Source organism: Mesoflavibacter sp. SCSIO 43206, assembly GCF_019904215.1.
Taxonomy (GTDB): Bacteria; Bacteroidota; Bacteroidia; order Flavobacteriales; family Flavobacteriaceae; genus Mesoflavibacter; species Mesoflavibacter zeaxanthinifaciens.
The window spans coordinates 2,490,686-2,548,356 of the sequence record NZ_CP063201.1 but is presented as its reverse complement, the minus strand read 5'-3'; the positions used below and the strand labels follow the sequence as shown (position 1 = coordinate 2,548,356).

44 protein-coding genes and 1 other RNA gene (2 of these 45 running past the window's edge) are annotated in these 57,671 nt (G+C 32.0%); 16 read left to right on the top strand and 29 right to left on the bottom strand.

Going from position 1 to position 57,671, the window contains the following annotated elements:
* The 4 genes from INR78_RS11680 to INR78_RS11665 form a co-directional block, all read right to left on the bottom strand.
* Positions 1 to 81: the beginning of a porin family protein gene (locus INR78_RS11680; protein WP_027879104.1), read on the bottom strand. 450 nt of this gene lie to the left of the window's left edge; only the first 81 of its 531 coding nucleotides appear in the window; the start codon lies at positions 79 to 81; its stop codon lies beyond the left edge, outside the window.
* 98 nt (positions 82 to 179) lie between these two features.
* A complete protein-coding gene (locus tag INR78_RS11675) occupies positions 180 to 1,091 on the bottom strand; it encodes a Ppx/GppA phosphatase family protein (RefSeq protein WP_223076648.1) in 912 nt (303 codons plus the stop codon).
* A 3-nt stretch (positions 1,092 to 1,094) separates the two neighbouring features.
* A complete protein-coding gene (gene ppk1, locus INR78_RS11670; protein ID WP_223076647.1) occupies positions 1,095 to 3,152 on the bottom strand; it encodes a polyphosphate kinase 1 in 2,058 nt (685 codons plus the stop codon).
* 39 nt (positions 3,153 to 3,191) lie between these two features.
* The gene (locus tag INR78_RS11665) at positions 3,192 to 3,680 is read right to left on the bottom strand and encodes a histidine phosphatase family protein (protein ID WP_223076646.1); all 489 of its coding nucleotides are present in this window, start codon (positions 3,678 to 3,680) and stop codon (positions 3,192 to 3,194) included.
* A 354-nt stretch (positions 3,681 to 4,034) separates the two neighbouring features.
* Here INR78_RS11665 and INR78_RS11660 point away from each other — a divergent pair, with 354 nt between their 5' ends.
* Genes INR78_RS11660 through INR78_RS11650 form a run of 3 tightly spaced genes read left to right on the top strand, consistent with a single transcriptional unit; the run spans position 4,035 to position 19,974 of the window.
* Entirely contained in the window at positions 4,035 to 17,084 is a 13,050-nt protein-coding gene (locus tag INR78_RS11660; protein WP_223076645.1) for a gliding motility-associated C-terminal domain-containing protein, read from the top strand.
* 11 nt (positions 17,085 to 17,095) lie between these two features.
* Positions 17,096 to 18,043 (top strand): type IX secretion system membrane protein PorP/SprF, encoded by a 948-nt coding sequence (locus INR78_RS11655; RefSeq protein ID WP_223076644.1) that lies wholly within the window; start codon positions 17,096 to 17,098, stop codon positions 18,041 to 18,043.
* A 2-nt stretch (positions 18,044 to 18,045) separates the two neighbouring features.
* Positions 18,046 to 19,974 (top strand): OmpA family protein, encoded by a 1,929-nt coding sequence (locus tag INR78_RS11650; protein WP_223076643.1) that lies wholly within the window; start codon positions 18,046 to 18,048, stop codon positions 19,972 to 19,974.
* Between the two features lie 46 nt (positions 19,975 to 20,020).
* On the opposite strand, the gene INR78_RS11645 is transcribed toward INR78_RS11650, so the two are convergent.
* The 7 genes from INR78_RS11645 to rpsA form a co-directional block, all read right to left on the bottom strand.
* Positions 20,021 to 20,518, bottom strand: coding sequence for a CAP domain-containing protein (locus INR78_RS11645; protein WP_106678327.1), 498 nt, complete (start codon positions 20,516 to 20,518; stop codon positions 20,021 to 20,023).
* A 158-nt stretch (positions 20,519 to 20,676) separates the two neighbouring features.
* Positions 20,677 to 21,324 (bottom strand): pyridoxamine 5'-phosphate oxidase, encoded by a 648-nt coding sequence (gene pdxH, locus INR78_RS11640; RefSeq protein WP_223076642.1) that lies wholly within the window; start codon positions 21,322 to 21,324, stop codon positions 20,677 to 20,679.
* Between the two features lie 68 nt (positions 21,325 to 21,392).
* The gene (locus INR78_RS11635; protein WP_106678331.1) at positions 21,393 to 22,298 is read right to left on the bottom strand and encodes a ribonuclease Z; all 906 of its coding nucleotides are present in this window, start codon (positions 22,296 to 22,298) and stop codon (positions 21,393 to 21,395) included.
* A gap of 9 nt (positions 22,299 to 22,307) precedes the next feature.
* Positions 22,308 to 22,640, bottom strand: a complete 333-nt coding sequence (locus tag INR78_RS11630; RefSeq protein ID WP_106678333.1) for a ribonuclease Z — start codon at positions 22,638 to 22,640, stop codon at positions 22,308 to 22,310.
* A 3-nt stretch (positions 22,641 to 22,643) separates the two neighbouring features.
* Entirely contained in the window at positions 22,644 to 23,573 is a 930-nt protein-coding gene (locus tag INR78_RS11625) for an aspartate carbamoyltransferase catalytic subunit (protein ID WP_106678334.1), read from the bottom strand.
* 3 nt (positions 23,574 to 23,576) lie between these two features.
* Entirely contained in the window at positions 23,577 to 24,116 is a 540-nt protein-coding gene (gene pyrR, locus INR78_RS11620) for a bifunctional pyr operon transcriptional regulator/uracil phosphoribosyltransferase PyrR (RefSeq protein ID WP_223076641.1), read from the bottom strand.
* A gap of 125 nt (positions 24,117 to 24,241) precedes the next feature.
* Positions 24,242 to 26,071, bottom strand: a complete 1,830-nt coding sequence (gene rpsA / locus INR78_RS11615; protein WP_223076640.1) for a 30S ribosomal protein S1 — start codon at positions 26,069 to 26,071, stop codon at positions 24,242 to 24,244.
* Between the two features lie 380 nt (positions 26,072 to 26,451).
* On the opposite strand from rpsA, the gene INR78_RS11610 reads away from it, so the two are divergent.
* The gene (locus tag INR78_RS11610; RefSeq protein WP_106678338.1) at positions 26,452 to 26,835 is read left to right on the top strand and encodes a LysM peptidoglycan-binding domain-containing protein; all 384 of its coding nucleotides are present in this window, start codon (positions 26,452 to 26,454) and stop codon (positions 26,833 to 26,835) included.
* 61 nt (positions 26,836 to 26,896) lie between these two features.
* On the opposite strand, the gene cmk is transcribed toward INR78_RS11610, so the two are convergent.
* Positions 26,897 to 27,592: a (d)CMP kinase gene (cmk, locus tag INR78_RS11605; RefSeq protein WP_106678340.1), complete on the bottom strand. Its 696-nt coding sequence runs from the start codon at positions 27,590 to 27,592 to the stop codon at positions 26,897 to 26,899.
* A 151-nt stretch (positions 27,593 to 27,743) separates the two neighbouring features.
* On the opposite strand from cmk, the gene INR78_RS11600 reads away from it, so the two are divergent.
* Positions 27,744 to 28,346 carry an MCP four helix bundle domain-containing protein gene (locus INR78_RS11600; protein WP_027879957.1) on the top strand — a complete coding sequence of 201 codons (603 nt, stop codon included), beginning with the start codon at positions 27,744 to 27,746 and terminating at the stop codon, positions 28,344 to 28,346.
* Between the two features lie 3 nt (positions 28,347 to 28,349).
* On the opposite strand, the gene porQ is transcribed toward INR78_RS11600, so the two are convergent.
* Positions 28,350 to 29,369 (bottom strand): type IX secretion system protein PorQ, encoded by a 1,020-nt coding sequence (gene porQ, locus INR78_RS11595; protein WP_223076639.1) that lies wholly within the window; start codon positions 29,367 to 29,369, stop codon positions 28,350 to 28,352.
* 152 nt (positions 29,370 to 29,521) lie between these two features.
* Positions 29,522 to 31,969, bottom strand: coding sequence for an endopeptidase La (lon, locus tag INR78_RS11590; protein WP_223076638.1), 2,448 nt, complete (start codon positions 31,967 to 31,969; stop codon positions 29,522 to 29,524).
* A gap of 308 nt (positions 31,970 to 32,277) precedes the next feature.
* Here lon and INR78_RS11585 point away from each other — a divergent pair, with 308 nt between their 5' ends.
* From INR78_RS11585 to INR78_RS11570, 4 genes are read left to right on the top strand one after another with little or no spacing between them, the layout of a single operon-like run.
* On the top strand, positions 32,278 to 32,796 hold the full coding sequence (locus INR78_RS11585) for an RNA polymerase sigma factor (RefSeq protein ID WP_255593072.1): 519 nt from the start codon (positions 32,278 to 32,280) through the stop codon (positions 32,794 to 32,796).
* Between the two features lie 5 nt (positions 32,797 to 32,801).
* A complete protein-coding gene (locus INR78_RS11580) occupies positions 32,802 to 33,359 on the top strand; it encodes a hypothetical protein (protein ID WP_223076636.1) in 558 nt (185 codons plus the stop codon).
* Positions 33,343 to 34,428, top strand: a complete 1,086-nt coding sequence (locus tag INR78_RS11575; RefSeq protein ID WP_223076635.1) for a hypothetical protein — start codon at positions 33,343 to 33,345, stop codon at positions 34,426 to 34,428. The genes INR78_RS11580 and INR78_RS11575 overlap by 17 nt, the downstream gene beginning before the upstream one ends.
* A 26-nt stretch (positions 34,429 to 34,454) precedes the next feature.
* Positions 34,455 to 35,186 (top strand): head GIN domain-containing protein, encoded by a 732-nt coding sequence (locus INR78_RS11570; RefSeq protein WP_223076634.1) that lies wholly within the window; start codon positions 34,455 to 34,457, stop codon positions 35,184 to 35,186.
* Positions 35,187 to 35,255: 69 nt separating this feature from the next.
* On the opposite strand, the gene INR78_RS11565 is transcribed toward INR78_RS11570, so the two are convergent.
* From INR78_RS11565 to INR78_RS11555, 3 genes are all read right to left on the bottom strand, one after another.
* Positions 35,256 to 35,861 carry a hypothetical protein gene (locus tag INR78_RS11565; RefSeq protein ID WP_223076633.1) on the bottom strand — a complete coding sequence of 202 codons (606 nt, stop codon included), beginning with the start codon at positions 35,859 to 35,861 and terminating at the stop codon, positions 35,256 to 35,258.
* Positions 35,862 to 35,898: 37 nt separating this feature from the next.
* Entirely contained in the window at positions 35,899 to 37,200 is a 1,302-nt protein-coding gene (locus INR78_RS11560) for an MFS transporter (protein ID WP_223076632.1), read from the bottom strand.
* Between the two features lie 88 nt (positions 37,201 to 37,288).
* Entirely contained in the window at positions 37,289 to 38,122 is an 834-nt protein-coding gene (locus INR78_RS11555; RefSeq protein WP_223076631.1) for a M48 family metallopeptidase, read from the bottom strand.
* Positions 38,123 to 38,293: 171 nt separating this feature from the next.
* Here INR78_RS11555 and msrB point away from each other — a divergent pair, with 171 nt between their 5' ends.
* On the top strand, positions 38,294 to 38,770 hold the full coding sequence (gene msrB, locus INR78_RS11550; RefSeq protein ID WP_223076630.1) for a peptide-methionine (R)-S-oxide reductase MsrB: 477 nt from the start codon (positions 38,294 to 38,296) through the stop codon (positions 38,768 to 38,770).
* A gap of 8 nt (positions 38,771 to 38,778) precedes the next feature.
* Here msrB and INR78_RS11545 read toward each other — a convergent pair whose 3' ends face one another.
* Positions 38,779 to 40,062, bottom strand: a complete 1,284-nt coding sequence (locus tag INR78_RS11545) for an NAD(P)/FAD-dependent oxidoreductase (RefSeq protein ID WP_223076629.1) — start codon at positions 40,060 to 40,062, stop codon at positions 38,779 to 38,781.
* Positions 40,063 to 40,178: 116 nt separating this feature from the next.
* Here INR78_RS11545 and lpdA point away from each other — a divergent pair, with 116 nt between their 5' ends.
* A complete protein-coding gene (lpdA, locus tag INR78_RS11540; protein ID WP_036227262.1) occupies positions 40,179 to 41,555 on the top strand; it encodes a dihydrolipoyl dehydrogenase in 1,377 nt (458 codons plus the stop codon).
* Between the two features lie 76 nt (positions 41,556 to 41,631).
* Here the strand turns inward: lpdA and INR78_RS11535 are convergent, their stop codons facing one another.
* The 4 genes from INR78_RS11535 to INR78_RS11520 all read right to left on the bottom strand — a co-directional run bounded on the left by INR78_RS11535 (position 41,632) and on the right by INR78_RS11520 (position 44,316).
* Entirely contained in the window at positions 41,632 to 42,264 is a 633-nt protein-coding gene (locus INR78_RS11535) for a porin family protein (RefSeq protein ID WP_223076628.1), read from the bottom strand.
* Between the two features lie 179 nt (positions 42,265 to 42,443).
* Complete coding sequence (aroQ, locus tag INR78_RS11530; RefSeq protein ID WP_027879943.1) at positions 42,444 to 42,860, bottom strand: type II 3-dehydroquinate dehydratase; 417 nt, start codon at positions 42,858 to 42,860, stop codon at positions 42,444 to 42,446.
* A gap of 84 nt (positions 42,861 to 42,944) precedes the next feature.
* Positions 42,945 to 43,580: an OmpW family outer membrane protein gene (locus INR78_RS11525; protein ID WP_027879942.1), complete on the bottom strand. Its 636-nt coding sequence runs from the start codon at positions 43,578 to 43,580 to the stop codon at positions 42,945 to 42,947.
* 217 nt (positions 43,581 to 43,797) lie between these two features.
* Positions 43,798 to 44,316 (bottom strand): hypothetical protein, encoded by a 519-nt coding sequence (locus tag INR78_RS11520; RefSeq protein WP_223076627.1) that lies wholly within the window; start codon positions 44,314 to 44,316, stop codon positions 43,798 to 43,800.
* A gap of 155 nt (positions 44,317 to 44,471) precedes the next feature.
* Here INR78_RS11520 and xerD point away from each other — a divergent pair, with 155 nt between their 5' ends.
* Positions 44,472 to 45,368 carry a site-specific tyrosine recombinase XerD gene (gene xerD, locus INR78_RS11515; protein WP_223076626.1) on the top strand — a complete coding sequence of 299 codons (897 nt, stop codon included), beginning with the start codon at positions 44,472 to 44,474 and terminating at the stop codon, positions 45,366 to 45,368.
* 108 nt (positions 45,369 to 45,476) lie between these two features.
* Positions 45,477 to 46,628 carry an ATP-binding protein gene (locus tag INR78_RS11510; protein WP_223076625.1) on the top strand — a complete coding sequence of 384 codons (1,152 nt, stop codon included), beginning with the start codon at positions 45,477 to 45,479 and terminating at the stop codon, positions 46,626 to 46,628.
* A 39-nt stretch (positions 46,629 to 46,667) separates the two neighbouring features.
* On the opposite strand, the gene rny is transcribed toward INR78_RS11510, so the two are convergent.
* From rny to INR78_RS11490, 4 genes are all read right to left on the bottom strand, one after another.
* Entirely contained in the window at positions 46,668 to 48,239 is a 1,572-nt protein-coding gene (rny, locus tag INR78_RS11505; protein WP_106678372.1) for a ribonuclease Y, read from the bottom strand.
* 49 nt (positions 48,240 to 48,288) lie between these two features.
* A non-coding RNA gene (ssrS, locus tag INR78_RS11500) (6S RNA) lies at positions 48,289 to 48,407 on the bottom strand.
* Positions 48,408 to 48,470: 63 nt separating this feature from the next.
* Entirely contained in the window at positions 48,471 to 48,764 is a 294-nt protein-coding gene (locus tag INR78_RS11495; RefSeq protein WP_027879937.1) for a cell division protein ZapA, read from the bottom strand.
* Positions 48,765 to 48,777: 13 nt separating this feature from the next.
* Entirely contained in the window at positions 48,778 to 49,068 is a 291-nt protein-coding gene (locus INR78_RS11490) for a hypothetical protein (protein ID WP_027879936.1), read from the bottom strand.
* A gap of 232 nt (positions 49,069 to 49,300) precedes the next feature.
* Here INR78_RS11490 and INR78_RS11485 point away from each other — a divergent pair, with 232 nt between their 5' ends.
* Both INR78_RS11485 and INR78_RS11480 read left to right on the top strand, forming a co-directional pair.
* The gene (locus INR78_RS11485; RefSeq protein WP_255593071.1) at positions 49,301 to 50,932 is read left to right on the top strand and encodes a M23 family metallopeptidase; all 1,632 of its coding nucleotides are present in this window, start codon (positions 49,301 to 49,303) and stop codon (positions 50,930 to 50,932) included.
* Between the two features lie 12 nt (positions 50,933 to 50,944).
* Positions 50,945 to 53,410 (top strand): carboxypeptidase-like regulatory domain-containing protein, encoded by a 2,466-nt coding sequence (locus tag INR78_RS11480; protein WP_223076623.1) that lies wholly within the window; start codon positions 50,945 to 50,947, stop codon positions 53,408 to 53,410.
* Here INR78_RS11480 and INR78_RS11475 read toward each other — a convergent pair.
* The 3 genes from INR78_RS11475 to INR78_RS11465 all read right to left on the bottom strand — a co-directional run bounded on the left by INR78_RS11475 (position 53,407) and on the right by INR78_RS11465 (position 57,033).
* The gene (locus tag INR78_RS11475) at positions 53,407 to 54,843 is read right to left on the bottom strand and encodes a cell wall anchor protein (RefSeq protein WP_223076622.1); all 1,437 of its coding nucleotides are present in this window, start codon (positions 54,841 to 54,843) and stop codon (positions 53,407 to 53,409) included. The genes INR78_RS11480 and INR78_RS11475 overlap by 4 nt on opposite strands.
* Before the next feature lie 252 nt (positions 54,844 to 55,095).
* Positions 55,096 to 55,878, bottom strand: coding sequence for an alpha/beta fold hydrolase (locus INR78_RS11470; protein ID WP_223076621.1), 783 nt, complete (start codon positions 55,876 to 55,878; stop codon positions 55,096 to 55,098).
* A 15-nt stretch (positions 55,879 to 55,893) separates the two neighbouring features.
* Positions 55,894 to 57,033, bottom strand: coding sequence for a cysteine desulfurase family protein (locus INR78_RS11465; RefSeq protein ID WP_223076620.1), 1,140 nt, complete (start codon positions 57,031 to 57,033; stop codon positions 55,894 to 55,896).
* A 109-nt stretch (positions 57,034 to 57,142) separates the two neighbouring features.
* Here INR78_RS11465 and INR78_RS11460 point away from each other — a divergent pair, with 109 nt between their 5' ends.
* Positions 57,143 to 57,671: the 5' portion of a hypothetical protein gene (locus tag INR78_RS11460; RefSeq protein WP_223076619.1), read on the top strand. It continues 419 nt past the right edge of the window; only the first 529 of its 948 coding nucleotides appear in the window; the start codon lies at positions 57,143 to 57,145; its stop codon lies beyond the right edge, outside the window.

Here is a 57,671-nt window from a genome sequence, read left to right as displayed (position 1 = left end):
TCTAACTCCATAAACAGAGTTTTGAGAAAATCCATAAAAAGAAGCTAAGATTAAAGTAAAGAAAAGAATAGTTTTTTTCATATTTTAAAAGTTATAAGAGGTTGAGTTTAGTTTTTATGATCTTATTAGTAAATATATATATTATTATTTAATCTATCACAATAAACAGATAAAGTGTACTATTTTAACTTTGTATGACTCTTAACCGTATCATTATATATACTTTTTATAATACCATCTGCTAGTCCAATTTTTGGAACATAGATATCTTTTGCGCCACTCCATTTCATCGCTGATAAATAAATACGTGTTGCAGGTATAATCACATCTGCTCTATCTTGATTTAAGTCTAGTTGAGATATACGCTCTTCGTAAGAGTATGTTTGTAAGGTATTATAGTAAGAAGTAAGGTAAAAATAGGATAATGGTTTACCTAAAGATTTTCCTGAAATTTTAAAAATTTTATTAATGTTTCCTCCAGATCCAATAACATCAATTTTTTCGAATTTAGATGTTTCAGTTTTTATCCATTCTTCAAGTTCTTGCCAAGCTTCTTTTTTTACTACATCATTTAAAAGTCTTACGGTTCCTATTTTAAAGGATTTTGACGATATTTTTTCCCCTTTATCTATTACAGAAAACTCAGTACTACCGCCTCCTACATCTACGTATAGATAAGTTTTGTTTTCATCTATATAACTTTGAAGGTCTGTTGCAGCAATAATAGCAGCTTCTTCTTCTCCTCCTATAATATCTATTTTAATACCTGTTTCTTCTAATACTAAATCTGCTATTTGCTTACCATTTTTTGCTTCTCGCATTGCAGACGTTGCACATGCTTTGTACCTAACAACATTATGTGTTTGCATTAACAAACTAAACGCTTGCATGGTTTTAAGCATTCGCTCTTTATTATTTTTAGAAATCTTTTCTTTTATAAATACATCTGCACCAAGACGAACAGGAACACGCACTAACGAACTTTTTTTAAAGCGTACAGGTTTACCTTTTTCTTCTATAATATTAGAAATTAGTAGTCTTACAGCGTTAGATCCAATGTCTATTGCAGCGTATTTTTGTATGGTTAGCATTATTTAGTTTAGTTTTTCTTTTAAATAATCATAAGTTGCAAATTGAGACCTTAATTTAGGTTTATCGTTTTTACGATAATTATTTTTTTGAGTTTTGTCTAATAGTCTAGCTTTTGCATTATCATTCCAACAGATATCGAATATATCTAATAATTCTTGTTTAATATCATCTTGATAGATTGGGCAGGATACTTCTACTCTATTATCTATATTTCTTGTCATCCAATCTGCAGAAGAGATGTATACTTTTGTATCGTTATTATTACAGAAAATGTATAGCCTAGTGTGTTCTAAGAACTTATCTACGATACTTATTACTTCAATGTTTTCACTAACACCTTTTACTCCAGGAACAAGACAACAAATACCTCTAACAATCATTTGTATTTTTACTCCAGCTTTGCTTGCTTCGTATAGCTTATCAATCATTTTATAGCTTGATATACTATTCATTTTTAATTTAATAAAAGCTGGTTTGCCTTGTTTAACATTTTCAATTTCGTTATCAATTAAACGAAAAAATTTATCTTTTGTATAATGTGGCGAGGTAATTATGTGTTTATATCTGTAAATTTTATAGTTTACTTCAAAAAAGTTGAATACTTTATTGATGTCTTTTAATATTTTTTGATTGGCTGTAAATAGCGTAAAATCTGTATAAACACGTGCAGTAGACTCATTAAAATTACCTGTGCTTATAAAACCATAACGTTTTGTTTTCTTTCCTTCTTCACGCTCTATTACACACATTTTACTGTGTACTTTTAATCCTTGTACTCCAAAAATTAGATTAACACCTTCGCGCTGCATTTGTTCCGCGTAAGCGATATTTGCTTCTTCATCAAAACGCGCTTGAATTTCCATAGAAACAGTAACTTTTTTACCATTTTTTGCAGCATTGATAAGAGAACTTGCTACATGAGATATCTGTGCTAATCTATAAATTGTAATTTTTATTGATTTTACTTTTGGGTCTAAAGCTGCTTCGCGTAAAAACTTTACTACATATGTAAATGTATGATAAGGTGCATATTGTAAATAATCTTTTTTTGCTATAGACTCAAAAATACTGTCTTGTAGGCTTAAACCTTTAACTTGTAATGGTGTGATTTTATCGTAAAGTAAATCTGTTCTACCTAAACTAGGAAAATCCATATAATCTCTCCTATTATGATAACGTCCACCTGGTATTATACTATCTGTATTATCTATACCCATAATAGACATTAAAAAGTTTAGAGTCGTTTTATCTATAGTTTTATCATAAACAAATCTTACTGGCTCGCCAATTAATCTATCCTTAACGCTATCACTAATTTTTTCCATAAAACTTTTAGACAAATCGCTGTCTAAATCCAACTCTGCATCACGTGTAATTTTTATCATATGCGCAGAAATATTTTTATAGCTAAAAACGTTAAAAATATCGTCTAAAAATAAACGCAACATATCATCTAACATAATGATATACTGTTTATTGTCCACTTTTGGAAGTACAATAAATCGTTGCATTGATCTAGAAATTTCTATCAAAGCATATTGGCTAGAATTATCTTCTAAAACCATATTTATTGCTAAATACGCATTACTATCTTTTAGGTTAGGAAGTTCTATATCTGGGTTTAAAATAATAGTTACTAAAGCTGGACTAACTTTTTCTAAAAAATACTTTTTAAGAAACTCTTTTTGAGATTTATTAACCTTATTTTCTTTTATAATAAAGATGTTTTCTGCCTCTAATTCTTTTTGAATTTTGCTTAAAATTTTAAGACTTTCTGTTTGATGTCCAATAACAGTATTTGTTATTATCTCTAACAACTCTGATGCCTTAATACCTCCAAGTTGACTTTTACCAGCTTTACCTGCATAGTCAATACGCTTTACTGTAGCATAGCGTACTTTAAAAAATTCGTCTAAATTATTAGAAAAAATACCTAAAAAACGTAATCTTTCAATTAACGGAACAGTCTCATCTGCTGCTTCTTGTAAAACTCGGTGATTAAATTGAAGCCAACTTAACTCTCTATTAATGTATTTATTATCTATAATATGGTTGTTCATTTGACGAATTTTTACTACAAATATATTTAATTAGATTGGCTATTTTAAATGTTTAGGGAATACAATTCGTGTTGTTTTACCAAATTTAACCTTTTGCCAACATTGAGTCTTAAATTCTATTTGAACAAACCCAGAAGTTGGCAAGTTTTCTATATAACTATCCCCTAGTTGATTACATAAATCTGTAAGCGCATAATTGTGTCCAAATATTGCTAAAGTATTTACAGAATCGTCACAGTTGTAGATTTGATTTAATACAGCTTCTCCAGAAAAATCATAAAGCTCTTTTTTAAGTTGAAATTTGACGTCAAAAAGATCTAAATTTTTAATGTAATTTTTAGAAGTTGTACATGCACGATTTGCTGTACTAGATAATATTAAATCTGGCTTTTTAAAATCTTCTTTTATATAGTTAGACACTAAATCAATATCCGTAAAACCTCTTTTTTTTAAGGGTCTATCGTGATCTGGTAAATTATATTTCCATGAGGATTTACCATGTCGAAATAACTGTAAAGTTTTGTCCATAATGATTATTTAAATGATTATTCTAGAGATTTTTAGAGTCAAAAATGTATTTTATCGATTAAATATACGCTATATCATTTTTTTTTGATTTTAATAATATTTACAACTTGATTTGTATTGCTATTAATTAATTTCACCCTTGAATCTAAAAACTAAGAACCTACTAAACCATTCCCTTAAGTAAAATAGTAGCACTTTAAATGTATGTAATTTTTTTAAAAATTATGAAGTAAAACAGTGTTATATGCGTATTAGTTCTAGAAACATTTATATTTTAAGTAATAAGTTAATTATATTGCAATTAATTACTGTTTTTGTGTGTACTATATATGTTCTAAATCAATTTTTGTCGTTTTGAAAAAACTTAACCCAATAGTAAAGTGCTATAAAGCACTTTTAATATTAGCTGTATCATTAATTGCTACAATTAGTACAGCTCAAGTAAAAAAACCATTTACGCTTAGATACCAAAGTAGTATTAATGGTGATGTTATTGTTGTTGGTAATAACACAATCTCTAGAACTGCTACAGGTAATTATAATGGATCTGATGGTAATCATGACTTTTCAGATAACGTTTATGTAGATATTGATAATGACATTACTACATTTAACTCTAGTAGCGCAAACTTAACAAACCCTTATCCGGGCGATCCTTGTTTAGCAATAGATAAAGTTTTACTTTATTGGGCTGCAGCAGACAAAGGTTTAATAGTTGGTAATGGTAATAACGCAGTAGAGTTGGACAATCAACCTGGTTGGAATTATAACCAAGTTAAAATAATGCTACCTGGACAAACAAGCTACACTACTGTTTCTGCAGATGATGTTATTTTTAGAGGTCGTGATGAAAATCCTCACTTTGTTAATGATGCTTATATCTGTGTAAAAGATATCACTAACAATGTTTTAAATAACAGCAATGCATTTGGTAAGTATCAAGTTGCTAATGTTGAAGGAAGACAAGGGTATTTATATTCTCATGACGGAAATAACACAGGAACTTCTGGAGGTTGGCAGCTAGTAGTTGTTTATAAAAGCGATCAATTAAAAAGAAAAAACATATCATTTTTTGATGGTTATGCTAATGTAACTAGTTCTAACAATAATTTTAATATTAATTTTAGTGGCTTTCAAACAATTCCAACAGGAGCTGTAAAATCTGACATAGTAATTGGAGCTTTAGAAGGCGATCGTGATTTATCAGGAGACAGATTACAAATGCTTAACTCTTCAAACGTCTTCGAAGATTTAGATGCGCCTTTAAGAAATTCAAATAACTTTTTTAATAGTAGAATTACTAATGGAAATAGCAACTTTACAGATCGAAATCCAGCAAGTACAAACACTTTGGGTTTTGACTCAGCTCATTTTCATTTAGATAATTCAGGAAATAATCTTCTACATAATAATCAAACATCAACAACCTTAAGACTAACTTCAAATCAAGAAGCATATGGTCTATATCTATTAGGTTTAGCTGTAGAGGTTTATGAACCTAAATTAGATCCAATTGTATATACAGCTACACCTAATACTATTACTCCTAATAGTAACCCTCAAACAGTAACATATAATGCATCCACCACTAATAACGGTAATGATGATGCTACAAATATAAGCTTTGTTACAACGGTTCCTATTGGATCAGAACTAGTACAACCTATAACTGGATTACCATCAGGATTAACTTATTCTTACAATTCTAGCACAAGAGAATTAACATTTACAGCTGCAGATGGATTATTGGATGTTGGAGAAACATTAAGTTTTGCTTTTGATGTAACTGTAAATGATCAATGTTATTACCTAGAAAACGGATGTTCTACAACTTTAAGCTCGCAACTTTCTGCTTCTTACTCAGGATTTATCAATAATCACAATACTACCATAGTAAGTTCTAATAGCTTAGATGAATGTAAACAAGGTAATAATTTATCAACAACAGTAACAATTAATCCTCCTGCTCCTGCAACCTGGGTTACAACTCCTAATGAATTAGATGTTACTATAGAATATAATGATATAACCGCATTAAATAATGCTCAGTCATTAGCACCTGTAGCTAGTTGTAATAATCTTATTCCTATAAAAACATCAGGAAACTTTATACCTGATTCGTCATGTCCTAGCGTGGGAACAATTACTAATACTTGGAATTTTACAGATGCTTGTGGTAATACAATAGAAGATTACACTCAAGTAATAACATTGATTGACACAACATCACCAATAATATCTGTTCCGTCAGAAATTATAATAGAAGGATGTTCTGCTTCAGATATAACAAGTTCAAATGCTGTATTTAATTTCAATGAATTTGGATCAAATGACGTTCAAAATATTTTTTCATCAAACAATAACTATAACGCTTCAGATGACTATAACATTGAAAATATTACCTATAATGATGTAATATCTTCAACTAATGATTGTCCTATAATTGTTACTAGAACTTTCACAGTTACTGATACATGTAATAATTCTGCTACTGCTACACAAACAATTACTATTCAAGATACTACTCCACCAGTAATTTCAGTACCCGATGATATTACAATTGAATGTGGTCAAAATATTCCTCCAATAAGCGATGTAATACAAAATGAAAGTATAATCAATAGTAATAATTTTTCAGTTGTTAATGACGAATATTCTGTTTCTGCTTGGTTTAAATCAAACAACAATAACTATGAACCAAGAAACTTCGCTATACCTAACAATAACCTTGGCTTTGGTGTTGAAGGAAATATTTCAGGAGCATCAGGTGAATTAGGCGCTAACTCAACTGGTACTGAAGTTATTAGAGTAGATTTTAATGTCCCTCAATTATATATTAATGTAACTTTTGGATGGAAAAACCCTAATGAAGATGCTTATTTAACATTCTACTTAAATAATCAGCAAGTAGGTACAACAAAAAGACATTATGGAGGAAACGACAGTGTATATAATCCTATTTTGTTCACAACTGATAATGGTGAAGCTTTTGATCGAGTAGAATTTTCAGCTCCATATGCACTTAATGATTCTGGTCATGATTATTTAATTCATACTCTTAAGTTTAAAAAGGTAGCTGCTGAATTTGAAGCCGCAACAGGTACTGATTCTTGCGGTTTAGTTACTATATCAGGCTCAGATAGTGAGACAACTAGTTGCGGAAATACTAAAACGGTTATAAGAACATGGACAGCAACAGATATGTGTGGTAATTCTGTTTCTGCCAATCAAACTATTACAGTAGTAGATACAACCGCACCAACATTTACAGCTCCAGATGATATCGAAATTTTTGTTGATTCTAATTGTAATTATGATGCTTCTGTAACTCAAACAGGTGATGTTACGGATGAAGCGGATAACTGTTCAACTTCGCTTGATGCCACATTTACTGATGTGGTTACTGCTGGTTCTTGTGAAGGGTCGTTTATCATTACGAGAACATGGTCTTTAACTGATGATTGTGGTAATACTGCAGAAGATCAAATTCAAATTATAACTGTTACAGATAATACTGCGCCTACGTTTACGGCACCAGATGATATTGAAATTTTTACTGATGCGTCTTGTAACTATGATGCTTCTGTAACTCAAACAGGTGATGTTACGGATGAAGCGGATAACTGTTCAACTTCGCTTGATGCCACATTTACTGATGTGGTTACTGCTGGTTCTTGTGAAGGGTCGTTTATCATTACGAGAACATGGTCTTTAACTGATGATTGTGGGAACACTGCGACTGAGCAAACTCAAACTATTACTGTTACTGATAATACTGCGCCTACGTTTACGGCACCAGCTGATATTGAAATTTTTACTGATGCGTCTTGTAACTATGATGCTTCTGTAACTCAAACAGGTGATGTAACGGATGAAGCGGATAATTGTTCAGCTTCGCTTGAGGCAACATTTACTGATGTGGTTACTGATGGCTCTTGCGAAGGATCGTATATCATTACTAGAACATGGACTCTAACTGATGATTGTGGAAACACTGCTACCGAGCAAACTCAAACCATTACTGTTACAGATAATACGGCACCTACGTTTACGGCGCCAGCTGATATCGAAATTTTTACTGATGCGTCTTGTAACTATAATGCGTCGGTTGCACAAACTGGTGATGTAACGGATGAAGCTGATAACTGTTCTGCTTCTATTGATGCCACATTTACTGATGTGGTTACTGCTGGCTCTTGCGAAGGATCGTATATCATTACTAGAACATGGACTCTAACTGATGATTGTGGAAACACTGCTACCGAGCAAACTCAAACCATTACTGTTACAGATAATACGGCACCTACGTTTACGGCGCCAGCTGATATCGAAATTTTTACTGATGCGTCTTGTAACTATAATGCGTCGGTTGCACAAACTGGTGATGTAACGGATGAAGCTGATAACTGTTCTGCTTCTATTGATGCCACATTTACTGATGTGGTTACTGCTGGTTCTTGTGAAGGGTCATTTATCATTACGAGAACATGGTCATTAACTGATGATTGTGGGAACACTGCGACTGAGCAAACTCAAACTATTACTGTTACTGATAATACTGCGCCTACGTTTACGGCACCAGCTGATATCGAAATTTTTACTGATACGTCTTGTAACTATAATGCGTCGGTTGCACAAACTGGTGATGTTACTGACGAAGATGATAACTGTTCAACTTCTCTTGAGGCAACATTTACTGATGTGGTTACTCCTGATTCTTGTGAAGGATCGTATATCATTACGAGAACATGGTCTTTAACTGATGATTGTGGGAATGCTGCAGCTGATCAAATACAAACAATAACTGTTACGGATAATACTGCTCCTACTTTTACAGCGCCAGCTGATATCGAAATTTTTACTGATGCGTCTTGTAACTATAATGCGTCGGTTGCACAAACTGGTGATGTTACTGACGAAGATGATAACTGTTCAACTTCTCTTGAGGCAACATTTACTGATGTGGTTAATGCTGGTACTTGTGAAGGTTCATATATAATAACAAGAACTTGGTCTTTAATTGACGACTGTGGTAATGCTGCTGATGACCAAATACAAACTATTACTGTTACTGATAATACTGCGCCTACGTTTACGGCTCCAGCTGATATTGAAATTTTTACTGATGCGTCTTGTAACTATGATGCTTCTGTAACTCAAACAGGTGATGTAACGGATGAAGCGGATAATTGTTCAGCTTCGCTTGAGGCAACATTTACTGATATGGTTACTGCTGGTTCTTGTGAAGGTTCATATATAATAACAAGAACTTGGTCTTTAATTGACGACTGTGGTAATGCTGCTGATGACCAAAAACAAACAATAACTGTTACTGATAATATAATTCCAGATATATCTTCATGTGATGTTAAGGATACTATTTTAGAGTGTAATGGTAATGATAATGAAACTATAGCTACAACTTGGAATACTACTAATATTAATGAATTAACTTCTTGTGCTACGGATAATTGTTCTTCTAATTTAACTGTAACATCTGACTTTGACTTTAATAACTTTGTTAATGCTTGTGGTTATGGTGGTACTATTACTGTAAACTATACGGTAGCTGATGATTGTGGAAACATAGCCTCTACTTCAGCAACGTTAACTATTGAAGATACTACTCCTCCTACATTTACTGCTCCAGTTGATATCGAGATTTTTGTTGATTCTGATTGTAATTATAGCGCCAACTTATCAATTACCGGTGATGTTATTGATGAAGCGGATAACTGTTCTTCTCATCCAGAAGCTACATATATTGATACATTATCAGACGGTAACTGCGAAGGTTCATATATAATAACAAGGACTTGGTCTTTAGTTGACGATTGTGGTAATGCTGCAGCAGATCAAATTCAAATTATAACTGTTACGGACAACACAAGTCCAGATATATCTGCTTGCGATGTTAAGGATACTACTTTGGAATGTAATGGAAATGACAATGAAACAATAGCAGCTGATTGGAACACTTCTAATATAAATGAATTAACTTCTTGCGCAACCGATAATTGTTCTTCTAATTTAACTGTAACATCTGACTTCGACTTTAACAACTTTGTTAGTACTTGTGGTCTTGGTGGTACTATTACTGTAAACTATACAGTAGCGGATGATTGTGGAAACATAGCCTCTACTTCGGCAACGTTAACTTTATCTGATACGACTGGTCCTGATTTAGCTAATTGTTCAATTACTGATACTGATGTTGATTGTACTGCTTCTGATAATCAAACTATTGCTGACCAATGGAACGCTGATAATATTGCAGCACTTCAAGCTTGTGCTTCTGATAGTTGTGCTACAGATATTACGGTAACTTCTGATTACGATTACAATAACTTAAATACCGTTTGTGGTCCTTGTGGAAACATCACAGTTACTTATACTGTAACTGATCAATGTAATAATAGCTCTACGGTTTCAGCTACGCTTAATTTTGGTGATGCGACTGGTCCTGACCTATCGGCTTGTACCGTTACTGACCAAACTCTACAATGTGATGGTGATAATAATCAAACTATCGCGGATACTTGGAATAATGATAACATTGCTGCACTTCAAGCTTGTGCTAATGATATCTCAGTTATTATCTCTTCTAATTATGACTATAATAACTTTGATAGCTCTACTGTTTGTGGTTTAGGTGGTACGCTACCGGTTATATATACTGCTACTGATGCTTGTGGTAATGTAACTACGCTTTCTGCAACGTTAACTATTGAAGATACGACTGCGCCAGACTTAGCGTTATGTTCAGATGTTTCAGATGAAACTATTGAATGTGATGGCGCTAATAACAGTACTTTAGCTGCTGATTGGAATGCGGCTAATATCGCGGCTTTACAAACGTGTCCTACGGATAGTTGTGATGCGGATGCTAACTATACCGTAACGTCTGACTTCGACTTTAATAACTTTGTTAATACTTGTGGACTTGGTGGTACTATCACGGTTAACTATACGGTAGCGGATGATTGTGGAAACATAGCTTCTACTTCAGCAACGTTAACTATTGAAGATACAACTGCGCCTGACTTAGCGTTATGTTCGGATGTTTCAGATGAAACTATTGAATGCGATGGTGCTAATAACAGTACTTTAGCTGCAGATTGGAATGCGGCTAATATTGCTGCTTTACAAACCTGTCCTACGGATAGTTGTGATGCAGATGCGAGTTATACTGTAACATCTGACTTCGACTTTAATAACTTTGTGAGTGCTTGTGGTCTTGGTGGTACTATTACTGTAAACTATACGGTAGCGGATGACTGTGGAAATATGGCCTCTACTTCAGCAACGTTAACTATTGAAGATACAACTGCACCAGACTTAGCGTTATGTTCGGATGTTTCAGATGAAACTATTGAATGTGATGGTAACAACAACAGTACTTTAGCATCTGATTGGAATGCGGCTAACATCGCGGCTTTACAAACGTGTCCTACGGATAGTTGTGATGCGGATGCGAGTTATACTGTAACGTCTGACTTCGACTTTAATAACTTTGTGAGTACTTGTGGACTTGGTGGTACAATCACTGTAAACTATACGGTAGCGGATGATTGTGGGAACATAGCGTCTACTTCAGCAACGTTAACTATTGAAGATACAACCGCACCAGACTTAGCGTTATGTTCGGATGTTTCAGATGAAACTATTGAATGTGATGGTAACAACAACAGTACTTTAGCATCTGATTGGAATGCGGCTAACATCGCGGCTTTACAAACGTGTCCTACGGATAGTTGTGATGCGGATGCGAGTTATACTGTAACGTCTGACTTCGACTTTAATAACTTTGTGAGTACTTGTGGGCTTGGTGGTACTATCACTGTAAACTATACGGTAGCAGATGACTGTGGAAACATAGCCTCTACTTCAGCAACGTTAACTATTGAAGATACAACTGCGCCAGACTTAGCATTATGTTCAGATGTTTCAGATGAAACTATTGAATGTGATGGCGCTAATAACAGTACTTTAGCTTCTGATTGGAATGCGGCTAATATCGCTGCTTTACAAACCTGTCCTACGGATAGTTGTGATGCAGATGCGAGTTATACCGTAACGTCTGACTTCGACTTTAATAACTTTGTTAATACTTGTGGACTTGGTGGTACAATCACTGTAAACTATACAGTAGCGGATGATTGTGGAAACATAGCCTCTACTTCGGCAACGTTAACTTTATCTGATACGACTGGTCCTGATTTAGCTAATTGTTCAATTACTGATACTGATGTTGATTGTACTGCTTCTGATAATCAAACTATTGCTGACCAATGGAACGCTGATAATATTGCAGCACTTCAAGCTTGTGCTTCTGATAGTTGTGCTACAGATATTACAGTAACTTCTGATTACGATTACAATAACTTAAATACCGTTTGTGGTCCTTGTGGAAACATCACAGTTACTTATACTGTAACTGATCAATGTAATAATAGCTCTACGGTTTCAGCTACGCTTAATTTTGGTGATGCGACTGGTCCTGACATATCGGCTTGTACCGTTACTGACCAAACTCTACAATGTGATGGTGATAATAATCAAACTATCGCGGATACTTGGAATAATGATAACATTGCTGCACTTCAAGCTTGTGCTAATGATATCTCAGTTGTTATCTCTTCTAATTATGACTATAATAACTTTGATAGTTCTACTGTTTGTGGTTTAGGTGGTACGCTACCGGTTACATATACTGCTACCGATGCTTGTGGTAATGTAACTACGCTTTCTGCTACGTTAACTATTGAAGATACGACTGCGCCAGACTTAGCATTATGTTCTGATGTGGCTGATGAAACAATTGAATGTGATGGCGCTAATAACAGTACTTTAGCTTCTGATTGGAATGCGGCTAATATCGCTGCTTTACAAACCTGTCCTACGGATAGTTGTGATGCAGATGCGAGTTATACCGTAACATCTGACTTCGACTTCAATAACTTTGTTAATACTTGTGGACTTGGTGGTACAATCACTGTAAACTATACAGTAGCGGATGACTGTGGGAACATAGCTTCTACTTCTGCAACGTTATCGATTGAAGATACGACTGCGCCTGACTTAGCGTTATGTTCAGATGTGGCTGATGAAACTATTGAATGTGATGGCGCTAATAACAGTACTTTAGCATCTGATTGGAATGCGGCTAATATCGCTGCTTTACAAACCTGTCCTACGGATAGTTGCGATGCAGATGCGAGTTATACTGTAACGTCTGACTTCGACTTCAATAACTTTGTTAATACTTGTGGACTTGGTGGTACAATCACTGTAAACTATACAGTAGCGGATGATTGTGGAAATATGGCGTCTACTTCGGCAACGTTAACTATTGAAGATACAACTGCGCCAGACTTAGCATTATGTTCAGATGTTTCAGATGAAACTATTGAATGCGATGGTGCTAATAACAGTACTTTAGCTGCAGATTGGAATGCGGCTAATATTGCTGCTTTACAAACCTGTCCTACGGATAGTTGTGATGCAGATGCGAGTTATACTGTAACATCTGACTTCGACTTTAATAACTTTGTGAGTGCTTGTGGTCTTGGTGGTACTATTACTGTAAACTATACGGTAGCGGATGACTGTGGAAATATGGCCTCTACTTCAGCAACGTTAACTATTGAAGATACAACTGCACCAGACTTAGCGTTATGTTCGGATGTTTCAGATGAAACTATTGAATGTGATGGTAACAACAACAGTACTTTAGCATCTGATTGGAATGCGGCTAACATCGCGGCTTTACAAACGTGTCCTACGGATAGTTGTGATGCGGATGCGAGTTATACTGTAACGTCTGACTTCGACTTTAATAACTTTGTGAGTACTTGTGGACTTGGTGGTACAATCACTGTAAACTATACGGTAGCGGATGATTGTGGGAACATAGCGTCTACTTCAGCAACGTTAACTATTGAAGATACTACTGCGCCAGACTTAGCGTTATGTTCTGATGTGGCTGATGAAACTATTGAATGTGATGGCGCTAATAACAGTACTTTAGCTGCAGATTGGAATGCGGCTAATATAGCTGCTTTACAAACCTGTCCTACGGATAGTTGTGATGCAGATGCGAGTTATACCGTAACATCTGACTTCGACTTCAATAACTTTGTGAGTACTTGTGGTCTTGGTGGTACAATCACTGTAAACTATACAGTAGCGGATGATTGTGGAAACATGGCGTCTACTTCGGCAACGTTAACTATTGAAGATACAACTGCGCCAGACTTAGCATTATGTTCAGATGTTTCAGATGAAACAATTGAATGTGATGGCGCTAATAACAGTACTTTAGCTTCTGATTGGAATGCGGCTAATATCGCTGCTTTACAAACCTGTCCTACGGATAGTTGTGATGCGGATGCGAGTTATACCGTAACGTCTGACTTCGACTTTAATAACTTTGTTAATACTTGTGGTCTTGGTGGTACAATCACTGTAAACTATACAGTAGCGGATGATTGTGGAAACATAGCCTCTACTTCGGCAACGTTAACTATTGAAGATACAACTGCGCCAGACTTAGCATTATGTTCAGATGTGGCTGATGAAACAATTGAATGTGATGGCGCTAATAACAGTACTTTAGCTTCTGATTGGAATGCGGCTAATATCGCTGCTTTACAAACCTGTCCTACGGATAGTTGTGATGCAGATGCGAGTTATACCGTAACATCTGACTTCGACTTTAACAACTTTGTTAATACTTGTGGACTTGGTGGTACAATCACTGTAAACTATACAGTAGCGGATGACTGTGGAAACATAGCCTCTACTTCAGCAACGTTAACGATTGAAGATACGACTGCGCCTGACTTAGCGTTATGTTCGGATGTTTCAGATGAAACAATTGAATGTGATGGCGCTAATAACAGTACTTTAGCATCTGATTGGAATGCGGCTAACATCGCTACTTTACAAACCTGTCCTACGGATAGTTGTGATGCAGATGCGAGTTATACCGTAACATCTGACTTCGACTTTAACAACTTTGTTAATACTTGTGGACTTGGTGGTACAATCACTGTAAACTATACAGTAGCGGATGATTGTGGAAACATGGCGTCTACTTCGGCAACGTTAACTATTGAAGATACAACTGCGCCAGACTTAGCATTATGTTCAGATGTTTCAGATGAAACAATTGAATGTGATGGCGCTAATAACAGTACTTTAGCTTCTGATTGGAATGCGGCTAATATCGCTGCTTTACAAACCTGTCCTACGGATAGTTGTGATGCAGATGCGAGTTATACCGTAACATCTGACTTCGACTTCAATAACTTTGTTAATACTTGTGGACTTGGTGGTACAATCACTGTAAACTATACAGTAGCGGATGATTGTGGAAACATAGCCTCTACTTCGGCAACGTTAACTATTGAAGATACAACTGCGCCAGACTTAGCATTATGTTCAGATGTTTCAGATGAAACAATTGAATGTGATGGCGCTAATAACAGTACTTTAGCTGCAGATTGGAATGCGGCTAATATCGCTGCTTTACAAACCTGTCCTACGGATAGTTGTGATGCGGATGCGAGTTATACCGTAACGTCTGACTTCGACTTTAATAACTTTGTTAATACTTGTGGTCTTGGTGGTACAATCACTGTAAACTATACAGTAGCGGATGATTGTGGAAACATGGCGTCTACTTCGGCAACGTTAACTATTGAAGATACAACTGCGCCAGACTTAGCATTATGTTCAGATGTGGCTGATGAAACAATTGAATGTGATGGCGCTAATAACAGTACTTTAGCATCTGATTGGAATGCGGCTAATATCGCTGCTTTACAAACGTGTCCTACGGATAGTTGTGATGCAGATGCGAGTTATACCGTAACATCTGACTTCGACTTCAATAACTTTGTTAATACTTGTGGACTTGGTGGTACAATCACTGTAAACTATACAGTAGCGGATGATTGTGGAAACATAGCCTCTACTTCGGCAACGTTAACTATTGAAGATACGACTGCGCCAGACTTAGCACTTTGTTCGGATGTGGCTGATGAAACTATTGAATGTGATGGCGCTAATAACAGTACTTTAGCTTCTGATTGGAATGCGGCTAATATCGCTGCTTTACAAACCTGTCCTACGGATAGTTGTGATGCGGATGCGAGTTATACCGTAACGTCTGACTTCGACTTTAATAATTTTGTGAGTGCTTGTGGGCTTGGTGGTACAATCACTGTAAACTATACAGTAGCGGATGATTGTGGAAACATGGCGTCTACTTCAGCAACGTTAACTATTGAAGATACTACTGCGCCAGACTTAGCATTATGTTCTGATGTTTCAGATGAAACAATTGAATGTGATGGCGCTAATAACAGTACTTTAGCATCTGATTGGAATGCGGCTAATATCGCTGCTTTACAAACCTGTCCTACGGATAGTTGTGATGCAGATGCGAGTTATACCGTAACATCTGACTTCGACTTCAATAACTTTGTTAATACTTGTGGACTTGGTGGTACAATCACTGTAAACTATACAGTAGCGGATGATTGTGGAAACATGGCGTCTACTTCGGCAACGTTAACTATTGAAGATACAGTTGGTCCAATATTAGTGACTCAATTAGATTTACCTTCAGATGTTGTTTGTTCAAACATTCCAGAAGTTCCTGAGTTAACTTTTGAAGACAACTGTTCGAACCAGGAAATTGAATTTACTTTTGAAGAAACTTCAACATACACAGGTGAAGAAGAAATGTACACCATTACTTGGATTTGGACTGCAACAGATGAATGTGGAAACAGCACAGTAATTACACATAATATAAACGTTATCACTGAAAACTTTATAGAAGAATCATTTATTTCAAGATGTTATGAAGATGGTGAAATAGATCTATACAATGAACTTCCTCTTGGATATGACACTGATATGGAATGGACTGTTGAAACAGACGGAATTTCAATTGCAAATGGAATATTTGATCCTTTAGATGCAGATTTAGGTGACTATGTCTTTACTTATACAACAATTGATAATGGATGCTTAAAAACATTTAAATTAACTGTTAATATTAATGAAGACTGTGTAGTATTACCTTGTGGAAGCTTAGACAGAATCAAAATATCTAAAGCTGTAACACCAAATGGAGATGGTTATAACGAAACATTTAATGTTACAGGAGCTTCTGATTGCGGTTTTGTTGTAGAAGTAAAATTATTTAACAGATTTGGTGATGTGGTTTATGAATCTGATAATTACCAAAATGACTGGAGCGGAGTTTCACCTTCATCTTCAATTGGATCTTCAGGAAGATTACCAAATGGTACTTATTACTATGTAGTAGTACTTAAAGAAAGTGGTTTAGACCCAATTGCTGGTCCAATATATTTAGGTACTAAATAAAAATGCTATTAATGAAAAAACTTTCAAAATATGGAATAATTGTATTGTTCTTTTTAGGTTGTTTAGAGATAAATGCTCAACAATTACCTCAATTTACTCAATACATGTTTAATACAATTTCCATAAATCCTGCTTATGCAGGCAGTAGAGAAACACTAAGTATTGTTGGTCTACATAGAAGTCAATGGGTTGGTCTTGAAGGAGCTCCAACTACTTCAACTGTATCAATACATTCGCCTTTAAAAAATGAAAAAATTGGACTAGGTGCTACAGCTATAAATGATGAATTAGGTTATGAAAATTTTGTGTACGTAAATGGAGCTTTTTCTTACACAATTCAAGTATCTGAAAAAACTAAATTAGCATTAGGTTTAAGCGCTGGTTTTATACACTATAGCTTAGATAGAGCAGGATTTTTGGATGATCAAAGTGTATCTCAAGATCCATTTTTTAGCAATTTTACAAACCGTTGGAATCCTAACTTTGGTGTAGGCGCATATTTACATCAAAACCGATGGTATTTAGGTCTTTCTGCTCCTAGAATTATTAATACAAATTATAACGAGTCTGCTTTAGATCCTAACGTAGATTACATAGCATTAGAACGTGTTGGATATTATTTTACTGGAGGATACGTATTTGATTTAGGTGAAAACACTAAACTAAAGCCATCTACAGTAGTTAAATTTACTAATGGTGCTCCAATAACTTTTGACTTAAGTGCTCACTTACTATTTAATGAAACGTTTTGGATTGGTGGAAGTTATAGATATAATCAAGATACGTCAACAATCGGAGCATTAGCAGATTTCCAAATTTCGCCACAAATGAGAATTGGATACGCTTATGAACATTATATAACAGATTTAAGACCTTACACTGGTGGTACGCACGAAATATTGTTAATGTTTGAGGTGTTTAAACCAACAAAACGTGTTAAATCTCCAAGATATTTCTAAAGATGAAATTAAATTTTACATACTTAATATTATTTTTTGTTTGTCAGTTTTCAATAGCACAAACAAAAGTTGCAGATAATTTTTTTAGAGACTTTAATTATGATAATGCTGCAGAGTTATACAAAGAAGCTTTAAAAAAAGAAGACAGTACAGAACATATTTTGTCAAGACTAGGAGACTGCTACTTTAACATTAGTAAAGTAAAAGAAGCTGCTTTTTGGTATAAAAAAGCGATTGATAAATATCCAAACATTAACTCTGATTATGTATATAAATACATTCAAACTTTAAGAGCTCAAAAGAAATATGAAGAAGCTATTGAATTTGTCAAAATTTTTAACAAGAACAATAAAAAAGACAGACGAATAAAAGATATAGAAAAATTTAATCTAGATACATATTCAGAATTATCAAGCACAGAAAAGGTTTATGTAAAAATTGAAAATTTACCTCTAAATACAAAATATTCAGATTTTGGTAGCTTCGAAAAAGATAATAAATTATACTTCTACTCTACTTGGGTTAAAGATTCTATTACAAATGAAAAAGAATTATACGAACTTAATAATGAACCTTATTTAAATATTTTTGAATCTGAAATTACTATAGAAAACAATAAAAAAGTATTTAGTAATGCTGCGAAATTAAATTCTGAAATCAATACTAAAAATGATCACGAAGGTCTTGTTACCATTACAAATGATGGTAATACAATGTATTTTACCAGAAATAATGTAAATAAAAAGGAAAAAAGGCGGTATAATAAAAGTGGATCCTCAAATTTAAAACTTTATAAAGCAACTAAAGTTGATAATACATGGACAAATATTGAAGAATTACCATTTAATAATGAAAACTTTGACTTTACAGCTCCTACCCTTACTCCAGACAATAAGACTTTAATATTTTCATCAAACATGGATAGTGGGTATGGTCAAACAGATTTGTATAAAGTAGCTATAAATGATGATGGTACATTTGGAGAACCTATTAATTTAGGGCCAAAAATTAACACAGAAGGAAACGAAAAATTCCCTTTTGTTGCAAAAGACTCTACTCTATACTTTTCTAGTGATGCTAATATTAACCTAGGTCTATTAGACATTTTTGAATCTAATATTTTAAAAACCAATACTGATATTGAAGTCAAAAATTTAGGAGCTCCTTTTAATAGTTCTTTTGATGACTTTTGTTACTTTATAGATACAGAAACAAATACAGGTTATTTTTCTTCTAACAGAGAAGGAGGACAAGGTGGAGATGATATTTATGCATTTGGTAAACTAAAATGTGAACAAATCGTAAAAGGTTTAATTAGAGATGAATTAACTAATGAATTGTTATCCAAAGCTACAGTCTCTTTAATTAACATAGATGGTAAAATATTAGAAAGGTACCAAACTAAAGAAGATGGTTATTACGAGTTTAAAATAGATTGCGAGAAAACTTATACAATTTTAGCTGAAAAACCAATCTACAGACCTGATAATATTGAGTTTGAAACATCTGCAATTAATCAAGAAGAAATTGAAATTGATTTATCATTAAAACCACTTATTATTGATAATGAAATTGTAATTAACCCGATATTTTTTGACTTTGACAAATCTAATATTAGACCAGATGCTGCTTATGAGTTAGAAAACATAGTTGCTGTTATGAGAGAACATCCAAAAATGGTTATTAAAATCGAATCTCATACAGATAGTCGTGGTAATGATAGTTATAATATGAAATTATCTGATAGAAGAGCTAAGTCTACTAGAGATTATTTATTTTCTAGAGGCATAGCAAAAGACCGAATACAAAGCGCTATTGGTTATGGAGAATCTCAAATATTAAATCGTTGCAAAAACGGAGTAAAATGTACAGATGAAGAACATGAAGAAAACAGACGATCAAAATTTATTATAACAAATAATTATAAATAAAAAAAGCCTTCCAAATTGGAAGGCTTTTTTTAGCTATTATCCTTTATTATTTTTTTATAAAAATATTTGTAAAATACCATTTGTCGTTAGCATTTTTTTCTGCTGATATCTCAAAATGACTAAAATCTCCTTCTATGGTTTGTCTATGTCCTTCACTATTTAACCAAGCATTTACTACAGAATTTGCACTAGAGTAACCATATGCAACATTCTCTGATACAGATTGGGCATCTGCGTTAGCTTGTAAGTAAGCTTTTCTGTTATGAAAATAGTCATGATTTACTTCATCAATATCAATCATATAATCTGTGTGAGAATACGCTTGACCTTTAATTATGTCTATACTTTTTAATTCGTTTAAACCAATACTTATTCTGTGCTGGTTAATTAGCTCTAAAATCTCTATTTCAATAGTTTTAGCTTCAGGAATTACAATGTCATTACTTTTAGCTACATTTTGGTCATCATCTAAAGTGTCTGTGCTACAAGAAGATAGTGTTATAGCAAAGAAAAAAACAGTAAGTAGGTTAAGTGCTAGTTTCATAATTTTAGGGATAAATAATTTGGGTACCTCTAAAATATGAACAGTTCATTTCTAATTATGTTAAATAAATGTTAAAATCGATTAAATACATGTTTTTTAGCGTCTTTTAATACACTTTATCGATTATTGATATCAATAATATGCATTTAAACGATATTTTAAGGAGATAATCTTTTCTTAACCCAATCGTAATTTTCTTCTAACGTATATAAAATTCTATCATGTAATCTATTAGGCCTACCTTGCCAAAACTCAATAGAAATTGGTTTAACAATATAGCCACCCCAAAATTCTGGTCGTTCTACTTCTTTGTCTTTATATGCTAATTCTAAAGCTTTTAACTTATTTTCTAACACATCTCTACTTTCAACAACTTCACTTTGATTTGAAGCTAACGCACCAAGTTGACTTCCTTTTGGACGGGATTCAAAATAACCATCACTTAAATTAGGAGCAATCTTTTCTGCTTTACCTTTAATAATTATTTGTCTTTCGGCTCCATGCCAGAAAAAAGACAAACAAATATTAGGGTTATTGGCTATTGCTTTTCCTTTTTCGCTTTGATAATTGGTGTAAAATATAAAACCTTCGTAAGTAAATTTTTTAAGAAGTACTACCCTATTTTTTGGGTAACCGTCTAAACCAATAGTAGATACTGTCATAGCATTAGTTTCATCTTGCGGAAAATGTTGGTCTACTTCATTAAACCAAGTTCTGAAGAGTTCTAAAGGGTTTTCTGGTGTGTCTTTTAGGAGTAATTCGCCCTTTTCGTAGGACTTTCGGTAATTGCTTAAATCTTTTTCCATAAATTTAATTTGTAGGTAAATTTACAAGATTTAAATTTTAAATGTTAGTTAGGTAATTTGTATTTCGACTAAAATTCGAAAACTTTTCCATCTTCAGCTAATTCTACATTGTTAAAAATAGTCTGAGCTTCTGTTTTAAAATCTTGTAGGTTATCATATCTAGTTGAATAATGTCCTAATATCAACTGCTCAACATTGGCTAATTTAGCTATTGTTGCGGCTTGTACAGCTGTACTGTGCTTTGTTGGAGCTGCTAGCTTTGCATGTTTTTCTAAAAATGTAGATTCATGATAAAGTGCTGTAGCATTTTTTATAATAGGCACTAAAGCTTCGTTATAAGCTGTATCACTACAAAATGCATAACTTTTTGGTTGTGGTGCTGGTAAAGTTACCGTTTGGTTTTTTACTATTTCTCCTTTTTTATTTGGTACATCTGCACCTTGTTTTAATTTACGATAATATGCTACGTCAATATCTTCATTAAGCACTGCATTCATATCCAACTTGCGTTCTCCTATTTTTTCTTTAAATAAAAAACCGTTGGTATATATGCGATGGTCTAATGGTATGGTATGTACTTCTACTTTTTCGTCTTCAAAAATAAGCTCTGATGATGTTGAAGTTAGCTCATGAAAGTACAAATTATAATTAGTCCAAGACTGGGCTAACTTCATTTGTAATACAATGACTTCTTTTAATCCTTTTGGTGCGTGAATATGTAGATCTGCCTCACGACCTAATAATCTAAATGTAGATATTAAGCCTACTAAACCAAAAAAATGATCGCCGTGTAAATGAGAAATAAAGATATGCTTTATGCGGTTAAATTTTATTTTATGTTTACGCAATTGTACTTGTGTTCCTTCTCCGCAATCAATTAAAAATAAATGATTTTTAATTTCTAAAACTTGAGATGTAGGATTTGTAAAAGTACGTGGTGTTGCGCTGTAACAGCCTAAAATATTTAACTTCATAAGTTGAATTTAAAATCCTAAATCGCGCTCCATTTCTTCCATTTCAATAATATCGTGTGCTTCTTGAAGTGTTGGCACTATTACTATTTCTTCTGGAGTTTTATCTACATCTATACCTTCATTTACAATTACAAAAGAATGTTTTGCTGCACGATGTTGATTAGAAACTCTTAAAAACTCTATAATTTGTTCTAAAGGAATAGGTTTTATTGTATTTAAATTAACAATGATGTTATTGTTTTTAAATTTTGGGTAAAGAGCCTCTATTTTTTTCACCAATTCTATAACCGAAGCATTTTCTTGGGTTATAGTTGTTATGTTTTCATTTTGATCTATAATCATAACTTAATTTTTAATTTTTGAAGCTAAAAGATAGATTACAGCCATTCTTACAGCTACACCGTTTTGGACTTGGTCTAAAATTATGGCTTGCTTTGAGTCTGCAACATCACTAGTAATCTCTACACCACGATTTATTGGTCCTGGATGCATGATTGTTATTTCTTTATCTAAACTGTCTAAAAGCTCTTTATTAACTCCAAACTGTTGGGTATATTCTCTTGTAGAAGGAAAATAGCTAATATCCATACGCTCGTTTTGTACACGTAACATATTTGCTACATCACACCAATTTAAAGCTTTACGTAAGTTGGTTTCTACCTTTACTCCTAACTTATCAATATGTTTTGGCAATAATGTTTTAGGTCCACAAACCATAACGTTTGCGCCTTGAAGTTTTAAAGCAAAAATATTTGATAAAGCCACACGACTATGCAAAATATCTCCTACAATTACTACATTTTTCCCTTTTACACTACCTAATCTTTCTCTAATAGAATACGAATCTAAGAGTGCTTGTGTTGGATGCTCATGCGCACCATCTCCTGCATTTACAATTGCTGCGTCTACATGTTTTGATAAAAAAACACCTGCACCAGGATTAGGATGACGCATTACTACCATATCTACTTTCATAGATAGGATATTATTTACTGTATCTATTAAGGTTTCTCCTTTTTTTACTGAAGATTGTCCTGCTGAAAAGTTAATAACGTCTGCAGATAGTCTTTTTTCTGCTAACTCAAAAGATAACTTTGTTCGTGTAGAATTTTCAAAAAATAAATTAGCAATAGTTATATCTCTTAGCGAAGGTACTTTTTTAATAGGTCTATTAATCACCTCTTTAAAGTGATCTGCTGTTTTAAAAATAAGCTCTATATCTTCTTCTTTAAGATATTTAATACCTAGTAAGTGATTAACACTTAATTCGCTCATAGTTTAGTTATTTATAAGATATACTGTGTCTTCTTCTTCGTTTTCTTTCCAATGCACTTTAACTTTTTCATTGTTAATGGCATCTACTTGTCTTCCTCTGTAATCTGGTTGTATTGGTAAATGTCTACTAAAACGTCTGTCTATAAGTGTTAACAACTCTATTTCTGTAGGTCTTCCAAAACTTTGTATTGCTGTTAGTGCTGCACGAATACTACGTCCTGTATATAATACATCGTCAATAAAGACTACTTTTTTGTCTTCTACTACAAAGTTAATTTCTGTTTTATTTGCTTCTAAAGGTTTATCACTTCGTCTAAAGTCATCTCTGTAAAACGTAATATCTAAATGCCCTAATTGAAGATTTTTAATTTTATATTCTTTAGTTAAAATTTCAGCTAATCTATTTGCTAAAAACTTACCTCTTGGCTGAATTCCTATTAATACAGTATCTAAAAAGTCGTTATGATTTTCGATAAGTTGACAAGCCAATCTGTGAAGAATGATGTTTATTTCGGTTGCATTAAGTAGCACTCTTTGACTCATAGTGTTTTCCAAACGGGTTTGGTTAACAAAGGTAAAGTAAAATATGATAAGTTAAAAGGTGTTTTTTATATAAAAAAAGCCTCTCAATTTTTGAGAGGCTTTTAATTATATAAAATTAAGTAAGATTACTTACCGTCCATTTTATCTTTTAATGCTTGTAACGCTTCGTTAGCATCACCTAAAGTTGGTTTTGCTTCTGCAGCTTGAGCTTCTGCTTTTTTAGCAGCAGCTTTTACGTTAGCAATCTCTTCTTCTTTAAATACAGCAGTATGAGATGCTACAACACGCTTAAATTCTTTATTAAATTCAATAATTTTAAATTCAGCAGTGTCACCTTTCTTAAGCATTTTTCCGTCTTCTTTTTCCATGTGACGAGATGGTACAAATGCAACGATATCTTCGTTAAACTCAATTGTAGCTCCTTTATCTACTACGTCTGCAATTTCAGCAGTGTGAGTAGTACCTAAAGCAAATTCAGATTCGTATTTGTCCCAAGGGTTTTCTGTAGTTTGTTTGTGACCTAAAGATAATTTACGTCCTTCAACATCTAATTCTAATACAACTACATCTAACTTATCTCCTACGTTACAGAACTCTGATGGATGTTTGATTTTCTTAGTCCAAGATAAATCTGAGATATAAATTAATCCGTCAATACCTTCTTCTAATTCTACAAATACTCCAAAGTTAGTAAAGTTACGTACAGTACCTGTATGTTTAGAACCTACAGGGTATTTTGTAGTAATATCTGTCCATGGATCTGGTGTTAATTGCTTAATACCAAGAGACATTTTACGATCTTCTCTATCTAAAGTTAAGATTACCGCTTCTACTTCGTCACCAACGTTTACAAAGTCGTTAGCAGAACGTAAGTGTGTAGACCATGACATTTCAGATACGTGTACTAAACCTTCTACACCTTCTGCAACTTCGATAAATGCACCGTAATCTGCGATTACAACTACTTTACCTTTTACTTTGTCACCTACAGCAACTTCTTCTCCTAATGCATCCCAAGGATGTTTAGATAATTGCTTAAGACCTAATTGGATTCTTGATTTATCCTCATCAAAGTCTAAGATTACAACGTTTAATTTTTGGTCTAATTCTACGATTTCGTTTGGATGGTTAATACGAGACCATGATAAGTCTGTAATGTGGATTAATCCATCTACACCACCAAGGTCGATAAATACACCGTAAGATGTGATGTTTTTAACAACACCTTCTAATACTTGACCTTTTTCTAATTGACCAATAATTTCTTTCTTTTGCTCTTCGATATCTGCTTCGATAAGCGCTTTATGAGAAACAACAACGTTTTTAAATTCGTGGTTAATTTTAACAACCTTAAATTCCATTGTTTTATTTACGTACTGATCGTAATCTCTAATTGGCTTAACGTCAATTTGAGAACCTGGTAAGAATGCTTCGATACCAAAAACATCTACAATCATACCTCCTTTAGTACGACACTTAACAAAACCGTTTACGATTTCGCCAGTTTCATGAGCTTTGTTTACTCTATCCCAAGCTTTAATTACACGAGCTTTACGGTGAGATAATACTAATTGTCCTGTTGCGTCTTCACGAACATCAATTAATACTTCTACCTTGTCTCCTACTGCTAAATTTGGGTTGTATCTAAACTCGTTTAAAGAAATAACACCTTCTGACTTAGCGTTAATGTCAATAATAGCATCACGATCTGTAATGTGTACTACTTCTCCTTCTACTACTTCGTCATCTAATGTGTCAACAAAGTTTTCTGATACTAATTTTTCAAATTCTTTTAATTGAGAATCTTCAACTTCATCAATTCCTTCTTGGTAATTGTGCCAGTTAAACTCTTTTAAGAATTTTTCAGGGTTTTTTTGTGCTTCAGATACTTCTGGAGCGTTGTTTTGTTTTGCTTCAGTTGCTTCAACCTTTGCGTCTTGTGCTTTTTCAGCCATTTAATTAAAATTGCAATGTTTTTTACTCGCTTTCGCGGAAAGAAAACACTGTGTTTGTATTCTGTGATATTTTGGATTAATTAAGCGATATACCTACAGAAGCGTTAAATTTATTTTTCTTAATTTCCTTTTAAAAATCCAATTCTCGCTAAAAGGAGTGCAAAAATACTACATTTTAGCCATTTTGCCTAATTTTTTTAAAAATTAATTAACTGATTATCAATACACTTTAAATTTGTGTAAACAACAATAAAACGATGTATTTAATCGGTGATTCTAAACACTTAGTCGATACAGCAAAATTACTTAACCTTTTGTTTAAAAGAACTATTGTTATATTTCATATCTTTATTTAAGAATTAACAATTAAAACTATTTATATGGCAGTTAAAGAAAAATATCAAAGCGTATTAGATTTAGGTGAAAAGTTAAATATCCAAAACGGAGATGTTTGGGTTGAGGACGGAATATTAAAAGTAAAAGGTACTGCAGCTACGCAATACGAAAAAAACTTAATTTGGGACGAAATTAAAGCTGTTGCTGGCGAAGAAGCGCCAACAGACATCAAGGCTAACATTACAGTTGCAGATGAAAGCGTATACGCAAAACATACTGTAAAAAGTGGTGATACTTTAGGTAAAATAGCTAAACATTATTATGGTAATGCAGGTAAATACACCGCTATTTTTGAAGCTAACAAAGACATCCTAAAAAATCCAGATGTGATTTTTCCAGATCAAGAACTTAAGATTCCTAATTTATAGGATTTATAACTAAAAATTAAAAAAGCGAACCTTCTGGTTCGCTTTTTTTATGATAGAAATTCTAATTTAAATTATCTAATCTGGTATTTACCAAGTTTAAAATCTTTTCAAATTGTTGATCTAAAGTTAAATTAGAATTATCGATTTCTATAGCGTCTTCTGCTTTAACTAAAGGCGAATTTTCTCTATTAGAGTCTATATAATCACGCTCTCTAACATTTTTAAGCACATCTTCATACGTTATATTATCACCTCTTTCTATTAATTCGTCATAACGCCTTTGTGCTCTAGTTTCGGCAGATGCAGTCATAAATAATTTAAGTTCTGCATTAGGAAAAACTACGGTTCCAATATCACGACCATCCATAACAACACCTTTATCTTTACCCATTTGATGTTGTTGTTTTACTAATTGGTAACGTACTTCTGGTATTGCTGCTACTTTACTTACATAGCTTGATACTTCAAGTGTGCGTATTTGTTTTTCAACATTTTTTCCATTTAAATATACTTCTGCAAAACCTAGATTTGGATTAAACTTAAAACTAATTTCTACGTTACTTAAGTTTGATACTAAAGCGACAACATCAAAATGGTCTTTGTCAATCCATCCATTTTGCATAGTATACAACGTTACAGCTCTGTACATAGCGCCAGAGTCTACATATATATAACCTAAGTGTTTTGCCAATTGTTTTGCTACTGTACTTTTTCCTGTTGAAGAAAATCCGTCTATAGCGATTGTTATTTTTTGCACGTTTTAACTTTTAGGCTTCAAAAATAGGGATTAAAATTGATTAAAAACGATTATGTTTTATTTAAACATCTTTGCTTAATTGTTAAACTGAATAAGAAATAACACGCACTTCCTTAATTTGAATTATATTTATCCTTAAATATTAAAACTTATGACTTTTTTCAATAAAATAAAATGGACCCTTGGTATTTTAATGGTTTTTGTTTTAATCGTAACCACAAATCTTATTGACAGAAACAACTTTGTGCGCGTAAAAGATTCAGTCGTGTCTATTTACGAAGATAGACTTGTTGCTAAAAACTTAATTTTAGAGTTTTCAAATTCTATACATAAAAAAGAAGTTGCAGTTGCATTATCAGATTCTACTTTTTTTAAAGTTTCTAATAAAGAAGAAAATAAAAATATAGAAAACCTTATTTCTAAATTTGAAGCTACCAAACTTACTAAAGAAGAAAGTAAAACTTTTAGTAACCTAAAAGAAAACTTACAACAACTAAATAATACAGAATCTAAATATGTGACTTCTAACTTTTCTAGCAAAGAAGACATGTTTAAACAAATAGCTAAGATTAAAAAGAATTTAGAGGACCTATCTAAAATTCAACTTTTAGAAGGAAGTAAACAAATGTCAATTAGTAAAAAAGCTATAGACTCGGTTGAATTATTTACACAAATAGAAATTTACTTATTAATATTTCTTGCTATCGTAATACAAATAATTGTAATGTATAATCCAAAAAAAGAAGACAATTAAACACTACTGTAAATCAATATGCAAACCAAAAAAGTTAGCATCTGTAGCTGCTGTATATTTAGCATGTGTATAACTAAAACGAAGCTTGTTAATTTTTACTGCAAAACCAGCAGATAAACCAGAAAAGTTACGCTGATCAACAACACGAAGCTCTTCTGCTCTTCTAAAATTATAGCCTAAACGAATATTAAAACCTTTATCAGGAAATAACTCTGCACCAATAATTGTGTGTCTTAGCACATTATTAAAAAAGCCTATATTTTCTTGCGTTTGATTACCTTCTAAATCTGTGGTTGCTCTTGCTGGATTAGAAACACCGATTGGCCACTCTTGAAGATTTTCAAAAGTAAGATGCCAACGTAACGGGATGTTTTCTAACGTTTGACTTAAGCCAATATTTACTTCTAGTGGTAAAGACTCTTGTAAACCTGCGTAGGTTGTAATTTGTGTTCCTAAATTTCTAACAACAAGTGTTGCTTGAAATTCTAAATCTTCATCTATATAAAGTAAGCCTAAATCTGTAGCTATACCAAATGAATTATATTGTTCTAAACGAGACGTTATAAATTTTAAATTTCCTCCAAAATAAAAATCACTATACCCTATTTGTAAAGCATAACCTAAAGATAATGCGGCTTCGCTACCTGTAAATGTTCCTGTAGGATTACCTTGCTCATCATAACCATCAAAATCACCATAATTAATATATGTTACACCTGCATGAAAAGTTTGTGTACGCCTATCCCATGTGTAAGCGTATGCTGCTGTACCGTAATTAATACCACCTAAATAACTGCTGTAATTAAGTGCAAATTGATTATCCATATTTACATTAATAGTTGATGGATTGTAAAGTGCTTGTGTTACGTCGTAATCTACATTGGTTAACACTTTACCTCCAAGCGCTGCTTGACGTGGTGATGCAATTAAATTTAAAAATTGGTAAGTAGATTGTCCACCTAATTGCGAAAAGCAATACGTGCTAAAAAGGCAAGCAGTAAACAGGACAACTTTTTTAAACATAAGGTTGCAAAGTAAATAAATCTCTTTTAAAACGTAGTTATAGATGATTTATTTTTTAGCTTAATTTTATTTAAAAATATCTATTAGTATTTTAAATATTACAACAATAAAAAAAGCTACCTGTTTATGGTAGCTTTTTTTAAAATTTGAAATTATAATGATTTTGCGTTTTTAACTTTTTGATTTGTTATTGCAATGTCTATTACTTCTTTCATGTCTGTAACGTAATGAAATGTAAGCCCTTTTAGATATTCTGGTTTAATTTCTTCTATATCTCGTCTGTTGTCTTCGCATAATAAAATCTCTTTAATTCTAGCACGTTTTGCTGCTAAGATTTTTTCTTTAATACCACCAACTGGTAACACTTTTCCACGAAGTGTAATTTCTCCAGTCATTGCAATGCTCTTTTTTACTTTCTTTTGAGTAAATAAAGACACTAAAGATGTTAACATCGTAACACCTGCGCTTGGTCCGTCTTTTGGTGTTGCGCCTTCAGGAACATGAATATGAACATTATAATTATTGAACACATCAGAGTTTATTCCTAAAGTTTCAGCATTTGCTTTAATATATTCCATAGCAATTGTTGCCGATTCTTTCATGACTTTACCAAGGTTACCTGTAATAGTCATAGCGCCTTTTCCTTTAGATAAGATAGATTCTATAAATAATATATCACCACCAACTCGTGTCCACGCTAATCCTGTAACAACACCAGCAACATTGTTGTTTTCGTATTTATCACGTTCTAATTTTGGTCCGCCTAGTACATCTATAACATCTTCATTAGTTACCTTAATATTATACTCTTCTTCCATAGCAATATTTTTTGCTGCGTGACGCACCATTTTTGCTATTTGTTTTTCTAGACCACGTACACCAGATTCGCGTGTGTAACCTTCAACAATTTTTTCTAATTGCGGCTTACCAATTTTTAAATCTTTATCAGTTAAACCGTGTTCTTTTAACTGCTTAGGTAGCAAGTGACGTTTTGCTATTTCAACTTTTTCTTCGATAGTATAACCTGTAACATTAATAATTTCCATACGGTCTCTTAATGCTGGCTGAATAGTATTTAAACTATTTGAAGTGGCAATAAACATTACTTTTGATAGGTCGTAACCCATTTCTAAGAAGTTATCATGAAACTCGCTATTTTGTTCTGGATCTAACACTTCTAATAATGCTGAAGATGGATCGCCTTGATGCGAATTTGATAGTTTATCAATTTCGTCTAAAACAAATACAGGATTTGATGTTCCTGCTTTTTTAAGACTTTGAATAATACGACCTGGCATTGCACCAATATAAGTTTTACGGTGACCTCTGATTTCTGCCTCGTCACGTAATCCTCCTAAACTCATACGCACGTATTCTCTACCTAAAGCTTCTGCAATAGATCTTCCTAAAGATGTTTTACCAACTCCTGGAGGACCGTAAAGACAGATGATTGGCGACTTCATATCATTACGTAGTTTTAAAACTGCTAGATGCTCTATAATTCGTTTTTTAACATCGTCTAAGCCATAATGGTCACGATCTAATATTTTTTGTGCGCGTTTTAAATCAAATTTATCTTTACTAAACTCGTTCCACGGTAAATCTAAAAATAAATCTAAGTAGTTACGTTGAATAGAATACTCAGCAACCTGCGGATTCATGCGTTGCATTTTTGATAATTCCTTTTCAAAATGCTTTGCTACTTTTTCGTCCCAATTTTTAGATTTAGCACGAGTTTTCATTTCTTCTATTTCTTCAGCATTTCCGCCACCTAATTCTTCTTGAATGGTTTTTAACTGCTGATTTAAGAAATACTCACGCTGTTGCTGATTTAAATCGCTTTGTACTTTTGATTGAATATCATTTTTTAACTCCAATTTTTGAAGCTCGATATTCATATAACGTAACGTCTCTAAAGCTCGATCTTTTAAATCGTTTATCTCTAATAGTTTTTGCTTTTCTTCAACAGATAAATTCATATTTGAAGACACAAAATTGATTAAAAACGATTCGCTTTCTATATTTTTTATAGCAAAAGTCGCTTCAGTAGGAATATTTGGACTATCCTTTATAATTTGAACTGCTAAATCCTTTATACTTTCTATAATCGCATTAAATTCTTCATTTTTAACAGCTGGTGCTGCTTGCGAAACTTCTTTTACCGTTGCTTTAATATAAGGATCTTCAGTTAGAACTTGGTCTATCGCAAAACGCTTTTTACCTTGGATAATCACGGTTGTATTCCCATCAGGCATTTTAAGCACTTTTAAAATACGAGCTACAGTACCTGTTTGATGGATATCGGTAACTTTTGGATCTTCTACATCTTCGTCTTTTTGTGCCACTACACCTATTACTTTTCCACCTTTATTAGCGTCGTTTATAAGTTTGATAGACTTGTCTCTTCCTGCTGTAATTGGGATAACTACACCTGGAAAAAGTACCGTGTTGCGTAATGAAAGTATTGGTAAACTTTCTGGTAATTCTTCTTTATTAATTTTTTCTTCGTCTTCAGGAGTCATTAATGGAATTAATTCTGAGTTTTCATCAAAATCTTGTAATGACAAACTGTCAAGTGATATAAAATTAGATTTCTTCATAAGTATGTTTTAAGTCAAAATGTCATTAAAAAGTAATGGTTTCGACTTTTATAGTTTTAAATTGAATTATTCAAATCCTATAAAACATTGATATACTAGCTATTAATGTTAAATTAGAATGCAATAACGATATATAAATTTCAATTAACGTGCCACTTCTTTATTCCTTTTAAAAAGTTGAAACTTTAAAATTGAAAAGAATTTTGAAAAATTTTTAAAGAAAGTGTAACAATGATTATTAAATTAACTCTTTATAATAAACCATCACATTTTTGACACTAACTAATCATAATACTGAACAACTTGTTATGCTTTGCGTATCTGGCAACCAAAAAGCCCAAATGGAGCTTTACAACAGGTATTACAAAGGATTGTATAACACGTCGTACAGAATTGTAAATGACAGTTTTGAAGCTGAAGATATTATGCAAGAATCATTTATCACGGCATTTTCAAAATTAGATAGTTTAAAAGATAAAAAGACCTTTGGTGGCTGGTTAAAGCGTATTGTAATTAATAACAGCATACAAGCTTATAATAAAAATAATAAGCAACACGATGTCGCTTTAGATGATGTGCTTTATAAAGTTGAAGACCATCAAGGTATTGATACAACTGTTGAAATAACAAACATAAAAGTGCAACAAGTATTAGAAGCTTTAAATCTTTTAAAATCTAATTACAAAGTGGTCTTAACCCTAAATTTAATTGAAGGTTACGATTATGAAGAAATTGGAGACGTAATGAATATTAGTTACGCTAATTGCAGGACTATGATATCTAGAGCTAAAGACAGTTTAAGAAAAAAATTAGAACAATTAAATTAATTGTTATGAGTAAAGATAATTTAGAACATTTATTTAAAAACTTAGAAGGACAATTTGATGTAGAGACACCAAATAACGGTCATGGAGCACGTTTTTTAGAAAAATTAAATGCATTAGAAAACACCAAAACTATTGTACAAAAAGATTCTAAAACGTACTGGAAACCTTTATTAGCTGTAGCAGCTTCTATTGTTCTAATTATTTCTATAAGTTTTGGTGTGCAAGCTAAAGAACAACCTAAAGATTTAGCTAGCGTATCACCAGAAATGGCAGAAACACAACAGTTTTTTACCAATGCTATTGCTTTTGAAGTTAACAAATTAAAAGCAGAACAAACCCAAGAAACTAAAACAATTATTAACGACGCTTTAAAACGTCTAAACGAACTAGAAAAAGAATACGACAACCTTAAAATTAGCTTACAAGAAAGTGGCGAAGATCAATTAGTTATCTATGCTATGATCACCAACTTTCAAAACAGAATAGACATTTTAAAAACAACATTACAATATATTGAAGACCAAAAAGAACTTAAACAAAATAACTATGAAACTACTATATAAACTAACATTACTTCTACTCTTACCTGCAGCTATTTTTGCTAATAATGATAATGATTGGAAAGGTAAACACACCAAGAAAAAAACTATAAAAAAAGAATATAACGTCTCTAAAGACGCTACGTTAAAAATAGATAATCGTTATGGCAACCTTGATGTTATTACTTGGAACGAAAACCGAATTGTTTTTGAAATCACCATCACTACTAACGGTAATGACGAGGACAAAGTACAAGATAAATTAGATGATATTGATGTAAATTTTTCTGCGACTTCAAACTACGTCTCTGCAGAAACACAAATTGGTAAATCTAAAAGCAAGTCTTGGTGGAATTGGGGCAACAATAACAATGTTAACATTCAAATTAACTACCTAGTAAAACTACCTATTACTAATAATGTCGATTTAAATAATGACTACGGAAGCATCCTTCTTGGTACATTACAAGGTCACGCCAATATAAATTGTGATTACGGTAAAATTACCACAAAAGAGCTTTTAGCAGACAATAATAATATCTCTTTTGACTATACAAACAATTCTTATTTCGAATATATCGAAAGCGGAAAAATAAACGCAGATTATAGCGGATTTACCGTTGCTAAAGCTAAAAACTTAGACATTGTAGCAGATTACACAAATTCTGTTGTCGAAATTGCAGAAAATGTAACTTACAACTGTGATTACGGAAGTTTACGCGTTAATAACGTCAATAACTTTTCAGGAAACGGTAACTATTTAACCGTTGTTTTAGGTGATGTTTATAAAAATGTAAATATCGAAGCCGATTACGGTTCAATAAAAATTGGAAAAATGACTAAAAATGCCGGCAATGTAGCTATAGACTCAGATTACGTAGGTATTAAAATTGGTATAGATAACGATTACAGTTTTGATTTTGAAATTGACTTAGACTATGGTGGATTAAATGGAGACAATGATTTTGAATTTAATATGAAAAACGAACGCTCTACTAGCAAATACTATAAAGGCTATAAAAACACTAAAAATTCTGGTAATTTAATTACTATAAAATCAGACTACGGAAGCGTATCTTTCGATAATAAATAAAAACATTAATCATAAAACCATATACAATGAAATCTTTAAAAATCACATTAATATTAGCAATAGCACTAGTTAGTATTAACACTGCATGTGCCCAATGGGGAAACAAAAAAGTAAGAGGTAACGGAGACGTTACAACAATTACCAGAACAACATCTAGCTATGACAACGTAAAATTAGCAGGTTGGATGGATTTTGAATTAGTTAAAGGCAAAGAAGGTAAAATAACCCTAGAAGGAGAAAGTAATTTATTAGATTATATCATAACAGAATCTGAAGGAAACAGCTTAATAATTAAAATAAAAAACAATATCAATCTTAAACCTACCAGCAATAAAGGAATAAAAATTACTATACCTTTTACAGATATTAACAAAGTAACACTATCTGGTTCTGGAGATGTTACTTGTAATACTACAATAAAATCAAGTAATTTTGAAACACGTCTTTCTGGTTCTGGAGATATTACATTAGATATCAATGCAAATGACACCGAAGTAGTTGTAACTGGTTCTGGAGATATTAACCTATCCGGAAAAACAGAAAAATTAGAAGTGTCTGTAACAGGATCTGGAGATTTTGATGGAGGAAATTTAAGCGCAAATTACACAGAAGCTAAAGTAACAGGATCTGGAGATATCGTTGTTGTTGCCAATAAAGAGATAGAAGCAAGAGTAACAGGATCTGGAGATATAGAATATAAAGGCAATCCAGAAAAAGTATCAAAAAAAGTAACTGGTTCTGGTGATATTAGTAATTAAAAACTATAGTTAGTATAAATAAAAAAGCCACTATTTAAATAGTGGCTTTTTTATGTTTCTTATATATTACTAATTTACTTTTTGCCATATAGATTCTGCTACAATATCTATTTCTGTTTCAAACCCATTGTTAGACTGCAATGTTGTTTGATTTTGAGAAAATGTTAGCGTTTGCCCATCTGCACTTATACTATAATTGCTAGTTTGATTGTCCTCAAAAGCAGATTGATCTACACCTTCAAATGAAAAATCAAAAAAAGCACCTTCTGTAGTAATCTCATTACCGTCTGTTGTGTAAGATCCTGATCCTGTAACATCTGTTAATGTTAAATTATCTTGTTGAGAAATTCCTCCAGCCTCAATAAATGTATCGTAACTATAACTACCTGTAGTAGAAAATTCTGTATCAGTAAAAGTAACCTGATAATCTGTTGAAGTAGAACTTACTAATATTTCTGTTATCATATCTCCTGAAGGAAGAGTAGCAGAATTTATCATATCTACATCAAAACTAACAAGGTCCCAAGTCCCTACTAAGCCTGCATTATTAGAACTGTTATTACTATTATTTATACTATCAATAGACTCTTGGTCATAATCCAAAGGTTCATTTTCACAAGTAAAAGCAGACAATAAAATAAATAGTGACAGGAAAGGTAAAAGTGATTTTTTCATTATAAAAATTAGTTGATTGTTATACAAACATAAAAAATTATTCTAGTTTTTGTTGTTTTAACACCCTAAAAAGTAATATAATACCAATTAAAAAGAATATAAATAAGAATAAAATTGAATTACGCATACTTCCTGTAATCTGATCTATTGTTCCATAAATAATCATTCCTATAACGATACCTATTTTTTCTGCAACGTCAAAAAAGCTAAAATAGGACGTTGTATCTTTTGTTTCTGGTAAAAACTTAGAGTATGTAGACCTAGCTAAACTTTGTATACCACCCATAACAAATCCTACACAACTCGCTGCAATGTAAAATTGTACTGGTGTTTCCATAAAATAAGCATAAAAACACAAACTCATCCATATAAAGTTAACAGCTATTAATGTTTTTATGTTCCCGAATTTTGATGATGCTTTAGATGTTAGCACAGCGCCAACAATAGCTATAAGCTGTATTATTAAAATACTAACTATTAACCCCATAGTTTTAGCATCATCACTTCCCCAATTAATTTCTTCTTCTCCAAAATAAACAGCAACCAACATAATGGTTTGCACAGCCATACTAAACACAAAAAAGGATTGCAAATATTTTTTTAGTAAAACATTTTCTTGTAGCGCTTTCCAGACCACTTTTAGCTCATTAAATCCGTCTAAAACAACTTCTTTAGTTACTTTATGACCTTTAGATGTTCCTTTTGGTAACCAATAAAAGCTATACTGACTAAAACCAATCCACCAGATTCCAACCATGACAAAAGAATAGCGCATCATATCCATTTTTTGACCATCTTCTGCAGTCATAACCATTATTAAATTGATTATTAACAATATAACACTACCTATATAACCTAAACTAAATCCTTTAGCACTTATGCTATCTTGTTGTTCAGGAAAAGCAATATCTGGTAAATAAGAATTATAAAACACCAAACTTCCCCAATAACCAATTAATCCCATAAAATAGAACAGAAGACTAATGTAAATATGATCTAAACTAAAAAAATATAATCCTATACAGCCTAATCCACCTACATAGCAGAAAAACTTAAGAAAGTTTTTTTTATTACCAACATAATCTGCTATTCCAGATAAAATTGGAGACGTAAAAGCAACAACCAAAAAAGTAAAAGCTGTAATAAAAGTAATTAATGCAGTGCTTTTAAACTCAAATCCAAAAGCATTTACAACTTTGTGGGTTTGATTTATAAATAATGCCGAATAAAATATTGGAAATATAGATGAAGCTATTGTTAAAGTATAAACCGAATTTGCCCAATCATAAAATGCCCAAGCATTAAGTAGTTTTTTACTTCCTTTTTGAAGGTTTTCCATTTGATTTTTAGTTAGGTTATGCTCTTAAAAAAAAAGCTGCTCTTAAAAAGAACAGCTCCGAAAGTAATTAAATATTTTTAATTCTCAATTAGTATTTTCCTAAAGGTCTAAAACTAGACACACCAAATTTTTTAGCTTCAGCTTTTGCTTGAGGCGCTAATGCTGTTAAGTTATCTATTCTTGATTCATTAGCTGGATGCGTACTTAATATTTCTGGTGGTGCCTGTCCTCCACTAGCTTGCGCCATACGCTTCCATAACTCTGCTCCTTCATCAGGATTATAACCAGCTATTGCTGTTAAATATAACCCTATACGGTCTGCTTCAGTTTCATGACTTCTACTAAAAGGTAGCATTAATCCTACTTGAGATCCTACTCCATAATATTGGTTAAAAGCATTTCTTGTTTGTTCATCTTTTATAGCAACATTACCTGCAACAGCTCCTACTTGTTGTAACATACCAGCACTCATACGTTGTTGACCATGATTTGCTAATGCGTGCGCCACTTCGTGACCCATGATTACTGCTATAGCTGTTTCATTTTCTGCAACAGGTAAAATTCCTGTATAAAATGCAATTTTACCTCCTGGCATACACCAAGCATTAACCACATCTTCTTGTATTAAATTATATTCCCATTTATAATCATTTAAATATCCTGGTTTTCCGTTAGCATTTAACCAACGTTCTGCAGCAACAGCAATACGTTGTCCCACACGTTTAATCATTTCAGACTGTTGTGTTCCTGTAACCACTTTACCTTCAGAAAGTACTTGATTATACTGAGCAAAAGAGGTAGGAAACAATTGAGAATTTGGTATTAATGCTAATGTCTTTTTTCCTGTAAAAGGATTTGTCGCACAAGAAACTGCCATTAATACTAAAAATGTAAGTGAAGCAATTATTTTATTAATTTTCATAGTTGAAATTTTAAATTCAATCTAATGTACAAAATCTTTCACAAAAATCACTTTAATCTATGTTAGTATAGTCTTAATCTTTTCGATTAAAAGTCATAAAAATCTGCTAAAATGAAGCTTTGTAATGTCTTATTAATTTAAACGACTTATCTTTAATAAAAAACTATGATTATGAAAAAAATAGCTCTACTACTTGTTGTTACCTTAATGTTTAGTTGTAAATCTAAAGGTCAAGACAAAGACGAAAAAGAATCTTTTTCGGTAAGTAAAACTGACTCGCAATGGAAAGCAGAACTTACAGATATGGAATATTATGTTTTAAGAGAAGCCGGAACAGAACGTGCGTTTTCAAGTCCTTTAAATAATGAATACAGATCAGGTACATTTTATTGTGCTGCTTGTAATACACCTTTATTTAAAAGTGAAAACAAATTTGATTCTGGTACAGGTTGGCCAAGTTTTGATCAAGAAATTAAAGGTAATGTTGCCTTTAGCACTGATTATGACTTAGGATATGCAAGAACAGAAGAGCATTGCGCGACATGTGGTGGTCACTTAGGTCATGTTTTTAATGATGGACCTAAAGATACTACTGGAAAAAGACATTGTATTAATGGTGTAGCGTTAGACTTTGTCCCAGAAAAATAATCTTTATTTTACGGTTTAAACTTATTCTTGTAAGGTCTTATTATTAAACGTGCTTCACGGTCAAACCTAACATAATTATAAACCCAATTTATAAAAACAACAAGTCGGTTTCTAAAACCTATTAAGAAAAATAGGTGAACAAACATCCAAACAAACCAAGCAAAAACACCTTGGAATTTAAATTTTGGTAAATCAACAACTGCTTTGTTACGACCAACAGTTGCCATACTTCCTTTGTCTATATACTTAAAAGGTTTTAGAGGCTTGTTTTCTATTAAACGTAGTAAATTATCACCTAAGTGTTTACCTTGTTGTATGGCTGGTTGTGCCATCATTGGATGTCCATAAGGTGTTTGATCTGTTGTCATTTGGGCTACATCTCCAATAGCAAAAATATTATTAAAACCTTTTACTTGATTAAACTCGTTAACCTGTATTCTATTACTTTTAGACAATAATTCTTCTCCATCAATACCATTAATTGCAGCGCCTTTAACTCCTGCTGCCCAAATAACCGTTTCTGCTTCAAAAGTTAAATCACTGTTTGTAGTAACTACATTACCATCATAACCAGTAACTCTTACGTTTTTCCAAACATGCACACCTAAATCTTCAAGAAAATCTTCTGCTTTTTTAGAAGCCTTTTCGCTCATTTCTTTTAATATTCTATCTCCTGATTGTACTAAATTAATCTGTACAGTTCTGGTATCTAAATCTGGATAATCTTTAGGTAAAATTCCTTTTTTTATTTCTGCTAAAGCACCTGCAAGCTCTACACCTGTTGGTCCTGCTCCTACAATTACAAAATTCATTAAAGCATTTCTTTCATGTAAATTTGAAGTTAATAGTGCGTCTTCAAAATTTTCAAGAATTAAGCTTCTTAAGTTTAAAGATTGAGGTATGGTTTTCATTTCCATACTATTATCTTCTATAGATTTATTTCCGAAAAAGTTAGTTTTAGAACCAGAAGCAACTACTAGATAATCAAATTTTAAACTTCCAATATTGCTAATTACTTTACATTTTTCAGTATCAATTTCTGAGACATCTGCTAACCTAAAATAAAAGTTAGGAAAGTCTTTTAATATTTTTCTTATTGGATACGCAATAGAATCAGGCTCTAATCCTCCTGTAGACACCTGATAAAGAAGTGGTTGAAAATTGTGATAGTTATGTTTGTCTAACAACACAACTTGTAATTCTTTTTTAGATAATTTCTTTGCTAATGCTACACCAGCAAATCCGCCTCCAATAATTACAACTCGCGGAAAACTAGATTTTGGAATATTCATAGATATAAACTTATCACAAAGGTAGTAAAAGTTATAATTTTTGAGGTTGTAAAATTCTTTATTCAAATACGATTTCGTAAATTCGTAGCTTCTAAAAAACGACAAAACTTTTTATAATGAGTAAATACGATATTATAGTTCTTGGAAGTGGACCAGGTGGATACGTTACAGCAATTAGAGCCTCTCAATTAGGTTTTAAAACTGCAGTAGTAGAAAAAGAAAGCTTAGGTGGTGTATGTTTAAATTGGGGATGTATCCCAACTAAAGCATTAATTAAAAGCGCGCAAGTGTTTGAATACTTAAAGCATGCAGAAGATTATGGATTAAAGGTGAAAGAAGCTGAAGCTGATTTTGATGCAGTTGTTAAACGTAGTCGTGGTGTTGCTGAAGGCATGAGTAACGGAGTGAAATTTTTAATGAAAAAAAATAAAATTGACGTTATTAATGGCTTTGGAAAACTTAAACCTGGCAAAAAAGTTGAAGTTGACGGAAAAGAATATAGTGCAGATCATATTGTAATTGCAACTGGTGCGCGTAGTCGTGAGTTACCAAACTTACCACAAGATGGTGAAAAAGTAATTGGTTACAGAGAAGCTATGACACTAAAAAAGCAACCTAAAAAAATGATAGTTGTAGGTTCTGGAGCTATTGGTGTTGAGTTTGCTTACGTATACAACTCAATGGGTACTGAAGTAACTATTGTTGAATACATGGATAGAATTGTACCGGTTGAAGATGAAGAAGTATCTAAGCAATTAGAACGTTCTTTTAAGAAAAACGGTATTAAAATTAAAACTTCTTCTGAAGTTGTAAGCGTAGACACATCTGGTGATGGTGTTAAAGCTACAGTTAAAACTAAAAAAGGAGAAGAAGTTATTGAAGCAGATGTAGTATTAAGTGCTGTTGGTATTAAAACTAACATTGAAAATATTGGTTTAGAAGATGTTGGTATTGCTGTAGATAGAGACAAAATATTAGTTAATGATTATTACCAAACAAACATACCTGGTTACTACGCTATTGGAGATGTAACTCCTGGTCAAGCATTAGCACACGTTGCATCTGCCGAAGGTATATTATGTGTAGAAAAAATTGCTGGACAACATGTAGAAAAATTAGACTATGGTAATATACCAGGTTGTACTTATTGTTCTCCAGAAATAGCTAGTGTTGGTTTGACAGAACAACAAGCTAAAGATAAAGGTATTGACATTAAAGTAGGAAAATTCCCTTTTTCTGCATCTGGTAAAGCAAGTGCTGGAGGAAACAAAGAAGGTTTTGTAAAAGTTATCTTTGACGCTAAATATGGAGAATGGTTAGGTTGCCACATGATTGGTGCTGGCGTAACAGATATGATTGCAGAAGCTGTTTTAGGTAGAAAGTTAGAAACTACAGGTCATGAAGTATTAAAAGCAGTACATCCTCACCCAACAATGAGTGAAGCGGTTATGGAAGCTGTTGCAGATGCTTATGATGAAGTAATTCACTTATAAAATTGAAAAACTATTTTTAATAAAAAAGGTTCCAGAAATTCTGGAACCTTTTTTATTTAGTAAGATTGATAATGTATTAAAACATAAATCCAACACCAAATTGCCATACCTCGTTTTTAGCGTCTACGTTTTCAAAGACAGTACCATCTTCAAATATATCTGTAACACCAAAGTTATAACGACCGCTAATAAAAAAGCCATTATTAAACTTATATGCAGCACCTAAAGCTACACTTGTATCAAAGTCTTTTACATTACTATCTTCAATATCTATATCTCCTGCGTTATCGTTTGGTTGATAATCAATTTCTTCATTTACCTTAAAGCCAAATTGCGGTCCGGCTTCTACAGATAATCCTTCTACTAAATAAACTTTTAATAATAAAGGTACTTGAACATAATCTAATTGATATTCTATATTATCATCAGTATCAAAAACATTATCTTGATCTATTTCTTGAATATCAAATCCTTGACCTGAATAAAAAACCTCTGGTTGAAAAGAAACACGTTCAGAAATAGGAATTTCGGCTACTAAACCTGCATTAAAACTTGTTCTTGACGATAAATCACCAACATCATCTCCGCTAATTGTAGAAGAGTTAACGCCTCCTTTTACACCTAATTGAACAGCTTTTGAATCTGACTGCGCATTCATAAAAGTTAAGCTAGATAATAATACGGCAGTACTTAAAATTAATTTTTTCATTGTATTCATTTTTTTTGGTTTATACAATGAAATTACGAAGACCTTAATTATTCAGATGCTTTATTAACATGGTTTAACAGTAAAAGCATCGCTTTTAACTGTTTTTAATATAGAGAGTAGATTTGCTTTAAATATTTAATATTTGTTTAGAAATTTTACTAAAAATGCGTTAAAATATACTAAAGAAAACTTTGTATTGCTAGTTCATAACTTTGCAAACCAAACCCTAAAATAACACCTTTGGCATTAGGCGAAATAAAAGAGTGATGTCTAAACTCTTCTCTTCCAAATGTGTTAGAAATATGCACTTCTACAACTGGAGTTTGTATGGCTTTTACTGCATCGCCAATACCAACTGAAGTATGTGTGTAAGCTGCTGCATTTAAAATAATACCATCATAGTCAAAACCTACATCTTGTATTTTATTTATAATCTCTCCTTCTACATTAGACTGAAAATGTTCTAAAGAAACATTAGAATACTTATTTTTAATTGTATCTAAAAACTCTGTAAAAGACAAGTTACCGTAAACATTAGGTTCTCTTTTACCTAATAAGTTTAAATTAGGTCCATTAATGATAATTAGTTTTTTCATAAGGTAAAAGTACAAAAATAAACGCATAAAAAAACCGAAGCACTGGGCTTCGGTTTAATACTTTGTTATTATAATTTCTTATAATTAGAACTTCCAAGTTAAACCAAACTGAGCAGTTTGGAAGAAGTTGTTAAATACGTTTAAGTTACCGTTAAAAGAAGTTACTGCTTCTGCACCATCAACATCTGCTTTATCAGATCTAAAAGATAAAACATCAGTTAAAGCAAAGTTAATTGCAATATTTTCTTTTACGAAGTAGTTTAAACCTAAACCTAAACCAGCTCCAATTCCGTTAGTTTTGAAATCATCAACATCAACACCAGGAACTTCTACTTCTGTTTTAGCAGAATCAAAACCTACACCAAACTCACCATAAGTTTTAAAACGCTTTCCTAAATCTAAGAAATAGTAACGAGCAAATACACCTGCACCAAAAGTAGTTGTTTTAGTTTCAGTATCTGCCATTCCATCAGTTTCTTTGTCTGTATCTAACATTAATTGAACACCAACAGCTAAGTCATCAGATAAAAAGTAACCAACTTTTGGATTAAACTCAAATGCAGAAGTTTCGATTTCTGTATTCTTATCATTTTCTGAATTAAAACCTAAGTTTCCTTCTACAATAACATCACCTTCTGCAAATCCGAAAGTTTGTTCTTCTTGAGCGTTAGCTGTAAATCCAAATGCTACTAATGCAGCTGCGAATAATAATTTTTTCATAATTTAAATTTTCATTTATTGATTTGAGGCGGCAAAATTAAACTAGGTTAACCTATCAAACAAGAAAAAAACAGTTAAAAATTTACAAATTTTCCTACAAACCTAATACTTAATTAGTTATGATTCTAATTTAAAAATATGTCAAAATATACTTGATTATATAAATAAAAAAACCGAAGCAATTGCTTCGGTTTTTAAGTTATTAATATCTAATAGATTAGAAGTGAAAAGCAAATCCAATTAAACCTTGAAAAGCGCTTTCTGCCTTTTGGTCATCTAAAGTTAAATTATACCTTAATGTAGGTTCAATACTTACATTAGGTGCTACAAACCAAGCATAACCACCTTGTAAACCTACCCAGTTTGCACTTTCTCCATCTTGAGAAATACCAGTAAAATCAACACCTAAAGGAAATTCACCATCTACATAATATTTTGCGCCTACTTTGTAAGCAAATATTCCGTCATTAAAACCGTCATCAGCATATCCTAATCCTGCTTTTATAGCTAAGTTATCTATTACAAAATAACCCGCTTCTGCTCCAGCAGACCAAGCAGTGTTACCGTCAATAGAAGTTAATGAAAATGCTGTACTTCCTGTTGCCCAAGAACCTGTGTTAACTTCTATTAACCACGATCCTTCTGATAAAGCAGATGATCCGTTGTCAGAATCTTGTGCACTCATCGTTGATAATCCGAATACTGCAAAAGCAGCTAAAAAAAATAATTTTTTCATAATTAATGATTTAATAATTTGATTAATAATACTAATCTATTAATTTTTTTGTATTGATTTTTACATATTAAACAATTAATTAACAAAGTTTTTAACATTTATGCAATATAATAAACACATAAAGTAGATATTATTATTATACTTATTTTTACATAATGAATTGGACACAAGCTAAAACAGATTTTTCTACATATCTTAAAATAGAACGTGGTTTATCAGATAACACTATAAATAGTTATGTTTTAGATGTTGAAAAACTAATAGTTTTTTTAAAAGAAAATAATAGTGGTGACAGTCCTGTAAATATTTCTAAAGAAACTATTAAAGAGTTTGTGTATCAAACTGCAAAACAACTTAATGCTAGATCTCAGTCTAGATTAATTTCTGGTTTAAAAGGTTTTTTTAATTATTTAGTTTTTGAAAATTACAGAGATGACAATCCTACAGACCACATAGAAGCGCCTAAAATAGGAAGAAAAATACCCGACACCTTATCTTTAAATGATATTAACAAACTAATTGCCGCTATAGATTTAAGTCATCCGCAAGGCACACGCAATAAAGCAATTTTAGAAACACTTTATGGTTGTGGATTAAGAGTTAGCGAGCTAATAAACCTAAAAATATCTGATTTATTTTTTAATGAAGGGTTTATAAAAGTTACAGGTAAAGGAGACAAACAACGTTTTGTACCTATAATGGAACATACTCAAAAATATATTGACATTTATAAAAACGAAATTAGAAACCACTTAAACATCAATCCAGAACATTCTGACATATTATTTTTAAACCGAAGAGGTAAACAGCTTACAAGAGCTATGATTTTTACAATTATTAAAAACCTGGCTAAAACAATCAATCTTCAAAAAACAATTTCACCTCATACATTTAGACATAGTTTTGCTACACATTTATTAGAAAACGGAGCAGATTTAAGAGCTATACAATTAATGCTTGGTCATGAAAGTATAACAACTACCGAAATATACACACACATAGACAGAAGTCAATTAACAGAAGTAATTAACAATTTTCATCCAAGAAAGTAAAGTTGTACTTTATCGATTATTTTTTGAATTTCAACATATGTTGAATATATTTGTTCAGAATCCCTTACACTAACTTAGTCTTAAAATTAACACAACAGTACAACCTGTATGTCACAGTTATTAAAAGAACTTAAGTTAAAACACTCAAATAATCAACATATTGAAGATGTAAAATGGCAATTAGCCTTAGAGATTTCAAAAGTTGGTATTTGGGATTTTGATGCAAAAGAAAACAAAGTTTTCTTTTCTAAACCTTCAAAAGCTATAATAGGGTTTGAGGATGATGATTCCTTCGGCTTTAATGTAAGCGATTGGAATGATCGTGTTCACCCAGAAGACAGAGACCAATATTATAAAGACTTTCAAGATCATGTTAATGGTTTACTCCCTATTTACGAAAACAAACATCGTGTACTTCATAAAGATGGTACTTACAGATGGGTATTAGATCGCGGTCAATATATAGAAAAAAATAGTTTAGGAGAAGCTACTAGAGTTATTGGTACCCATGTAGATATAACAGATTATGCTGATAATGAACAGAAAATTAAAGAAACACTAGATTTAATAGCTAAAAAAAATAGCAAACTTCAAAACTTTGCTCACATTGTTACCCACAACCTAAAACAACATGCTGGAAATTTTGAAAGTTTACTAGAGCTTTATGATGAAGCTGAAGATGTAAAAGAAAAAACAGAAATGTTAGGTTACATGAAAACCTTATCAAAATCATTAACAAAAACTATTAATGATTTAAGTGAAATCGTTTCAATACAATCCCAACCAGAAGAAACCACAGAAGACATTAAGTTAGTTACAAAGGTCAATAATGTTTTAAAAGATTTAGAATACTTAATTGCCGAAAAACATGCTAATATTACAGTGAACATTTCTAATAAATGTACAGTCAATTTCAATAAGTCTTACCTATATAGTATCATTCAAAATTTAGTAACTAATGCTATAAAATATAAACATCCGGATAGAAATCCTGAAATTTTAATTTCTGCTGAATGTTTAGATGATTATACTAATCTAACAGTTAAAGATAATGGCATTGGGATAGATTTAGATAAATTTAAAGAAGATTTATTTGGACTCTATAAGACTTTTCATAACAATCCAGAAGCAGAAGGAGTTGGATTATATTTAGTTAAAAACCAACTAGAAACCTTTGGAGGTACTATAGATGTTAAAAGCAAAATTAATGTTGGTACAACTTTTATGCTACACTTACCAAATCAAAAAATCCAGCATTAAGCTGGATTTTTTTATATCTATTAATTATTAGATTATTTTTTATTTAGCAATATTAATTGCTCTAGTTTCTCTAATAACAGTAACTTTAACTTGACCAGGATAAGTCATATCTGTTTGTATTTTTTGAGAAATATTAAATGATAAATCAGCAGCATTTTGGTCGCTCACTTTTTCGCTTTCTACAATAACACGTAGCTCTCTACCTGCTTGTATTGCATAAGCTTTTTTAACACCATTAAAACCAAAAGCAATTTCTTCAAGATCTTTTAATCTTTGGATGTAGCTATCTAAGACTTGTCGTCTTGCTCCTGGTCTTGCTCCAGATATAGCATCACAAACTTGAATAATTGGTGATAATAAAGATTTCATCTCTATTTCGTCATGGTGAGCACCAATTGCGTTACACACATCTGGTTTTTCTCCAAATTTTTCTGCCCATTGCATACCTAATATAGCATGAGGTGTTTCCATATCTGCTTCTGCATCTGGCACTTTTCCTATATCATGTAATAAACCTGCTCTTTTAGCTAATTTAGGATTTAAGCCTAATTCTGCAGCCATTACACCACAAAGTTTAGCAACTTCACGAGAGTGTTGTAATAAGTTTTGACCGTAAGAAGAACGATACTTCATACGTCCAACCATTTTAATTAATTCTGGATGTAATCCATGAATACCTAAGTCTATAACAGTACGTTTACCAACTTCTATAATCTCCTGCTCTATTTGTTTTTGTGTCTTTTTAACAACTTCTTCAATACGTGCTGGATGTATACGTCCGTCTGTAACTAATTTATGTAAAGATAAACGTGCAACTTCACGTCTTACAGAGTCAAAACAAGAAAGTATAATTGCTTCTGGTGTATCATCTACAATAATTTCTACTCCAGTAGCTGCTTCTATAGCTCTAATGTTTCTTCCTTCACGACCAATAATACGTCCTTTAACGTCATCACTTTCTATATTAAATACAGATACGCAATTATCTACTGCTTCTTCTGTACCAATACGCTGTATGGTATTAATGATGATCTTTTTAGCTTCTTGTTGCGCTGTTAATTTAGCTTCTTCCATTTTATCTTGGATGTAAGCCATAGCATCGCTTTTAGCTTCGCCTTTTAAGGACTCTACTAACTGTTGTTTTGCTTCGTCTGCAGATAAACTAGAGATGACTTCTAATTGTTCTACTTGACTTTTATGTAGTCTATCAAGCTCTGATTGTTTCTTTTCTAATACTTCTAATCGGTGATCAAAATCAATAGATTTTTCTTCGATTTGAGCGTTAAGTTTTTTAGTTTTTGATAACTCACTTGATACTTGAGATTCTTTATCTCTAATACGTTTTTCGGCATCAGACATTTTCTTGTCTCTGCTCATGATTACTTTTTCATGCTCTGCCTTTAGCTCTAAAAACTTTTCTTTAGCTTGTAAAATTTTATCTTTTTTAATGCTTTCTCCTTCTGCATTTGCTTCTTTTACAATAGCTGCTGCAGATTTTTTAGCACTTTTAATTAGCTTTGATGCATTACTTCGTTCTAGCATTTTTGCAATAATAAAACCTATTAAGGCTCCAATTGCAATACCAGCAATTATTAAAATTGTATTATCCATTGTTGATTAATTATATATAAAAAAAGCCTACATTAATTTTGTTTTGAAAAAACTCCTTAAAAACAAGTTTAGGGCTAACAAACTGATCAAGGATCTGCCCAAATACATAGTATTAGCAGCATGCTTTTACAGCTTAAACTCACCCTTTTTAAAGAATTAACGTTGAGTTTCTCAAAAAGATAATCAATGTAGGCAGTAACCTATTATTTTATGTGTTATGAACGTTTTACTTTATAAACTTAAATGTGTGTCTAACATATTGTTTAAGGCTTTTAACTTTTCTTCAACATGTTCTGACACGTACTCTTTATCTAATATGCTCTGCTCTACTTGACTAGCAAATTGTAATGCGCACATTGCCAATACATCTTGCTTATCTCTAACAGAATAACTTTGCTCAAATTGCTTTATCATAGCTTCAATTTTTTTTGCAGCTAATCGTAAGCCTTCTTCTTGGCTTGGTGCAATTGTTAATGGATACACTCTATTTGCTATAGATAACTTTATTTTTAGTGTGTCTGCCATTAATCTTAATATTTTAACTAGATAATTGACTTATACAATGGTCAATTTCTCTAATTAATGCATTTATCTTGAGCTTTGTTTCTCGTTTATCATTGTCACTGCCAAGTATGGTGTTAGCCATTTTAAGTGTATTATATTTTTCTTGCCAATTATCTAATTCTAGGTCTTTGGCTTTTAACACTGATTGAGATTGTTGCAATGCTTCTTTTAGCTTAGCATTTTCTGCTTTTAAAACTTGCTGTCTCTTTAAGACTTTGCTAATTTTTTGCTCTAGATTATCAACAATGTCTTCAATTTTACTCATTCTGCTAATACCTATACTTATCTTACAAAGTTAATCAAACCGTAGGATTATACAATTGTTTTTTCATAAAATTTTATTTTTAAAAAAGTATTTAAAAATCAATTGGTTGGTCTAGTTATTGATTTTTGTTTGCTAATTAAAACCTTATTTCTATTTTAGCAGTAACATGTATTTTATGCGAATTATAACATTTCTCTTTTTATTTTTTTCAAGTTTTATCAATGCTCAAAATATGTACCCGCAAGATTATTTTGCTTCACCTTTGGATGGCGAAACTATTTTAGCTGGTACGTTTGGAGAACTTAGGAGCAATCATTTTCATTCTGGATTAGATATTAAAACTAAACAGCGTGAAGGTTTAAAAGTTTATGCTACAGCAAGTGGTTATGTGAGCAGAATTAAAATTTCTCATTTTGGATATGGTAAGGCACTTTATATTACTCATCCCAACGGTTACACAACTGTCTATGCACACTTACAACGCTTTTCTGATAAAATTGAAAGTTTTATAAAAAAGAAACAATATGATCAAGAATCTTTTGAGATTGAAGTTTTTCCTTCTAACAACGAACTCATTTTAACCAAAGGAGAAGTCATTGCTTTTTCTGGTAATACCGGTAGCTCTGGCGGACCACATTTACATTACGAAATTAGAGATAATCAAGAACGTCCAATAAACCCATTACTTTTTGGTATTAAAGTTAAAGACACTAAAAAGCCAATTGTAAAAAGCATCTACGCCTACCCTATTGACGAATTATCACATGTTAATAATTCAAATTTAAAACAAAAATTACGACTAATTCCGCTTCAAAATGGCGATTATAAAGTTGAAGACATAAAAGCTTACGGCAAAATTGGTTTTGCAATAAATACTATAGACAGACAAGACCTAGCCGCAAATAAAAATGGGGTTTACAAAATTGAAACTGCTTTAAATGGCATGCCTAATTTTACTATTAATTTTAAGCGTTTTTCTTTTAATGAAACGAAGCATCTTAACCGTTTAATCGATTATCCTCATTATTCTGAAAAAAAAGAACGCCTTCAAAAACTATTTTTAGATACTAATAACCCATTAAGTATGTATGACAATTTAGTAGATGATGGCTATGTTATGGTTTACGATTCTATAGCGTCTTTGTACAAAATTAAAGTTGAAGATTTTGAAGGTAACACAACAATTATTGACTTAAATATTAATGGAGACACAACGCCTATTTCTGAAACCTCGACAAACTTCACCTCTCAATATTATATTAACAGAGAAGAAAATGTGATTTTAGAAAAGGATAAAATTACCGTTAACATTCCTAAAGAAACATTTTACGACAGTTTTTTTATGGACTTTCAAGTACATTCTGATACTGTAAATGTACATGATAAAAACAGAGCTGCTAATAAGTACTTTACAATAAATTATGATATTTCAGATTATTCTCCAGAAGATTTAAAACAAGTTTATATTGCTAGATTAGTTGGTTGGAATAACTATCCAAGCTACTCTTCTACAAAACAAAAAGACAACGTTTTATACACTAGGACTAAAAACTTAGGAACATATTGTTTAGCAAGAGATACAGTTGCACCTACTATAAAACCTGTAAATTTTACTGATGGTAAGTGGATGAGTAAATATCGATTTTTAAAACTTAAAATTCAAGATAAACAAAGTGGTATTTCTAATTACAGAGCTACCGTTAACGGAAAATGGATTTTAATGGAGTATGACTATAAAACCAATATGCTTGTACACGATTTTAAAGATAACGTCGTTAAAGATACTAATAACAATTTAAAAGTTATTGTAACAGATAATGTTGGAAATAGCACTACATTTGAAGCAACTTTCCATCGAAAATAAATTTTTAAACCTTTGAAAAAACTAAAACTAACCTTAAAGCTTCTTTTTGTCTTACTACCAATAGTTGCTTTAGCGCAAACAGCCACTATAAATGGTGTGATTTTAGATGAATTTAATCAACCCATAGATGCTGTAAATATTAAAAGTGGAGATTTAGGAACACAAACTAACAGTAACGGTTTTTTCTCTTTAAAAATCCCTGCTAATACAGATGTTACCGTCGTATTTTCTCATGTATCATTTAAAAATGTAGAAGCTACATTTAATTTGAAAAAAGGTGAGATTTTTGAATTTAACCCTGTAATGAAACAAGATGCTGTACAAATATCTACAGTTGTCTTAAATGGTAAAAAACGAAAAGATGTAGAAGGTATTATTACAATAGCTCCAGATGCATTGATTAAAATTCCTGGTGCACAAGCTGGTGTAGAAAATCTTTTAAAAACCTTACCTGGCGTAAGTAGCAACAACGAGTTAAGTACACAATACTCGGTACGTGGAGGAAACTATGACGAAAACCTTATCTATGTTAATGGTATTGAAGTATATCGCCCGTTTTTAATTAGATCTGGACAACAAGAAGGTTTAAGTTTTGTTAATTCTGATTTAGTGAGTAATATCGAGTTTTCTGCTGGTGGATTTCAAGCGAAATATGGTGATAAGTTGTCTTCAGTTTTAGATATTACTTATAAAAAGCCAACCGAATTTGGTGTAGCAGCAAATTTAAGTCTTCTAGGTGGAAGTTTAGCTGTTGAAACTGCTAGTAAAGACTCTAAATTTACTGGTATTGTTGGTTTAAGATACCGAGATAATAGTTTATTGGTAGATGCTCAAGAAACAGAAACTAACTTCAACCCTACTTTTGCAGACCTTCAAAGTTATTTTACTTATAGATTTACTGATAAATTTGAACTTAGTTTTTTAGGTAATGCATCATTAAATAAATACAACTACATACCACTTACGCGTCAAACCAACTTTGGTACATTAGATAACCCATTAGCATTAATAGTAAGGTACGAAGGACAAGAAAAAGATCAATACCAAACACTATTTGGTGCTTTAAGTGCTAATTATAAAGTAAATGACGATTTAGACTTAAGCCTTGTTACCTCTACTTACCACACAACTGAAGAAGAGTATTTTGACATTTTAGCACAATATGCTTTAGGTGAAGTAAACAGTAATATTGGTGATGATAATTTTGGTGAAGTCGAATTTGCAGAAGGTATTGGAAGCCAACTTAATCATGGTCGTAACGATTTAGATGCGTTAATTTCTACCATAGAAGCAAAAGGAACTTACACTAAAAATGAAAACGAATTTAAGTTTTCAATTAAATATACAAATGAAGATATTAGAGACCGTTTAGTAGAATGGGAAGTCATAGATTCTGCAGGCTTTTCTATTAATCCGCCAAGTTCTGATGCGTTTAATGAGCAACCTTATGAGCCTTACCAAGGTCCTTTAGAAGCTTATCAAAATGTAAGAGCTACTAATAGTACAGTTATAAATCGTCTGCAAGCATATGTACAATGGAGCTTACGTAGTAAAATTGGCGAACATGATGTTTGGTACAATGCTGGTGTAAGAAGTCATAGTTGGACCGTAGATGATGCATTAAGCAATCAGTCTGTTAGTCAATCTGTTTTTTCTCCGCGTGCGCAATTCGCCATAAAACCTAACTGGGATAAAGATATGCTGTTTAGAATAAGTGGAGGATTATATTACCAACCACCTTTTTACAGAGAATTACGTGATCGATTTGGTGTAGTTAATGCAGATGTTAAGGCACAAAAATCGGTTCATTTAGTTGTAGGTAATGATTACAGCTTTAAAATATGGGATAGACCTTTTAAATTAACTAGTGAAGCATATTACAAAAAACTAACAGATGTTAATCCTTACACACTAGAAAATGTTAGAATAAGATACAGAGCAAATAATAATGCAGAAGCTTTTGCATACGGATTAGATTTACGTTTAAATGGAGAGTTTGTTCCAGGTACCGAAAGTTGGTTTAGTTTTGGGTACTTAAAAACAGAAGAAAATATCAATGATAGAGGCTACATACCTAGACCAACAGATCAGCGACTAAAGTTTGCTGCGTTATTTCAAGATTATGTACCAAACATACCTAGCATGAAAATGTACTTAAATTTAGTGTACAATACAGGTTTACCTGGTGGATCACCAAGTTATGCAGATCCTTACGTATACCAAAACCGCTTACCAGACTACAAACGTGCAGATGTCGGATTACAATTTGTATTAGTTGATAAAAACAAACAATTTGATAGTGGTTGGAAAAAACCGTTTAAAGAATTGTCTTTTGGCTTTGAAATATTTAACGTATTTAATGTACAAAACTCTATAACCAACACATGGGTTAGAGATGTGTACAGTAAACGTCAATATTCTATACCCAATTATTTAACACCAAGAGTGTTTAATGTAAGAACAACTATGAGATTTTAGTTTATACTTAAATTTTCAGCAAATACAACTAAATTATCATTTCCTGAACCAGTTAATCTTTGTACGAATAACTCTATATAATCATTAGTACTTAAATCAATATTCTCATTTAAAGCTATATTTTGTATTGTACTACTATTATCAACATATACAATAGCTCTAGACTCAGTTAATATACCTCCATTTTTTGCGATATAGAAAGCATAAAAATCACCTGATGTTCCTGTCACTCTAATGGATAAACTTGCATTTATTTGAAATTGACGATTTTTTAATCCCTCATAAGTCAATCTATTGTTACCTCCTGATGCAGCAAACCTAAATAAGTTAGTCGTTAAAAAAAGACCTGTACCTTGTATTTCTACTGCTGTGTTATTATTAATTGTTTGAGTAAAACCAGTTGGAGAAGGATTTACATCATTATAATAAAAATTACCAGCTGCAACTGCATCTTTTTCTACTGGTATTCCTGCACAATCAACATCCCAATCGGTATTAAAATTGTAATTAGTATAAGTTCCTGGTCCATTTATATAATTACCGCCTCCAAAAAAGTCTACAGTTCTTAATGTGCCTCCTCCAGATAAAGATGTTATACCTACTACATCTATTGCGGCTGTAGCACCAACAACTTCACTAAAACCACCTTGCTTAACTATAACTTCAAAATTACCAACAAAGGTTTGATAAGTACCTGAATTACTCCTATCCCAACCTTCAGAATTAAGAAGTAATTGATTTATATTTGTAAAAACTATACCTGTAGTATTACCAACATATTGTACAATACTAAAAAAAACAAAATTAAATCCTGAAATACTACCAACTGAAGCAGAACTAACTATAACAGCATCTCTAAAAATTAAATTTTGGGTATTAGTTAATTCAGATAAATTAAAAACTGAACCTGCAGTAGCTTGTAAAGTTAAGTTTCTAACAGATCCACCTGTATCGCCTTCAAATATATTTCCTGTAGTCCTTAATAAAATATCATTATTAGTATCTTCTCCTGCTACATAGGCGTTATTTAACTCTATTGGATGAGACAATGTTATAAGTCCATTAATTTCGTAATATGTGTTAGAGTCTAGAAGATAAGTTGTGCCACTACCAGCAACTAACTCGGCAGCTAAATCTGCTTCACTTTTAATTAATTTGTAATTATTACGTTGTGAGGAAGACAAAGGTTTCCAAGAAGAATTATCATAAAAATAGAATAATCCTAAATCTGTATCATAAACTAATAATCCATTAGCAGGACTAGCTATAGCGTTACGCTGTACTGTAGTCATTCTTGGAGCTAACATACCTGATGTTGTAGATACAATATCTAACACAGATGATGGATCTGGAGATGATGTATTTATTCCAACTTGAGCATAATTAAAGAAAGAAGTAAATAGAAAAATAAAAAAAAGTATTTTTTTTCTCATAGCTGTAGATTTATTAAAATTTAGGGGATACAAAATTACAAAACACTACTTTTTTTGAAGAAAAAAAAATGTCATATTATCCTTACAAACACCTATAAACACTGGTTTTTATTAATATTTTAACAAAATTGCAAGGATATTAAACGGTATATGTAAGAAAAATCTTTAATTATTAATTTGTAGATTTTCTAATAATCAAACATTGAATAATCTGCTAACTAACATTTCTAAACTTAATAAATAGTTAGTAGACTATATTTTATTTTTTATATATTGAATTGTAATAGCGTTAAAGACTTCAGGTTGTTCTACATTAACAACATGTCCACAATTTTCAACTATAAATAAAGATGAATGTGATTGATTTAAGACTAAGTTTCTAATCGAAGGTAAAAATAAGTGGTCTTCTTCACCCATTACATAAAGTGTTGGTGTTTTTGTGTCTTTGGCTCTAAAGAAACGCAACAATGGATTAATTTCTGAAGTTAACTTAAACCATCTTATAAATTCTTTTTGGCATAACTTTTTAGCTTCATTAACAAACAATAGCCTTGAAGATTTATGGTTTTTTCTTGGCATTATAATAAATGCAAAAAACTTGTATAAATATAGATAAGGTACAACACTTTTAAAAAAATTACCTAGACGAATTAAAAACTGAGATCTCGTATTTAATTTCATTATAGCACCACCCATAATCATGCTTTTTACTCTATGTGGATACTTTTCGGCTAAATTTCTTATTAAAATAGTACCTAAAGAAATACCTACAAAATGAGATGTTTTAATTTGCGCATGGTTTAAAACTTCAACAATATCATTTGTAATATTATCAAACGTATATTTAGAGTTAAATGTATCTTTTAACTTCGGTTTACTATTTCCATGACCTCTTAAATCTAAGATTAATACATTAAACTCTTTGCTAAAAGACCGTATTTGCTTAAACCAAATAGAGCTGCTTCCTCCTGCTCCATGAACAAAAGTGACCCATTCCTTAGAGGATCCATGTATAAATGTAGAATAATGAAGCAATCTTTTTTAAATATATTAAAATAATTCTTTTAAGACATCAACCAGATAATCAACATCTTCTTTGGTGTTAAATTTACTAAAAGAGACACGTAATGATGCTTTTTTTAACGCTTCTTTAGCTAATATTTCTTCTAAAACGTGACTATTTTTTGTGCTTCCGCTTTGACAAGCGCTACCACGAGAACAAGCTATTCCTTTTAAATCTAAATGAAACTGAATCATAGTTGCATCTTTAGAAATTTCTGGTAAGCGCATATTTATTATAGTGTAAGCGCTATTTTCTATAGTATCGCTAAGCCCATTAAACTTTACCGAAGGAATTTCTTTTTTTAATTGTTTTAAACAATAGCTTTTAAGATTTGTTATATATGTTTTATCTGCTTCAAGATTTTGATAAGCTATTTTAAAAGCTTTTTCTAATCCTGCTATATTATGCAAGGCTTCTGTACCAGCTCGTTGTCCTCGCTCCTGCTCGCCTCCAAAAATAATCGGATGTAATCCTGAGTTTTTTCTAATAAAAGCAAAACCAACACCTTTTGGTCCATGAAATTTGTGCGCACTTACTGCCGCAAAATCTACTTTTATGTCTTGTAAATCTAAGTTGTAATGTCCTATAGATTGTACCGTATCACTATGGAATAATGCTTTATTTTCTTGACATAAATTGGCAACCATTTTAATATCTAAAATATTACCAATTTCGTTATTAACATGCATTAGACTAACTAAAACATTGTCTTTGTTATTTAAAAACTCACCTAACTGATTGTAATTAATTTGCCCGCTTTCATCTAGATCTAAATAGATTATTTCTACATCATAATGTTCACTTAAATAAATAATTGTATTTAAAACAGCATGATGTTCGATTTTTGTAGTAATTATAGTTTTTACACCTAAATCTTTAACCGCACTTTGAAGTATTAAATTATCAGCTTCAGTACCACCAGAAGTAAAAATAATTTCAGAAGAAGACACGTTTAATTGCTTTGCTATTGTTTTTCTTGCTTGTTCTACAATTGCTTTAGCATTACGACCATAATTATGTGTAGAAGATGGGTTACCAAAGGTGTTTGTTAAAACTTCTGTCATTGTATTGATAACTTCTGGTAAAATTGCAGTCGTAGCGGCATTATCTAGGTAAACAGATTTCATCTAAAATTCACTTTAATTATGTGCAAAAATACTTTAAATAAAATTAATTGTTAATGCTTACGTTATAAGTTTGGTAATTCTGTTATTTTTGTTTTTTAAAATTGAAATTATGCGCAAAATAGTTGCTTTATCTATACTTTGTTTATCTTTATTTAACTGTGATGATGGAGATATAATTACTAGCGAATTAGAGTTTGATGAAACTTTTGAAGCTTGTGGTGATTTAGTTATTTTTAAAACTAATACTAGCCAAAGCCTATCACTACAAATTACTGGTAGTAATTTTGTTATGAACGACTTAATTGAAGTTATTGAACATCCTGACAATCCAAACAGACTACTATTAGCTAATACAGAATATACTCAAGCTGATGTTGGAGGAAACCGTACGTTTAGATATAGAAGTTACGCATCTTCTACAGACGGAATTTTTTGTAACGATGTACCACCTGATAACATTCAAATTACCGAAGATTACTCTTCTAGTGGCGATTTTACATTTTTTGTTGCATTAGCTGAAGATGATAACGATGGTATCCCTGCATACTTAGAAGATTTAAATGGAAATGGAGATTTAAATGACGACGATACAGATGGTGATGGCATACCAAACTATATGGATGTTGACGATGATGGAG

Coding starts and splice junctions, on each gene's coding strand:
- INR78_RS11675 (WP_223076648.1), bottom strand. CDS start 1,091: ATGCTAACCATACAAAAATACGCTGCAATAGACATTGGATCTAACGCT.
- ppk1 (WP_223076647.1), bottom strand. CDS start 3,152: ATGAACAACCATATTATAGATAATAAATACATTAATAGAGAGTTAAGT.
- INR78_RS11665 (WP_223076646.1), bottom strand. CDS start 3,680: ATGGACAAAACTTTACAGTTATTTCGACATGGTAAATCCTCATGGAAA.
- INR78_RS11655 (WP_223076644.1), top strand. CDS start 17,096: ATGAAAAAACTTTCAAAATATGGAATAATTGTATTGTTCTTTTTAGGT.
- INR78_RS11650 (WP_223076643.1), top strand. CDS start 18,046: ATGAAATTAAATTTTACATACTTAATATTATTTTTTGTTTGTCAGTTT.
- INR78_RS11645 (WP_106678327.1), bottom strand. CDS start 20,518: ATGAAACTAGCACTTAACCTACTTACTGTTTTTTTCTTTGCTATAACA.
- pdxH (WP_223076642.1), bottom strand. CDS start 21,324: ATGGAAAAAGATTTAAGCAATTACCGAAAGTCCTACGAAAAGGGCGAA.
- INR78_RS11635 (WP_106678331.1), bottom strand. CDS start 22,298: ATGAAGTTAAATATTTTAGGCTGTTACAGCGCAACACCACGTACTTTT.
- INR78_RS11630 (WP_106678333.1), bottom strand. CDS start 22,640: ATGATTATAGATCAAAATGAAAACATAACAACTATAACCCAAGAAAAT.
- INR78_RS11625 (WP_106678334.1), bottom strand. CDS start 23,573: ATGAGCGAATTAAGTGTTAATCACTTACTAGGTATTAAATATCTTAAA.
- pyrR (WP_223076641.1), bottom strand. CDS start 24,116: ATGAGTCAAAGAGTGCTACTTAATGCAACCGAAATAAACATCATTCTT.
- rpsA (WP_223076640.1), bottom strand. CDS start 26,071: ATGGCTGAAAAAGCACAAGACGCAAAGGTTGAAGCAACTGAAGCAAAA.
- INR78_RS11610 (WP_106678338.1), top strand. CDS start 26,452: ATGGCAGTTAAAGAAAAATATCAAAGCGTATTAGATTTAGGTGAAAAG.
- INR78_RS11600 (WP_027879957.1), top strand. CDS start 27,744: ATGACTTTTTTCAATAAAATAAAATGGACCCTTGGTATTTTAATGGTT.
- porQ (WP_223076639.1), bottom strand. CDS start 29,369: ATGTTTAAAAAAGTTGTCCTGTTTACTGCTTGCCTTTTTAGCACGTAT.
- lon (WP_223076638.1), bottom strand. CDS start 31,969: ATGAAGAAATCTAATTTTATATCACTTGACAGTTTGTCATTACAAGAT.
- INR78_RS11585 (WP_255593072.1), top strand. CDS start 32,278: ATGCTTTGCGTATCTGGCAACCAAAAAGCCCAAATGGAGCTTTACAAC.
- INR78_RS11580 (WP_223076636.1), top strand. CDS start 32,802: ATGAGTAAAGATAATTTAGAACATTTATTTAAAAACTTAGAAGGACAA.
- INR78_RS11575 (WP_223076635.1), top strand. CDS start 33,343: ATGAAACTACTATATAAACTAACATTACTTCTACTCTTACCTGCAGCT.
- INR78_RS11570 (WP_223076634.1), top strand. CDS start 34,455: ATGAAATCTTTAAAAATCACATTAATATTAGCAATAGCACTAGTTAGT.
- INR78_RS11565 (WP_223076633.1), bottom strand. CDS start 35,861: ATGAAAAAATCACTTTTACCTTTCCTGTCACTATTTATTTTATTGTCT.
- INR78_RS11560 (WP_223076632.1), bottom strand. CDS start 37,200: ATGGAAAACCTTCAAAAAGGAAGTAAAAAACTACTTAATGCTTGGGCA.
- INR78_RS11555 (WP_223076631.1), bottom strand. CDS start 38,122: ATGAAAATTAATAAAATAATTGCTTCACTTACATTTTTAGTATTAATG.
- msrB (WP_223076630.1), top strand. CDS start 38,294: ATGAAAAAAATAGCTCTACTACTTGTTGTTACCTTAATGTTTAGTTGT.
- INR78_RS11545 (WP_223076629.1), bottom strand. CDS start 40,062: ATGAATATTCCAAAATCTAGTTTTCCGCGAGTTGTAATTATTGGAGGC.
- lpdA (WP_036227262.1), top strand. CDS start 40,179: ATGAGTAAATACGATATTATAGTTCTTGGAAGTGGACCAGGTGGATAC.
- INR78_RS11535 (WP_223076628.1), bottom strand. CDS start 42,264: ATGAAAAAATTAATTTTAAGTACTGCCGTATTATTATCTAGCTTAACT.
- aroQ (WP_027879943.1), bottom strand. CDS start 42,860: ATGAAAAAACTAATTATCATTAATGGACCTAATTTAAACTTATTAGGT.
- INR78_RS11525 (WP_027879942.1), bottom strand. CDS start 43,580: ATGAAAAAATTATTATTCGCAGCTGCATTAGTAGCATTTGGATTTACA.
- INR78_RS11520 (WP_223076627.1), bottom strand. CDS start 44,316: ATGAAAAAATTATTTTTTTTAGCTGCTTTTGCAGTATTCGGATTATCA.
- xerD (WP_223076626.1), top strand. CDS start 44,472: ATGAATTGGACACAAGCTAAAACAGATTTTTCTACATATCTTAAAATA.
- INR78_RS11510 (WP_223076625.1), top strand. CDS start 45,477: ATGTCACAGTTATTAAAAGAACTTAAGTTAAAACACTCAAATAATCAA.
- rny (WP_106678372.1), bottom strand. CDS start 48,239: ATGGATAATACAATTTTAATAATTGCTGGTATTGCAATTGGAGCCTTA.
- INR78_RS11495 (WP_027879937.1), bottom strand. CDS start 48,764: ATGGCAGACACACTAAAAATAAAGTTATCTATAGCAAATAGAGTGTAT.
- INR78_RS11490 (WP_027879936.1), bottom strand. CDS start 49,068: ATGAGTAAAATTGAAGACATTGTTGATAATCTAGAGCAAAAAATTAGC.
- INR78_RS11485 (WP_255593071.1), top strand. CDS start 49,301: ATGTACCCGCAAGATTATTTTGCTTCACCTTTGGATGGCGAAACTATT.
- INR78_RS11475 (WP_223076622.1), bottom strand. CDS start 54,843: ATGAGAAAAAAAATACTTTTTTTTATTTTTCTATTTACTTCTTTCTTT.
- INR78_RS11465 (WP_223076620.1), bottom strand. CDS start 57,033: ATGAAATCTGTTTACCTAGATAATGCCGCTACGACTGCAATTTTACCA.